This is a genomic window from Paracoccus spongiarum (assembly GCF_030732095.1).
Lineage (GTDB): Bacteria > Pseudomonadota > Alphaproteobacteria > Rhodobacterales > Rhodobacteraceae > Paracoccus > Paracoccus spongiarum.
This window is the reverse complement of sequence record NZ_JAVAMQ010000005.1, coordinates 1-54783: the sequence shown is the minus strand read 5'-3', so window position 1 is coordinate 54783 and position 54783 is coordinate 1. Positions and strand designations below refer to the sequence as shown.

57 protein-coding genes (1 of these 57 only partly in view) are annotated in these 54783 nt (G+C 68.9%); 33 read left to right on the top strand and 24 right to left on the bottom strand.

Annotated elements, in window-relative coordinates; all coding sequences use genetic code 11:
* The 11 genes from urtB to Q5Y72_RS07110 all read right to left on the bottom strand — a co-directional run.
* Nucleotides 1-1297 carry the 5' portion of an urea ABC transporter permease subunit UrtB gene (gene urtB / locus Q5Y72_RS07160; RefSeq protein ID WP_305962894.1) on the bottom strand. The gene continues 593 nt to the left of window position 1, outside the view, so the window shows 1297 of its 1890 coding nt (coding positions 1-1297); it begins with the start codon at nucleotides 1295-1297; its stop codon lies beyond the left edge, outside the window.
* 102 nt (nucleotides 1298-1399) lie between these two features.
* A complete protein-coding gene (urtA, locus tag Q5Y72_RS07155; protein WP_305962718.1) occupies nucleotides 1400-2683 on the bottom strand; it encodes an urea ABC transporter substrate-binding protein in 1284 nt (427 codons plus the stop codon).
* Between the two features lie 194 nt (nucleotides 2684-2877).
* Nucleotides 2878-3501 (bottom strand): urease accessory protein UreG, encoded by a 624-nt coding sequence (gene ureG, locus Q5Y72_RS07150; protein ID WP_305962717.1) that lies wholly within the window; start codon nucleotides 3499-3501, stop codon nucleotides 2878-2880.
* Nucleotides 3498-4151, bottom strand: coding sequence for an urease accessory protein UreF (locus Q5Y72_RS07145; RefSeq protein WP_305962716.1), 654 nt, complete (start codon nucleotides 4149-4151; stop codon nucleotides 3498-3500). Before Q5Y72_RS07145 ends, ureG begins: the two co-directional genes overlap by 4 nt.
* Nucleotides 4126-4614 (bottom strand): urease accessory protein UreE, encoded by a 489-nt coding sequence (locus Q5Y72_RS07140; protein ID WP_305962715.1) that lies wholly within the window; start codon nucleotides 4612-4614, stop codon nucleotides 4126-4128. Before Q5Y72_RS07140 ends, Q5Y72_RS07145 begins: the two co-directional genes overlap by 26 nt.
* A gap of 10 nt (nucleotides 4615-4624) precedes the next feature.
* Nucleotides 4625-6310, bottom strand: a complete 1686-nt coding sequence (ureC, locus tag Q5Y72_RS07135; protein ID WP_305962714.1) for an urease subunit alpha — start codon at nucleotides 6308-6310, stop codon at nucleotides 4625-4627.
* Complete coding sequence (locus Q5Y72_RS07130; protein ID WP_305962713.1) at nucleotides 6307-6612, bottom strand: urease subunit beta; 306 nt, start codon at nucleotides 6610-6612, stop codon at nucleotides 6307-6309. The genes ureC and Q5Y72_RS07130 overlap by 4 nt, the downstream gene beginning before the upstream one ends.
* A 4-nt stretch (nucleotides 6613-6616) precedes the next feature.
* The gene (locus Q5Y72_RS07125; RefSeq protein ID WP_305962712.1) at nucleotides 6617-7180 is read right to left on the bottom strand and encodes a HupE/UreJ family protein; all 564 of its coding nucleotides are present in this window, start codon (nucleotides 7178-7180) and stop codon (nucleotides 6617-6619) included.
* A gap of 1 nt (nucleotide 7181) precedes the next feature.
* Complete coding sequence (locus tag Q5Y72_RS07120) at nucleotides 7182-7493, bottom strand: urease subunit gamma (protein ID WP_305962711.1); 312 nt, start codon at nucleotides 7491-7493, stop codon at nucleotides 7182-7184.
* 1 nt (nucleotide 7494) lies between these two features.
* A complete protein-coding gene (locus Q5Y72_RS07115; RefSeq protein ID WP_305962710.1) occupies nucleotides 7495-8310 on the bottom strand; it encodes an urease accessory protein UreD in 816 nt (271 codons plus the stop codon).
* Nucleotides 8311-8471: 161 nt separating this feature from the next.
* Nucleotides 8472-9227 carry a GNAT family N-acetyltransferase gene (locus Q5Y72_RS07110; RefSeq protein WP_305962709.1) on the bottom strand — a complete coding sequence of 252 codons (756 nt, stop codon included), beginning with the start codon at nucleotides 9225-9227 and terminating at the stop codon, nucleotides 8472-8474.
* 192 nt (nucleotides 9228-9419) lie between these two features.
* Here Q5Y72_RS07110 and ndk point away from each other — a divergent pair, with 192 nt between their 5' ends.
* The 6 genes from ndk (at nucleotide 9420) to dps (ending at nucleotide 13381) form a co-directional block, all read left to right on the top strand.
* Complete coding sequence (ndk, locus tag Q5Y72_RS07105) at nucleotides 9420-9842, top strand: nucleoside-diphosphate kinase (protein ID WP_305962708.1); 423 nt, start codon at nucleotides 9420-9422, stop codon at nucleotides 9840-9842.
* A 128-nt stretch (nucleotides 9843-9970) separates the two neighbouring features.
* Nucleotides 9971-10537: a fused DSP-PTPase phosphatase/NAD kinase-like protein gene (locus tag Q5Y72_RS07100; protein ID WP_305962707.1), complete on the top strand. Its 567-nt coding sequence runs from the start codon at nucleotides 9971-9973 to the stop codon at nucleotides 10535-10537.
* A gap of 81 nt (nucleotides 10538-10618) precedes the next feature.
* Entirely contained in the window at nucleotides 10619-11545 is a 927-nt protein-coding gene (gene fabD, locus Q5Y72_RS07095; RefSeq protein WP_305962706.1) for an ACP S-malonyltransferase, read from the top strand.
* A gap of 68 nt (nucleotides 11546-11613) precedes the next feature.
* On the top strand, nucleotides 11614-12351 hold the full coding sequence (fabG, locus tag Q5Y72_RS07090; protein WP_305962705.1) for a 3-oxoacyl-ACP reductase FabG: 738 nt from the start codon (nucleotides 11614-11616) through the stop codon (nucleotides 12349-12351).
* 171 nt (nucleotides 12352-12522) lie between these two features.
* Nucleotides 12523-12756, top strand: a complete 234-nt coding sequence (locus Q5Y72_RS07085; RefSeq protein WP_042251881.1) for an acyl carrier protein — start codon at nucleotides 12523-12525, stop codon at nucleotides 12754-12756.
* A 151-nt stretch (nucleotides 12757-12907) separates the two neighbouring features.
* Nucleotides 12908-13381: a DNA starvation/stationary phase protection protein Dps gene (gene dps, locus Q5Y72_RS07080; protein ID WP_305962704.1), complete on the top strand. Its 474-nt coding sequence runs from the start codon at nucleotides 12908-12910 to the stop codon at nucleotides 13379-13381.
* A gap of 63 nt (nucleotides 13382-13444) precedes the next feature.
* Here the strand turns inward: dps and Q5Y72_RS07075 are convergent, their stop codons facing one another.
* The gene (locus Q5Y72_RS07075; RefSeq protein ID WP_305962703.1) at nucleotides 13445-14263 is read right to left on the bottom strand and encodes a sulfotransferase family protein; all 819 of its coding nucleotides are present in this window, start codon (nucleotides 14261-14263) and stop codon (nucleotides 13445-13447) included.
* A gap of 164 nt (nucleotides 14264-14427) precedes the next feature.
* Here Q5Y72_RS07075 and Q5Y72_RS07070 point away from each other — a divergent pair, with 164 nt between their 5' ends.
* Nucleotides 14428-16005, top strand: a complete 1578-nt coding sequence (locus tag Q5Y72_RS07070) for a DUF5928 domain-containing protein (protein ID WP_305962702.1) — start codon at nucleotides 14428-14430, stop codon at nucleotides 16003-16005.
* Between the two features lie 15 nt (nucleotides 16006-16020).
* Nucleotides 16021-16401: an HIT domain-containing protein gene (locus tag Q5Y72_RS07065; protein ID WP_305962701.1), complete on the top strand. Its 381-nt coding sequence runs from the start codon at nucleotides 16021-16023 to the stop codon at nucleotides 16399-16401.
* 6 nt (nucleotides 16402-16407) lie between these two features.
* Here Q5Y72_RS07065 and Q5Y72_RS07060 read toward each other — a convergent pair whose 3' ends face one another.
* On the bottom strand, nucleotides 16408-17331 hold the full coding sequence (locus Q5Y72_RS07060; RefSeq protein ID WP_305962700.1) for an ABC transporter ATP-binding protein: 924 nt from the start codon (nucleotides 17329-17331) through the stop codon (nucleotides 16408-16410).
* A 154-nt stretch (nucleotides 17332-17485) separates the two neighbouring features.
* Here Q5Y72_RS07060 and Q5Y72_RS07055 point away from each other — a divergent pair, with 154 nt between their 5' ends.
* The 3 genes from Q5Y72_RS07055 (at nucleotide 17486) to Q5Y72_RS07045 (ending at nucleotide 21573) form a co-directional block, all read left to right on the top strand.
* A complete protein-coding gene (locus Q5Y72_RS07055) occupies nucleotides 17486-17668 on the top strand; it encodes a zinc-finger domain-containing protein (protein ID WP_371930797.1) in 183 nt (60 codons plus the stop codon).
* A gap of 177 nt (nucleotides 17669-17845) precedes the next feature.
* On the top strand, nucleotides 17846-20650 hold the full coding sequence (gene polA, locus Q5Y72_RS07050; RefSeq protein WP_305962699.1) for a DNA polymerase I: 2805 nt from the start codon (nucleotides 17846-17848) through the stop codon (nucleotides 20648-20650).
* The gene (locus Q5Y72_RS07045; RefSeq protein WP_305962698.1) at nucleotides 20650-21573 is read left to right on the top strand and encodes a cation diffusion facilitator family transporter; all 924 of its coding nucleotides are present in this window, start codon (nucleotides 20650-20652) and stop codon (nucleotides 21571-21573) included. The genes polA and Q5Y72_RS07045 overlap by 1 nt, the downstream gene beginning before the upstream one ends.
* Before the next feature lie 30 nt (nucleotides 21574-21603).
* Here Q5Y72_RS07045 and hemN read toward each other — a convergent pair whose 3' ends face one another.
* On the bottom strand, nucleotides 21604-22959 hold the full coding sequence (gene hemN / locus Q5Y72_RS07040) for an oxygen-independent coproporphyrinogen III oxidase (protein ID WP_305962697.1): 1356 nt from the start codon (nucleotides 22957-22959) through the stop codon (nucleotides 21604-21606).
* Nucleotides 22960-22979: 20 nt separating this feature from the next.
* On the opposite strand from hemN, the gene fnrL reads away from it, so the two are divergent.
* Together fnrL and Q5Y72_RS07030 are read left to right on the top strand one after the other, a co-directional pair.
* Nucleotides 22980-23759, top strand: a complete 780-nt coding sequence (gene fnrL / locus Q5Y72_RS07035; RefSeq protein ID WP_305962696.1) for a transcriptional regulator FnrL — start codon at nucleotides 22980-22982, stop codon at nucleotides 23757-23759.
* Nucleotides 23760-23936: 177 nt separating this feature from the next.
* Nucleotides 23937-24143 (top strand): cold-shock protein, encoded by a 207-nt coding sequence (locus Q5Y72_RS07030; RefSeq protein WP_305962695.1) that lies wholly within the window; start codon nucleotides 23937-23939, stop codon nucleotides 24141-24143.
* Between the two features lie 90 nt (nucleotides 24144-24233).
* Here the strand turns inward: Q5Y72_RS07030 and Q5Y72_RS07025 are convergent, their stop codons facing one another.
* Entirely contained in the window at nucleotides 24234-25073 is an 840-nt protein-coding gene (locus tag Q5Y72_RS07025) for a universal stress protein (RefSeq protein ID WP_305962694.1), read from the bottom strand.
* A 203-nt stretch (nucleotides 25074-25276) separates the two neighbouring features.
* Here Q5Y72_RS07025 and ccoN point away from each other — a divergent pair, with 203 nt between their 5' ends.
* Genes ccoN through ccoP form a run of 4 tightly spaced genes read left to right on the top strand, consistent with a single transcriptional unit; the run spans nucleotide 25277 to nucleotide 28846 of the window.
* On the top strand, nucleotides 25277-26881 hold the full coding sequence (gene ccoN, locus Q5Y72_RS07020; protein WP_305962693.1) for a cytochrome-c oxidase, cbb3-type subunit I: 1605 nt from the start codon (nucleotides 25277-25279) through the stop codon (nucleotides 26879-26881).
* A 12-nt stretch (nucleotides 26882-26893) separates the two neighbouring features.
* Nucleotides 26894-27619 carry a cytochrome-c oxidase, cbb3-type subunit II gene (gene ccoO / locus Q5Y72_RS07015; RefSeq protein WP_305962692.1) on the top strand — a complete coding sequence of 242 codons (726 nt, stop codon included), beginning with the start codon at nucleotides 26894-26896 and terminating at the stop codon, nucleotides 27617-27619.
* Nucleotides 27620-27629: 10 nt separating this feature from the next.
* Nucleotides 27630-27818: a cbb3-type cytochrome c oxidase subunit 3 gene (locus tag Q5Y72_RS07010; RefSeq protein ID WP_305962691.1), complete on the top strand. Its 189-nt coding sequence runs from the start codon at nucleotides 27630-27632 to the stop codon at nucleotides 27816-27818.
* Nucleotides 27818-28846 (top strand): cytochrome-c oxidase, cbb3-type subunit III, encoded by a 1029-nt coding sequence (gene ccoP, locus Q5Y72_RS07005; protein ID WP_305962690.1) that lies wholly within the window; start codon nucleotides 27818-27820, stop codon nucleotides 28844-28846. The genes Q5Y72_RS07010 and ccoP overlap by 1 nt, the downstream gene beginning before the upstream one ends.
* Nucleotides 28847-29124: 278 nt before the next feature.
* On the opposite strand, the gene miaB is transcribed toward ccoP, so the two are convergent.
* Entirely contained in the window at nucleotides 29125-30459 is a 1335-nt protein-coding gene (gene miaB, locus Q5Y72_RS07000) for a tRNA (N6-isopentenyl adenosine(37)-C2)-methylthiotransferase MiaB (RefSeq protein WP_305962689.1), read from the bottom strand.
* Nucleotides 30460-30499: 40 nt separating this feature from the next.
* Between miaB and Q5Y72_RS06995 the strand changes: the two genes are divergently transcribed.
* The 6 genes from Q5Y72_RS06995 to Q5Y72_RS06970 all read left to right on the top strand — a co-directional run bounded on the left by Q5Y72_RS06995 (nucleotide 30500) and on the right by Q5Y72_RS06970 (nucleotide 34361).
* A complete protein-coding gene (locus tag Q5Y72_RS06995) occupies nucleotides 30500-30847 on the top strand; it encodes a TfoX/Sxy family protein (RefSeq protein WP_305962687.1) in 348 nt (115 codons plus the stop codon).
* A gap of 64 nt (nucleotides 30848-30911) precedes the next feature.
* Nucleotides 30912-31544: a TetR/AcrR family transcriptional regulator gene (locus Q5Y72_RS06990; RefSeq protein ID WP_305962686.1), complete on the top strand. Its 633-nt coding sequence runs from the start codon at nucleotides 30912-30914 to the stop codon at nucleotides 31542-31544.
* The gene (locus Q5Y72_RS06985; RefSeq protein WP_305962685.1) at nucleotides 31541-32032 is read left to right on the top strand and encodes an SRPBCC family protein; all 492 of its coding nucleotides are present in this window, start codon (nucleotides 31541-31543) and stop codon (nucleotides 32030-32032) included. The genes Q5Y72_RS06990 and Q5Y72_RS06985 overlap by 4 nt, the downstream gene beginning before the upstream one ends.
* 2 nt (nucleotides 32033-32034) lie before the next feature.
* Nucleotides 32035-32457 carry a VOC family protein gene (locus Q5Y72_RS06980; RefSeq protein ID WP_305962684.1) on the top strand — a complete coding sequence of 141 codons (423 nt, stop codon included), beginning with the start codon at nucleotides 32035-32037 and terminating at the stop codon, nucleotides 32455-32457.
* Nucleotides 32454-32942, top strand: coding sequence for a VOC family protein (locus Q5Y72_RS06975; protein WP_305962683.1), 489 nt, complete (start codon nucleotides 32454-32456; stop codon nucleotides 32940-32942). The genes Q5Y72_RS06980 and Q5Y72_RS06975 overlap by 4 nt, the downstream gene beginning before the upstream one ends.
* A 54-nt stretch (nucleotides 32943-32996) precedes the next feature.
* Nucleotides 32997-34361 (top strand): aminotransferase, encoded by a 1365-nt coding sequence (locus Q5Y72_RS06970; RefSeq protein WP_305962892.1) that lies wholly within the window; start codon nucleotides 32997-32999, stop codon nucleotides 34359-34361.
* A 7-nt stretch (nucleotides 34362-34368) separates the two neighbouring features.
* Here Q5Y72_RS06970 and Q5Y72_RS06965 read toward each other — a convergent pair whose 3' ends face one another.
* A complete protein-coding gene (locus Q5Y72_RS06965) occupies nucleotides 34369-36606 on the bottom strand; it encodes a ComEC/Rec2 family competence protein (protein WP_305962682.1) in 2238 nt (745 codons plus the stop codon).
* Nucleotides 36607-36721: 115 nt separating this feature from the next.
* On the opposite strand from Q5Y72_RS06965, the gene gltX reads away from it, so the two are divergent.
* The 3 genes from gltX (at nucleotide 36722) to Q5Y72_RS06950 (ending at nucleotide 40286) form a co-directional block, all read left to right on the top strand.
* The gene (gene gltX / locus Q5Y72_RS06960) at nucleotides 36722-38119 is read left to right on the top strand and encodes a glutamate--tRNA ligase (protein WP_305962681.1); all 1398 of its coding nucleotides are present in this window, start codon (nucleotides 36722-36724) and stop codon (nucleotides 38117-38119) included.
* A 72-nt stretch (nucleotides 38120-38191) separates the two neighbouring features.
* Complete coding sequence (locus tag Q5Y72_RS06955; RefSeq protein ID WP_305962680.1) at nucleotides 38192-39487, top strand: citrate synthase; 1296 nt, start codon at nucleotides 38192-38194, stop codon at nucleotides 39485-39487.
* A 127-nt stretch (nucleotides 39488-39614) separates the two neighbouring features.
* A complete protein-coding gene (locus Q5Y72_RS06950) occupies nucleotides 39615-40286 on the top strand; it encodes an SDR family NAD(P)-dependent oxidoreductase (RefSeq protein WP_305962679.1) in 672 nt (223 codons plus the stop codon).
* Nucleotides 40287-40393: 107 nt separating this feature from the next.
* Here Q5Y72_RS06950 and Q5Y72_RS06945 read toward each other — a convergent pair whose 3' ends face one another.
* From Q5Y72_RS06945 to Q5Y72_RS06925, 5 genes are all read right to left on the bottom strand, one after another.
* On the bottom strand, nucleotides 40394-42205 hold the full coding sequence (locus tag Q5Y72_RS06945) for an aminopeptidase P family protein (protein ID WP_305962678.1): 1812 nt from the start codon (nucleotides 42203-42205) through the stop codon (nucleotides 40394-40396).
* Nucleotides 42202-42894 (bottom strand): metal-dependent hydrolase, encoded by a 693-nt coding sequence (locus Q5Y72_RS06940; RefSeq protein ID WP_305962677.1) that lies wholly within the window; start codon nucleotides 42892-42894, stop codon nucleotides 42202-42204. The genes Q5Y72_RS06945 and Q5Y72_RS06940 overlap by 4 nt, the downstream gene beginning before the upstream one ends.
* Nucleotides 42895-42984: 90 nt before the next feature.
* On the bottom strand, nucleotides 42985-44724 hold the full coding sequence (gene recJ, locus Q5Y72_RS06935) for a single-stranded-DNA-specific exonuclease RecJ (RefSeq protein ID WP_305962676.1): 1740 nt from the start codon (nucleotides 44722-44724) through the stop codon (nucleotides 42985-42987).
* A gap of 43 nt (nucleotides 44725-44767) precedes the next feature.
* A complete protein-coding gene (gene glpX / locus Q5Y72_RS06930; protein WP_305962675.1) occupies nucleotides 44768-45733 on the bottom strand; it encodes a class II fructose-bisphosphatase in 966 nt (321 codons plus the stop codon).
* An 81-nt stretch (nucleotides 45734-45814) separates the two neighbouring features.
* On the bottom strand, nucleotides 45815-46066 hold the full coding sequence (locus Q5Y72_RS06925; protein ID WP_305962674.1) for a BolA family protein: 252 nt from the start codon (nucleotides 46064-46066) through the stop codon (nucleotides 45815-45817).
* Between the two features lie 80 nt (nucleotides 46067-46146).
* Between Q5Y72_RS06925 and Q5Y72_RS06920 the strand changes: the two genes are divergently transcribed.
* Nucleotides 46147-46773 carry a J domain-containing protein gene (locus Q5Y72_RS06920; RefSeq protein ID WP_305962673.1) on the top strand — a complete coding sequence of 209 codons (627 nt, stop codon included), beginning with the start codon at nucleotides 46147-46149 and terminating at the stop codon, nucleotides 46771-46773.
* Here Q5Y72_RS06920 and Q5Y72_RS06915 read toward each other — a convergent pair.
* On the bottom strand, nucleotides 46770-47462 hold the full coding sequence (locus Q5Y72_RS06915; RefSeq protein ID WP_305962672.1) for a GntR family transcriptional regulator: 693 nt from the start codon (nucleotides 47460-47462) through the stop codon (nucleotides 46770-46772). The two genes, Q5Y72_RS06920 and Q5Y72_RS06915, sit on opposite strands and share 4 nt — an antisense overlap.
* Before the next feature lie 21 nt (nucleotides 47463-47483).
* Nucleotides 47484-48209 (bottom strand): GntR family transcriptional regulator, encoded by a 726-nt coding sequence (locus Q5Y72_RS06910; RefSeq protein ID WP_305962671.1) that lies wholly within the window; start codon nucleotides 48207-48209, stop codon nucleotides 47484-47486.
* A gap of 154 nt (nucleotides 48210-48363) precedes the next feature.
* Here Q5Y72_RS06910 and Q5Y72_RS06905 point away from each other — a divergent pair, with 154 nt between their 5' ends.
* The 6 genes from Q5Y72_RS06905 to Q5Y72_RS06880 all read left to right on the top strand — a co-directional run.
* Nucleotides 48364-49317, top strand: coding sequence for a tripartite tricarboxylate transporter substrate binding protein (locus Q5Y72_RS06905; RefSeq protein WP_305962670.1), 954 nt, complete (start codon nucleotides 48364-48366; stop codon nucleotides 49315-49317).
* A gap of 67 nt (nucleotides 49318-49384) precedes the next feature.
* Complete coding sequence (locus Q5Y72_RS06900; RefSeq protein ID WP_305962669.1) at nucleotides 49385-49849, top strand: tripartite tricarboxylate transporter TctB family protein; 465 nt, start codon at nucleotides 49385-49387, stop codon at nucleotides 49847-49849.
* 10 nt (nucleotides 49850-49859) lie between these two features.
* Nucleotides 49860-51392: a tripartite tricarboxylate transporter permease gene (locus Q5Y72_RS06895; RefSeq protein WP_305962668.1), complete on the top strand. Its 1533-nt coding sequence runs from the start codon at nucleotides 49860-49862 to the stop codon at nucleotides 51390-51392.
* A 35-nt stretch (nucleotides 51393-51427) separates the two neighbouring features.
* Nucleotides 51428-53161: an L-arabinonate dehydratase gene (gene araD / locus Q5Y72_RS06890; protein WP_305962667.1), complete on the top strand. Its 1734-nt coding sequence runs from the start codon at nucleotides 51428-51430 to the stop codon at nucleotides 53159-53161.
* Nucleotides 53161-54057 (top strand): dihydrodipicolinate synthase family protein, encoded by an 897-nt coding sequence (locus tag Q5Y72_RS06885; protein ID WP_305962666.1) that lies wholly within the window; start codon nucleotides 53161-53163, stop codon nucleotides 54055-54057. The genes araD and Q5Y72_RS06885 overlap by 1 nt, the downstream gene beginning before the upstream one ends.
* Nucleotides 54058-54067: 10 nt before the next feature.
* The coding region (locus Q5Y72_RS06880; protein ID WP_305962665.1) for a ribonuclease activity regulator RraA at nucleotides 54068-54783 on the top strand (716 nt) is incomplete at its 3' end.

The window sequence follows — 54783 nt, the reverse complement described above, 5'->3', positions numbered from 1 at the left end:
AGGTCGCCAGCAGGGTTTCCAGCGGGCGATGCGCCAGATGCCGGATCACCAGCCGGTACAGGACCACGCCGGCCAGGAAGGTGACCGCGAAGGCCAGCGGCAGCGCCACCAGCAGCGACAGGGTGCGCCCGGCGATCAGGGTCTGCACCACATAGCCGGTATAGGCGCCCATCATGATGAACTCGCCATGCGCCATGTTGATGACGCGCATCACCCCGAAGGTGACGGCAAGCCCGATCGCGGCCAGGAAGTAGATCGATGCCAGCGACAGCGCATCAAGGCCAAGGTCGATGCCCTTCATCGCCGCCAGCCGCACCTGCGCGCGGGTCTGGGCGGCCCGGGCGGCGTCGGTCACGGCGGCGTCGGCCTCGGCATAGACCTCGAAATAGCGGTGGGCGTCGATGGCTGCCTGCGCCTCGGCCTCGGTCGCGGCGGGGGTGACGGTGCCTGCGGCTTCCAGCGCCTCGTAGGCGCGGTCGCGGGCGGCGGGATCGGCCAGGTCGGCCACCGGCACGCCACCGGCGCGGCCATCGACGATGTTCGCGGCCAGTGCGTCGCGTTGCGCCGCAAGGGTCAGGCGGGGCTGCGCCGTGCCATTGGCCTTCAGCAGGTCATAGGCCGCGTCGCGCGACAGGGCGTCGCTGCCCGGGGTGATCTCGCGGGCGATGTTGGCGTCTGCGGGCGGCTCGGTCGCGGCCATCACGCGGGTCGCCAGCAGCGGGTTCAGCGCGGCGCGGAAATCCAGGCTGACATCGCCGCTGAGTGCCTCGATGGCCGCCACGCGGGCGGCGGAGTCGGAATCGTGCTGGATGGTCAGCAGGGTCTGCAGCCGATCCTTGCGGGCCTGAAGCGCGGCATCGGGATCGGCGGGCGCATCGCGCAGCGCCTGAAGATGCTCGGCGGTGCCCGACCGGGCGATGGCGTCCAGCGCGGCGGCGCGGATGCGCGGCTCGGGATCCGACAGCTGGCTGACGACAAGCGCCGATTCGATCACCCCGCGCACGCCCGAATTGGGGCGCAGCATGTCGGGATCGGCGCCCGCGACCGCCGCGCCGGTGGCCGCGTCGGTGGCGTCGTCGCCCGTCACGATCAGCAGCCGGCCATCCTCGGTCACGCCCAGGCGGCGGTCGGCCCAGGCAGCCAGCAGGGCCGCGCCCTCGGGTCCGGTCGCCGCGATCTGCGCCACCAGCGGCGCGACGGTGCGGCGCGAGGGCTTGCGGATCTGGTCGATATTCTCGGTGATGACGGCCTGCAATTGCGGGTTGGCCAGCGCCGGCGCGCCAGGAAGGGCCAGCATCAGCGCAAGGGCAAGCCCGATCACCGGGCGGGGCAGGTGGATCACGGCGGGGGTGCCTTTCGTCTTGTGTCGCGGGGGCGACGGCGCCGCCCCCGCCGTCCCTCAGTAGTTCGACTGCACCTGCACGCAGCTTTGCGTCTCGGTGTTGAACATGCCGCAGGACTTGCCCGGCCAGTCGGCATCCAGCACCGCCGATTCCGGCAGGAAGTCGGTCCAGGCGTCGCCCGGAACCGGCTCGGTCTGGCTGACGATGTCGAACTGGCCGTCCTCGCGGATCTCGCCGATCAGCACCGGCTTGGTCAGGTGGTGGTTCGGCAGGACGGTCGCGGTGCCGCCGGTCAGGTTCGGCACCTCGACGCCCACGATGGCCTCGAGCACCGGATCGACCTCGGTGGTGCCGGCCTTCTCGACCGCCGCGACCCAGGCGTTGAAGCCGATCATCGTGGCTTCCATCGGGTCGTTGGTCACGCGCTTGTCGTCGCCGATGAACTCTTTCCAGCCGGCGATGAAGGCGTCGTTCTCGGGGCTTTCGGCGGTCTGGAAATAGTTCCAGGCGGCCAGGTGCCCGACGAGATTGGCGGTGTCGAGGCCGGCCAGTTCCTCTTCCCCGACCGAGAAGGCCATCACCGGAATGTCGTCGGCGCTGACGCCCGCGGCGGCCAGTTCCTTGTAGAAGCCGACATTGGCATCGCCGTTGATGGTCGAGACGACACCGACCTTCTTGCCGCCCGCGCCACGCGCGACCACGTCAGCCACGATCTTCGACCAGTCGGAATGGCCGAAGGGCGTGTAGTTCACGAAGATGTCCTCGGCCGCGACGCCCTTGTCCTTCAGATAGGCCTCGAGGATGTTGTTCGTGGTGCGCGGATACACATAGTCGGTGCCCAGCAGCGCCCAGCTTTCGACGCCCAGCTCCTCCATCATGTAGTCCACCGCCGGGATTGCCTGCTGGTTGGGCGCGGCGCCGGTGTAGATCACGTTCTTCGAGGATTCCTCGCCCTCGTACTGGACCGGATAGAACAGCAGGCCGTTCAGTTCCTCGAGCACCGGCAGCACGGATTTGCGGCTGACGCTGGTCCAGCAGCCGAAGATCGCGTCGACATCGCTGACGGTCAGCAATTCGCGCGCCTTCTCGGCGAACAGCGGCCAGTCCGAGGCCGGATCGACCACGACCGCCTCGATCGGCCGGCCCAGAAGCCCGCCCTTGGCGTTCTGCTGTTCGACCATCATCAGGACGGTGTCCTTCAGCGTGGTTTCCGAAATCGCCATGGTGCCCGACAGCGAATGGAGCACGCCGATCCTGATCGGCTCGCCCTCTTGCGCCCAGGCGGCATTGGCCAGCGTCAGCGCGCTGGTCAGCATCAGCAACTTGGTCAATCTGGTCATGGTCATCCTCTCGATCCGGCGTCTGGCGGCCGGTGTCCCTGTGGTCGTTCCGGTGAAGGTCGCGGCCTTCGCAGAAGCAGCAGAGGCGCAATCGCCGGCGTTGGACAGGATTCGGGCAGGTTTCGCGCCGCAGGTGCCACGGCTGGCGCGGGCGCGGGCAGGGAAGGCGCGGACTGCCCGCGCTTCGGGCAGTCTCAGGCCAGCCCGCCCTGGTGCAGGATGAAATCGACGATCTCGCCGACGCCGGCGCCGTGGCGAAGCTGGGCCATGACCACGGGGCGGGCACCGCGGGCCTGCCGCGCATCGAATTCCAGCAGGGCCGCATCGACGCCGACATGCGGGGCCAGATCGGTCTTGTTCACCACCAGCAGGTCGGACCGCGCCAGCCCCGGCCCGCGCTTGCGAGGGATATCCTGACCGGCGGCGGTGTCGATCACATAGATCGTCAGGTCCGCCAGTTCGGGCGAGAAGGTGGCGGCCAGATTGTCGCCCCCCGATTCGATCAGCACGAGGTCCAGATCGGGAAAGGCCGCGCCCAGATCGGCGATGGCGGCGAGGTTGATGCTGGCATCCTCGCGGATCGCGGTATGCGGGCAGCCGCCGGTCTCGACCCCGCGGATGCGTTCGGCCGGCAGCACCTGCGCCCGCATCAGCGCCTCGGCATCCTCGCGGGTGTAGATGTCGTTGGTGATCACCGCCATCGACAGGCGCGGCGCCAGCACGCGGGCAAGCTGTTCGGTCAGCGTGGTCTTGCCGGCGCCGACCGGGCCGCCGATGCCGACGCGCAGGGGGCCGTGGCGGGAAATGTCGTGGGTCATGAGCGGAAGATCCTGACGGGCATTGTTTCGTGGCGCATGGCGGCGATGTCGGCGCCCCAGGTCGCGCTGAAAAGATCGGCTTCGGTGGCTGTCGCGGCCTGTTTCGCGACGGCCAGGATCGCCGGCTGCAGGGCTGCCAGCATCGCCTGCCCCTCGACCGGACCCAGCGGCAGAAAGCGCACGGCGGCGCTGACGAGGCCCGCCGCCTGCGCCTGCAGGAAGGCCGCGACGATCTCGGGCGGCGGCAGAGGCATGGCCGCGCAGGCGCGTCCCACGGCCACCGGCAGCGCGGCGGCGGGCTGGGCCATGCCGGTCAGCGCCGCGACATTGGAGGCAAAGGCCGTGCCCTGTTCGACCGTCTCGGACAGCCGCTGCGACGAGAGGCAGGCAGCGCGGGCCAGATCGTCCAGCGCGGCATGATCGGCGCCGGGCCGCAGCGACAGCGCCAGCAGCACCGCATCGGTCCGGCCCGCGCCGTGGCCCAGCCAGTCGGTCAGCCAGTCGGCCAGCGTGGCCCGCGTCGCAAGCCCCTGATCCATCGCGCATTCCAGCCCCTGCGACCAGGCGAAGCCGCCCACCGGGAAGGCGGGCGACAGGTATTGCGCCAGCGCCAGCCGGGCGGTCTCAGGCGTGTTCGCGGGACTGGTCATGGCCATGAGGCTGCTGCGGCGCGGGCGCGTGGTCGTGCCCGAAGGTGCGGCCATGCCCATAGGCGCCACCCTCGGGGCGAAAGGGCAGCATCTTGCGGATCACCTGCGCGCCAAGCCTGACCAGCATCGCCTCGAGGACGTGGTCCTGGCGGATGATCAGCCGGTCGGCCTCGATCCGGCATGGGGTGTGGCGGTTGCCGATATGCCAGGCAAGCCGGGCCAGATGCCCGCGGATCTCCAGCACCGGTTCGGGCGCGGCGCGCACCGCGATGCGGCGGCCATCGGTCAGTTCGAACGCATCGCCATCCTCGAGGCTGGTCACCTCGGCCAGGTCGACGAGGAAATCGCCCGACCGGCAGGCCAGCCGCTTGCGCCGCAGCAGCCGGCCCTCGTAATCCAGCATCACCTCGTCGTCGAAGGGGCCGGGGGCATTGCGCCGAAGCGCGGTGGTATGGGGGATCATCGCGAACCTCTCATAACAGGAAATAGCGTTGCGCCATTGGCAGTTCGGTGGCCGGCTCGCAGGTCAGCAGCTGCCCGTCGGCGCGCACCTCGTAGCTTTCCGGATCGACCTCGATCGCCGGCATCGCGGCATTCAGCGCCATGTCGGCCTTGCCGATGCCGCGCGTTCCCTCGACCGCGATCAGCGTCTTGGCCAGCCCCTCGCCCGCGCCGGCCTCCAGCCCCGCGCGGCTGACAAGCAATGCCGAGGCGCGGCGGTTGTGGCCCCACATCGGCCGCGAGAAGATCGGCTGCACCGGGATCGAGCCGTTGGGATCGCCCATCTGCGCCACGCTGATCTGGCCGCCGACCAGCACCATCTCGGGCTTGACCCCGAAGAAGGCGGGCGACCACAGCACCAGATCGGCGCGCTTTCCCGGCGCGATGCTGCCGATATGTGCGGACACGCCATGCGCGATGGCCGGGTTGATGGTGTATTTCGCGATGTATCGCCGGGCGCGCAGATTGTCGTTCTGGCCCCGTTCCTCGGGCAGGGGGCCGCGCTGGCGGCGCATCTTCGAGGCGGTCTGCCAGGTGCGGATGATGACCTCTCCGATGCGGCCCATCGCCTGGCTGTCGGACGAGATCACGCTGAACGCGCCCAGATCGTGCAGGATATCCTCGGCGGCGATGGTCTCGCGGCGGATGCGGCTTTCGGCGAAGGCCACGTCCTCGGGCACCCGGCGGTCGAGATGGTGGCAGACCATCAGCATGTCCAGATGTTCCTCGACCGTATTGGTCGTATAGGGCCGCGTCGGGTTGGTGGACGAGGGCAGCACGTTCGCCATGCCGACCATGCGGATGATGTCCGGCGCATGGCCGCCGCCGGCGCCCTCGGTGTGATAGGCGTGGATGGTGCGGCCGGCGATGGCCGCCATCGTGTCCTCGACAAAGCCCGATTCGTTCAGCGTGTCGGTATGGATCATCACCTGCACGTCCATCGCGTCCGCCACGGACAGGCAGGTGTCGATGGCCGCCGGCGTGGTGCCCCAGTCCTCGTGCAGCTTCAGCGCGCAGGCGCCGGCACGGACCTGTTCCTCCAGCGGGGCCGCGACAGAGGCGTTGCCCTTGCCGGCGATGCCGATGTTGACCGGCAGGTCGGCGCAGGCTTCCAGCATCCGGGCGATGTGCCACGGCCCCGGCGTGCAGGTGGTGGCCAGCGTGCCATGCGCGGGGCCGGTGCCGCCGCCCAGAAGGGTGGTGACGCCGGAATGCAGCGCGTGGTCGACCTGTTGCGGGCAGATATAGTGGATGTGGCAATCAAAGCCGCCCGGCGTCAGGATCCGGCCCTCGCCGGCGATGATCTCGGTCCCCGGCCCGATGATCAGGGTCACGCCGGGCTGGGTGTCGGGATTGCCGGCCTTGCCGATCCCGGCGATGCGGCCGTCGCGCAACCCGACATCGGCCTTGGTGATGCCCTGATGGTCGAAGACCACGACGCCGGTGATGACCGTGTCCATCGCGCCGTCCGCGCGGGTTACCTGCGACTGGCCCATGCCGTCGCGGACGACCTTGCCGCCGCCAAACTTGACCTCTTCGCCGGGGATCGTCAGGTCGCCCTCGACCTCGATCACCAGGTCGGTGTCGGCCAGGCGGATGCGGTCGCCGGTCGTCGGGCCATAGAGCGCCGCGTAATCGGCGCGCGACAGCGTGGTCACAGCGCACCCCCGATCCGGTTGCGGAAGCCGTGCACGATGCGCCCGCCGGCATAGGGGATCAGCCCGACCTCGCGCGACTGGCCCGGCTCGAAGCGGACGGCGGTGCCGGCGGGGATCGACAGCCGCATGCCGCGCGCGGCCTCGCGGTCGAAGCGCAGGGCCGGGTTCGTCTCGGCGAAGTGGTAATGGCTGCCGACCTGGATCGGGCGGTCGCCGGTGTTTGCGACCAACAGCGTCAGGGTGGCGCGGCCCTCGTTCAGCACGATATCGCCCGCGGCAGGAAGGATTTCACCCGGAACCATCGCCTCAGCCTCCGATCGCCAGCGCCAGACCGGCCAAGGCGGCGCCGCCGCCGATCCCGCGCAGGACCACGTTGGCCAGAAGCGCCCGCCCGGCGCCGATCCCGGCCAGATGCAGCGCGGCCGTCATCGTCAGGAAGCCGGCCGCATAGGAGGCGATGCCGCTGGCCGGTGCTTCGGCGCCATGGGCCCAGCCATGCGCCGCGCCGAAAGCCGCGGCGCCCGCCAGCAGCACCGGCAGGGGCGGCCGCGCGGCCATCGCCACCAGCGCGCCGAGGATCACGACCGAGGCGAGGATCATCGGCTCGACCGTGGCAAGGGCCGCGCCGCCAAGGCCCGCCAGCCCGCCCGCCAGCATCCCGCCGAGGAAGGCCAGCGGCAGCGTCCAGGTCGCCCGGCCGCCGATCTGCGCCGCCAGCAGGCCCAGTGCGACCATGGCCAGGAGGTGATCGGCACCGCCCAGCGGGTGCGCCAGCCCGGCGGTGAACTGGCCCTGGCCGTGGCCGGGATGGGCCAGCGCGACACCGGGCGCCAGCAGCGCCGCCGCAGCGGAAAGGAACAGCCGTTTCATGTCAGACCTCGTGACGGATCGGGTGGTGGACGGTCACCAGCTTGGTGCCGTCGGGAAAGGTCGCCTCGACCTGGACGGATTCGATCATGTCGGGCACGCCCTCCATGCATTGTGCGGCGGTGATCACATGCGCGCCGGCCTGCATCAGGTCGGCGACGCTGCGGCCGTCGCGGGCGCCCTCGACCACGAAATCGGTGATCAGGGCGATGGCTTCGGGGTGGTTCAGCCTGACGCCGCGCGCCAGCCGGCCACGCGCCACCATCGCGGCGACCGAAACCAGAAGCTTTTCGCGTTCGCGGGGGGAAAGGTTCATTTCAGACCTGCCAGATGCGGGGAAGGGGTTCGGGGCGCAGCACGCGCAGCAGCCGTGTGACCTGGCGGCGCAGCGCCCAGTCGCCCGTGGCCAGCAGCCGCAGGACCAGCCGGCCGGGCGGCGCGCTGGCGGCGGCGGTCACGCCGGGCTCGTCCAGAACCGCGCGGGCCGGCGCCAGAAGGTCGGGCGCGTGGCCGGCAACCAGCGCGATGCTGGCCATGGCCCGCGCGCCGCCCAGCAGCGCGGGACGGTCGGCGCCGGCCAGCACGGCATCGTCCAGCGACAGCGCATCGTGATGGATCACCCGCCCCTCGCGGCGCAGGACGCGCCGGTCGCGCAGCAGCAGCCGCGCCGGGCTTTCGCCCATCGCCAGCCGGCCCAGCACGATCATGTCCAGCAACAGGCAGCCGGCGCCGCGGTCCAGATCGACCTCGGTCAGCCGCGACAGGCGGGCGCCCTCGAACAGGATGGTCTCCTGCGGCAGCCAGTCCAGCCAGCCCCCGGCCCCCACGCGCAGCCGGACGCCGGCTTCCGCCGCCTCGCCATCGGCGCGGTAGGCGCGCTCGGCCGTCTGGGTGGTGGCGAGGGCGCGGGTGCCCGGCCGCAGGTCAAGCCCGTAGGCCAGCCGATCGCCCGAGGCCAGCCCGCCCGAGGTGTTCAGGAAGGCGATCTCGGGCAGTCCCGCGGTCACCCGCGGCAGCATCGCCCTGGCCGAGCCCGACTGCGCCAGATCAACGAGCCCGCGCGGCCCCATCACGACCTGTGCGCGGCCGTGGCTGCGCTGCATCGGAGGGGCTGGGGCGCGTGCATCGAACATGGCCGCATGGGGGCTGCCTGCCCGGCGCAAGGTCAATGCGCGATGCCGGCCTCGCTGCCCGCAGGGTGGGCAGTCAGGCGACGACTGACGCAATTCTGGGCATGAAGGTCAGATACCGGGCAGTTTGCAGAGATGCGGCGGGCGGCCTGCCGGAGACACGGTCAGCCCGCCGCGGCCCGCATCAGCCTGCGCCGCGCCGCGGGAATGGCCCGGATCTCGACCCCGGTAAAGACATGCATGGTCCGCAGCGCCGGATCGACCACCGCGTGATCGCTGACCCAGCCGCCCATCGCCAGATAGCTGCGCAGCAGCGGCGGCATGGCCGCCATCGCGCGCTTTGGATCGGGCTTGCGCAGCCGCAGCGCGCGGGCGAAGCGGAACACCCGCGGCGCCTTGACGCGCGGCCACCAGCGGCGCGGGGCGAGGTGGCGTTCCTTCAGCATCGCGAAGGCCTCGGCATGGTCCTCGGGCTCGGTCCCGATGAAGCTCGAGCAGCCGAACAGCATCTCGATGCCGGCGGCGTCGACATAGCGGGTCATCGCGGCCCATGCGGTGCGGATGATGTCGGGGTCGCGATGGTCGGGATGGATGCAGAACCGGCCCATCTCGACCATCGGGCCGTCGAACCGCTCGAGCGCGGCGAGATTGTAGAACTGCGCCGAATAGCTGCGCGCGATCTCGGCCCCGCCCGACAGCCGCAGGAAGCGGAAGGTGCAGACCAGATGGCCGCTGGCCGCGTCCTCGACCAGCATGTGCTGGCAGGTGTCGTCCAGCGCGTCGCGGTCGATCTGCTGGCCGTCATCGGCGGCGCCGTTGCCCGCCATGAAGCACAGCCAGCGCAGCCGCTGCGCCGCGCGGATGTCGGCGGGCGTATCGGCCAGCCTTGCCTGGTATCTGCCGCGTCGGAATGGCTGCATGTCGGCGCTGTCCCTGATGTCACGGGCCGGATCCTAGCGCAGTCTTGTGTCGGTTCGACGAAAGCGCAAGCGCCAAGCGCGGCGCCGCACGCATGCTGCGCTGGTCCTTGCCGGGGCGGGGCAAGCCTGCTAACCGGGCGCGGATTTCGGACCCGGCGGGCGCGACCCGTCCCAGCACAGACAAGGTGACACATGGCCCTCGAACGCACGCTTTCCATCATCAAGCCCGACGCGACCCGCCGCAACCTGACCGGCAAGATCAATGCCAAGTTCGAGGACGCCGGGCTGCGCATCATCGCGCAGAAGCGCATCCACCTGTCGCCCGCCCAGGCCGGCAAGTTCTACGAGGTCCACAAGGATCGCCCCTTCTATGGCGAGCTGGTCGAGTTCATGGCCTCCGAGCCGGTCGTCGTGCAGGTGCTGGAAGGCGAGAACGCGATCCAGAAGAACCGCGACGTGATGGGCGCGACCAACCCGGCCAATGCGGATGCCGGCACCATCCGCAAGGACTTCGCGCTGTCGGTCGGCGAGAACTCGGTCCACGGCTCGGACGCGCCGGAAACCGCCGCCGAAGAGATCGCCTTCTTCTTCTCGGGCCTCGAACTGGTCGGCTGAGCCGGCCTCGTCGCGACCGAGAAAGGGGGCCCGCGGCCCCCTTTTTCGGTTGCTGCCCCACAAGCGGCTTGTTCCGGCGGCCGCCGCCCTGCTAGGGGAAGCATGGGCAACGGGGCAGGGCTTCGCAGATGTGGCGGTTCATCAAGCGGTTGGCGGCCGTGCTGGCGGTGGTGCTGGCGCTGTTCGCGGGCTATCTGGCCTATCTGCAGCTGTCGGGCAATTTCCACGCCGTTGTCCCCGGCGAGGTCTATCGCGCCGCCCAGATGGACGGGCAGCGCCTGGCCCGCTGGAAACGCGAGTACGGGATCGCCAGCATCCTGAACCTGCGCGGCGAAAACCCGGGCCAGGACTGGTACGAGGCCGAGCGCGGCGTCGCCGAGCGGCTGGGGATCGTGCATGTGGATTTCGCCATGTCCGCCGCGCAAGAGCTGGATTTCGACCAGGTCCAGCGGCTGTTGCAGATCATGCGCGACGCGCCCAAGCCGATGCTGATCCATTGCCAGGGCGGCGCGGATCGCACCGGGCTTGCCGCGGCGCTGTATGTGGCGGGGATCGCGCAGGGTGGCGAGGACGCGTCGGAATGGCAGCTTTCGCCGCTGTTCGGCCATATCGGCATGCCGCTTCTCAGCAAGGCGTGGCCGATGGACATCACCTGGGAGCGCATGGAGCCCTGGCTGGGCTTTCCCGACAGCTGAGCCCAGGCCTGCCGTGCGAGTTGCGGCAGGCGCGCCGCCACGCTATGCCCTGAGGACATGGCAGGCAATCAGGGGGCAGCGATGCGGGCATTCGTCTTTCCGGGGCAGGGGGCACAGGTCATCGGCATGGGCCGCGAGCTGGCCGATGCCTATCCGGCCGCGCGCGACGTGTTCGACCAAGTGGACGAGGCGTTGGGCGAACGCCTGTCCGCGCTGATCTGGGAGGGCGACATCGAGACGCTGACGCTGACCCAGAATGCGCAGCCCGCCCTGATGGCGACCTCGATGGCGGCGTTCCGCGCGCTGGAGGCCGAGGGCATCAACATCCAGGATGCGAATTATGTCGCCGGGCATTCGCTTGGCGAATATTCGGCGCTCTGCGCGGCGGGCGCGCTGACGCTGGAGGACACGGCGCGGCTGCTGCGGCTGCGCGGCCAGGCCATGCAGGAGGCGGTGCCCGTCGGCCAGGGCGCGATGGCCGCGATCCTCGGCCTCGATTTCGAGGCGGTGGACCGGATCGCCCGCGAGACGGGCGGCGACGAGGTGGTGCAGGCCGCCAATGACAACGACCCCTCGCAGGTGGTCATCTCGGGACATCGCGGCGCGGTCGAGCGTGCGGCCGAGGCGATGAAGGCGGCCGGCGCCAAGCGGGCGATGATGCTGCCCGTGTCGGCGCCGTTCCATTCCGTGCTGATGCAGCCGGCGGCCGCGGTGATGGCCGAGGCTCTGGCGGGCGTGGACATCCAGCCGCCCGCGGTGCCGCTGATCGCCAATGTCCGCGCCGAGGCGGTGATCGAGCCGGGGGCGATCCGCCGGCTGCTGGTCGAGCAAGTGACGGGCACCGTCCGCTGGCGCGAGTCGGTGGCGAATCTGGTCGCCGCGGGCGTGACCGAGTTCTGGGAGATCGGGGCCGGCAAGGCACTGTCCGGGATGATCCGGCGCGTCGCCAGGGAGGCCAATGTCCGCAATATCGGCGCGCCGGCGGATATCGCGGCGCTGAAGGGCTGAGGGCGGCCGGGGGCGCTTCGCCCCCCGGACCCCCAGAGGATATTTTTGCACAGAAGACAGGGACGGGCATGTTCGATCTGACGGGAAGAAACGCCTTGGTGACGGGCGCATCGGGCGGCATCGGCGGGGCCGTGGCCGAGGCGCTGCATGCGGCGGGCGCCAGCGTGGCGCTGTCGGGGACGCGCGAGGCGCCGCTGCGCGACCTGGCCGAGCGGCTGGGGTCGCGGGCGCATGTGGTACCGGCGAACCTGTCGGATGCCGAGGCGGTCGCGGCGCTGCCCAAGGCTGCGGCCGAGGCGATGGGGTCGGTCGACATCCTGGTGAACAATGCCGGCATCACCCGCGACAACCTGTTCATGCGCATGTCGGACGAGGAATGGGCACAGGTCCTGGAGGTCAACCTGACCAGCGTCTTCCGGCTGTCGCGCGCGGTGCTGCGCGGCATGATGAAGGCCCGCTGGGGCCGCATCGTGACGATCACCTCGGTGGTGGGCACCACCGGCAACCCGGGGCAGGGCAATTATGCCGCCGCCAAGGCCGGGCTGGTCGGCATGTCCAAATCGCTGGCCTCGGAAGTGGCCAGCCGCGGCATCACCGTGAACTGCGTGGCGCCGGGGTTCATCGCCACCGCGATGACCGACAAGCTGAACGACGAGCAGAAGGCGCGCATCCTGACGCAGATCCCCGCGGGCGCGATGGGAAGCCCCGCCGACATCGCGGCGGCGGTCAGCTATCTGGCCAGTCGCGAGGCGGGCTATGTCACTGGCGCCACGCTGCATGTGAATGGCGGCATGGCGATGGTCTGAGGCGCGATGCCGGCGCTGCGGCGCGGCGCGATGCCGTGCCTAAAACTGGTTGCATGAGTGTTGATGGGTGCTATATCCCCTGCCCTTGGCAGCAGGGGAACCGCCCTGTGCTGAACCGGGTCGTGGCCCGTGCAAAATCTGGGCGGATGCCCGCGAGAATGAGGATGTGACATGAGCGATATCGCTGATCGCGTGAAGAAGATCGTGGTCGAGCATCTGGGCGTCGACGAGGACAAGGTGGTCGAATCCGCTTCGTTCATCGACGATCTGGGTGCCGACAGCCTCGACACCGTCGAGCTGGTGATGGCCTTCGAGGAAGAGTTCGGGATCGAGATTCCCGACGATGCCGCCGAGACCATCCAGACCGTCGGCGACGCGGTGACCTTCATCAAGGGCGCGGTCTGATCCGACCTCGTTCTGCCGGCTGACGGCCTTGACGGCGGCTGCCCCGTGGCGGACGCCGTTTTTTCATGCCCGGCCCCCGCGCAGGCCGCGGGAACCCCGCGCAGGGGCCATGTGTTGGGAGGCGAATGCCACAGCATGGAAGGATCACGACATGGCCGTGAAGGTGAAGGGGCTCAGCGACAATGCCCGCAAGACCGCGATTTCGGAACTGAACGCCCGGCTGGCGGACGGGCTGGCGCTTGGCATGGCGATCAAGCAGGCGCATTGGAACGTCAAGGGCGTGAACTTCATCGCCGTGCACGAGCTGTTTGACACCGTCCACGCCAATCTTCAGGGTCATCTGGACGTGATGGCCGAGCGTGTGCAGATCCTTGACGGCGTGGCCATCGGCACGGCCGAGGCGGTGGCCGAGGCTAGCACCCTGAAACCCTATCCGACAGATCTGACCAAGGCCGCCGACCATATCAAGGCAGTCTGCGAGCGGATGCGCGATCACGGCGAGAAGCTGCGCGCCGCGATCGACGCCACCGACGAGGCGGGCGACGCCAACACGGCCGACATCTTCACCGCCGCGTCGCGCACCGCCGACAAGGACCTGTGGTTCATGGAGAGCCACCTGGAGTAGCCGGGCGTCCGCGCCGGGTGCCGCCGCGGGGCGCGATCCTTCGGGGGTCGCGCCCGGTGTTCTTCAGCGGCCCAGCTTGGCGTGAACCTCGTCGAGGTCGATCTTGCCGGTGGGCAGCTTGTTGTCGGGGTCGTCGAAATCATAGCGGAACAGCTGGAAATCATCCTTGTAGATGTCCCAGATCAGGTGCCGCGAGAGATCGTCGAAATAGGCGCTGACCTTGTGGGCGCGCCTCGGGCCGTGGCCCTCGGACTCGTTGAAGCGCGGCACCTCGGCCAGGTCGACGGCGACGGGCGTGCGGCTGGCGGACAGGACGTCCTGCATGCCCTCGTTGAAGGTCTCGGTGAAGAAGATGCGGTCATATCGGCCGCCATTGGCGATGAAGGTGGCGATGTGGCCGGACATCGCGGACCAGTGGATGTCGGGTTCCATCGGGCGGCGAAAGCGGATCGTGTCGCGGGCGAACAGCAGGAACCGGCGGAAGCTGGCGATCTGGTCGAAGTCGAAGCCGTTCTCGGGGCTGCCCACCTCGATGCCATAGCGTTGCGCCAGCTGTGGCACGAGGTTTCCGCGATAGCGCCGGCCGTTGCGCTGGATCCCGGCGATCTTGTCGAAGAAGGACGACAGGATGCGCGCATAGGGGTTGCGGACGCAGGTGAAGGTCAGCGCCTCGCGCGCCCTGACCGCGCGTTCGATGGCGGGCTGGCTTTCATCCTGCGACCATTTGTGCAGCCCGGCGCGGGAGTCGTGGATGTCGCCGTCGTAGAACGCCCCGTGGTCGGAATAGAACATGATCTGCCCGATGGTCGAGCAGGCGCATTTCGGCACCACCCGATAGATCATGCTTTCGCTTTTGGTCATCCAGACCCCGGGGAAGGCCATCTGTCGAAACTCCGTTCCGCGGCGCCGGCGGGGCCGGGCGGTGCGGAGGATCCGCTGACCGCTTGCCCGCGCGCTGAAAATGCTTACAGACAAAAGCAAAAGCCGCACGGAAGATCAATGTCTTCCGTCCCATCATTCGGAAACGGCACGGGTTTTCTTCCGCCATGGCGCGCATCGCGTTCATCCTTCTGACCCACAAGGACCCGCAGGGGGTGATCGATCAGGCGCGGCGCCTGACCGCCGCGGGCGATTTCGTGGCGATCCACCACGACCGCAATGCCCCGCGCGAGGATTACCGGCGCATCCGCGAGGCCCTGGCCGATCATCCCCGCGTGTGTTTCGCGCCGCGCCGCATCCGCTGCGGCTGGGGCGAATGGTCGCTGGTCGGGGCGACGCTGACGACCCTGCGCGAGGCCGAGGCGCGGTTCAGCCAGGCGACGCATTTCTACCTGCTGTCGGGCGACTGCATGCCGGTGAAGTCGGCGGAATATGCGCGGCGCTTCCTCGACAGCGAGGAATGCGACCACATCGAATGCGTCGATTTCCTGAATGGCGGCTGGATCAAGACCGGCATCACCGAGGAACGTCTGATCTATCGCCACTGGTTCAACGAGCGCCGCCAGAAGGCGCTGTTCTATGCCAGCATGGCGGTGCAGAAGCGGCTTGGCCTGCAGCGCAGCGTTCCCGAGGGCCTGCAGGTGATGATCGGCTCGCAATGGTGGTGCCTGCGCCGCCGGACGGTCGAGGCGGTGCTGGAACTGATCGCGACCGTGCCGGCCATCCCGCGCTTCTTCCGCACGACCTGGATCCCCGACGAGACCTTCTTCCAGACCCTTGTCGCGCATCTGGTGCCGCGCACCCAGATCCGGTCACGGTCGCTGACCTTCCTGATGTTCACCGATTACGGCATGCCGGTCACGTTCTACAACGACCACTACGACCTTCTTCTGCGGCAGGACAGCCTGTTCGCGCGCAAGATCAGCGCCGAGGCGCAGCAGTTGCGGGCAGGGCTGGGCGCGCTGTGGCAGTCCGAGGGGCAGGAGTTTCCGATCTCGGCCGAGGGCCCCCGGTTGATCCGCTTCCTGACCGGTCGGGGACGGGTCGGCCGGCGATTCGCGCCGCGCGCCTGGGAAACCGACGGCAGCCTGGGGCGGTCGCATGTGGTGCATCTGATCGTCGCCAAGAAATGGCATGTCGCCAAGCGGCTCACCGCGCGGATCCGGGCGCTGACCGCGATTCCGGCCGTCGACTACGTCTTCGACGAGGCGGATGCGGCGTTGCCCGACATGGGCGGCGTGGCCTCGACCGTGGCCAAGCGCGCGCGGCACCGCCGTGCGCTGGTCAAGCTGCTGTTCGAACAGCTTGACGCGACCCAGCTGGTGCTGTGCCTCGACCCCTCGGGGCTGAACCTCATCAGCGATTTCGCGGCCGACCGGGCCGAGGCGCGCATCCTGTTCATCGACACACCCTTCGACGACGACTATCTGCGCGGCCACATGGGCCGGATCGGGCTGGCCAACGACAGCACACCGGCCGACGTGCTTGACCGGCTGCTGCCGGTGGTTCGCGGCGATCTGGAACACGAGGTCGAACGGCTGCGCGACATGGGCTTTTCCCGCTTCGAGACCTGCGCCGCCGCGCAGGGGATCGAGCGCAATGCCGCCGCGCTGGCGCGGTTTCTGGATGTCTCGCCGGAAATCGCGCAGGATCTGGCCGCCACCCCGAACCTGTTCGACGACTGACAAAGGACGATGCCGATGGCCTTCGACTATGACGACAGCAACATCTTTGCGCGCATCCTGCGCGGCGAGATCCCGAACGACACCGTGGCCGAGAACGACCACGCCCTCGCGTTTCGCGACATCGCCCCGAAGACGCCCAGCCATGTGCTGGTGATCCCGAAGGGGCGCTATGTCAGCCTTGACGATTTCGCCGCCAATGCCTCGGCCGAAGAAATCGCCGGCTTCATGCGCCTGTGCGCCGAGGTCTGCGCCCGCGAGGGCATCGGCCTCGAGGCCGGGCAGGGGTTTCGCGCGATCAGCAATGCCGGCCCGCATGGCGTCCAGGAGGTGCCGCATTTCCATCTGCACATCATGGGTGGCCGGCCGATGGGGCCGATGGTCAGCCTGCGCGACTGAGCCGCCTCAGCCGCGCGTCATGGTGACGAACACCTCCTCGAGGTCGGGCTGTTCGCTGGCGACGTCGAGGATCGGCACGCCCGCGCCGCGCAGCGCGTCCAGCAACTGGTCGGCGCGGATCAGCGAGGGGGGATAGCTGATCGCAAGCTGCCCGTCCGGCCGCCATTCGGGATGCGCGCCCGCCGGCAGGGACGGCAGCGCGACCCGCCCGCCCGCATCGATCACCAGCGTCTTGCCGTCGGCACGCGCCAGCAGCTCGCGGGTGCCTTCCTGCACGACCAGCTGGCCGTGATTGATGATGGCGATCTCGTCGCACATCTGTTCGGCTTCCTCGAGGTAGTGGGTGGTGAGGATGATCGTCATGCCGTCGTCGTTCAGGCGGCGGACATTCTGCCACAGCATCTCGCGCAGGGTTATGTCGACCCCGGCTGTGGGCTCGTCCAGCACCAGGATCTGCGGGCGGTGGACCAGCGCCTTGGCCAGCAGCAGCCGTCGCCGCATCCCGCCCGACAGGTTCCGCGCATAGGCATTGGCCTGGTCGGTCAGCCCGACCAGCGCAAGCAATTCGTCGGTCCAGCGTTCGGATTTCGGTACGCCGTAGAGACCGGCCTGCACCTCGAGGCTGGCGCGGGGGCTGAAATAGGGGTCCATGTTCAGTTCCTGCGGCATCACCCCGATGGCGGCGCGGGACTGGCGCGGGTTCACGTCCTGGTCGAAGCCCCAGATCGTGACCTTGCCGGCGGTCTTGTTGACCAGACCGGCGAGGGTGTTGATCAGGGTCGACTTGCCCGCGCCGTTCGGCCCCAGCAGGCCGAAGATGCTGCCTGCCGGGATCGCGAGGTCGATGCCCTTCAGCGCCTCCTTGGCGGGCACGCGGCCCTGCGCGGCATAGGTCTTGCGCAGGCCGAGGATTTCGAGGGCATTCGACATGGGGCGGGTCCGTGCAAGGCTTGCGAAGGCGGGCGGCGCTGCGCTAATGGGGTTAGACCAGATGACGCACGCCGCCACAAGAAGGCCCGCCATGTCCGAACACGTCACGCCCGAGAATCCGCTGTCCACCGGCCAGGAGCCCGCGGCGCTGCGCATGCCGGCGCCGGCCGAGGCGATCGTCACCCGCTGGCGGGTCGCCTGCGACGGCGACGACGCGGCCGGGCTTGGCCATCCGCGGGTCTGGCTGGCGATCTCGCCCGAGACCGGGTTTGTCGATTGCGGCTATTGCGACAAGCGCTTCGTGATCGACCGCGACCACGCCGGCGACGATCACTGAGCCGCCGCCGCGCCGGTTCCGTCCCGGCCCGGCGCAGCCTTGACGACCCCCATCGAGGGGGATCGCCAAGGCTCGGACGGCGCCGCCGCCCGTAGCCCGCCACGGCGTGCAGCGCCCCTTTGCGCCCGCCGCGGCTTTCTGCCAGAACGGTCCGCAGATCGCGAAAGGACCGCTGCCATGACCTCGGACGCGCCCGTATTCGGCAAGGGCTGCCACCTGCATCTGATCGACGGTTCGGCCTTCATCTTCCGCGCCTATCACGCCCTGCCGCCGCTGACGCGCAAGTCCGACGGGTTGCCCGTCGGCGCGGTCGCGGGCTTTTGCAACATGCTGTGGAAATACGTCACGGACGAGCATGGCAGCGACGCGCCCACCCATGCGGCGGTGATCTTCGACCATTCGGCCAAGACCTTTCGCAACGAGATCTACGACCTCTACAAGGCCAACCGCCCCGAGCTGCCCGAGGATCTGCGCCCGCAATTCCCGCTGACCCGGCACGCCACCCGCGCCTTCAACATCGCCTGCATCGAGATCGAGGGATACGAGGCCGACGACATCATCGCCACGCTGGCCTGCCAGGCGCGCAAGGCGGGCGGGTCGGCCACCATCATCAGCAGCGACAAGGACCTGATGCAACTCGTCGGCGACGGGGTCGACATGCTGGACCCGATCAAGGCCAGGCTGATCGGTCCCGACGAGGTGCGCGAGAAATTCGGTGTCGGTCCCGACCGCGTCGTGGACGTGCAGGCGCTGGCCGGCGATTCGGTCGACAACGTGCCGGGTGCGCCGGGCATCGGCATCAAGACCGCCGCGCAGCTGATCGAGGAATATGGCGATCTTGAAACGCTGCTGGCACGTGCAGACGAGATCAAGCAGCCCAAGCGCCGCCAGACCCTGATCGACCATGCCGAGCAGATCCGCGTCAGCAAGCGTCTGGTGCAACTGGATTGCGACACGCCGCTGGATTTCACGCTGGAAAGCCTTGAGGTCCGCGACCCCGAGCCCGAGGCGCTGCTGGGCTTTCTGGCCGAGATGGAGTTTCGGACCCTGACCGCGCGCGTGGCCGAGCGGCTGGGCGCCGAGGCGCCGGCGGTCGAGGCCGCGCCGCCCTCGCACGCGCCCGCGGCACCCGATCTGCCGGGCATCGACGCGGCAGGCTACGAACGGGTCTCGGACATGGCCGCGCTGACGGCGTGGATCACCGCGATCCGCGAGGCCGGCCATGTCGCCATCGACACCGAGACCACCGGGCTTGACGAGATGCAGGCCGGGATCGTCGGCATCTCGCTGTCGGTCCGGCCCGGCGCTGCCTGCTATGTCCCGGTGGGCCATGTCGCGGGCAGCGGTGACCTGTTCGGCTCCAGCGCGCTGGTCGAGGGGCAATTGCCACTGGATGAGGTTCTGGCCGCGCTGAAACCCGTGCTCGAGGACCCGGCGATCCTGAAGATCGGCCAGAACCTGAAATACGACTGGAAGATCCTGGCCCGACACGGCATCCGCATGGCGCCCCTCGCCGACACGATGCTGATGTCCTATGCGCTGAATGCCGGCACCCACAACCACGGCATGGACGAGCTGGCCGAACGCTATCTTGGCCATAAGTGCATCCCCATCAAGGAGTTGATCGGGTCGGGCAAGGCGCAGATCGGCTTTGCCCAGGTCGCCATCGACAAGGCCGTGCCCTATGCCGCCGAGGATGCCGAGGTGACCCTGCGGCTGTGGCAGCATTTCGCGCCGATGCTGCCGGCCGAGAAGGTCACGACCGTCTACGAGACGCTGGAGCGCCCGCTGGTGCCGGTGCTGGCCGAGATGGAGATGGCCGGCATCCGCGTCGATGGCGACACGCTGAAGCGGATGTCGAACGCCTTCGCCCAGAAGATGGCGCAGCTTGAGGACGAGATTCACGGCCTTGCGGGCGAAAAATTCAACGTCGGCAGCCCCAAGCAACTGGGCGAGATCCTGTTCGACAAGATGGGGCTTGCGGGCGGCAAGACCGGCAAGACCGGGGCCTATTCGACCAGCGCCGACGTGCTGGAGGATCTGGCGGTCGAACATGACCTTGCCGCGCGGGTGCTGGACTGGCGGCAGGTCAGCAAGCTGAAATCGACCTATACCGACGCGCTGCAGGGCCACGTGAACCCCGATACGGGGCGCGTTCATACCAGCTATTCCATCGCCGGAGCGCAGACCGGGCGGCTGGCCTCGACCGATCCGAACCTGCAGAACATCCCCGTCCGCAGCGAGGATGGCCGCCGCATCCGCGAGGCCTTCGTGGCGGCACCCGGCTACCGGCTGGTCAGCCTCGACTACAGCCAGATCGAGTTGAGGATTCTTGCGCATGTGGCCGACATCCCGGCGCTGAAGCAGGCCTTCAGGGACGGCATCGACATCCATGCGATGACCGCCAGCCAGATGTTCGGGGTGCCGGTCGAGGGCATGGACCCGATGATCCGCCGGCAGGCCAAGGCGATCAATTTCGGGGTGATCTACGGCATCTCGGGCTTTGGGCTGTCACGCAACCTGCGCATACCGCGGGCCGAGGCGCAGGCCTTCATCGACACCTATTTCGAACGATTCCCGGAAATCCGTGCCTATATGGACGCCACCGTGGCGGGGGCCAAGGAAGACGGCGCGGTGCGCACCCTGTTCGGGCGGCGCATCAACACGCCCGGCATCAACCAGTCCGGCCCGGCGGCCGGCGGGGCCCGGCGCGCGGCGATCAACGCCCCGATCCAGGGTGCCGCCGCCGACATCATCCGCCGGGCCATGATCCGGATGCCCGCCGCCATCGCGCATTTGCCGGCGCGGATGCTGTTGCAGGTCCATGACGAACTGGTCTTCGAGGTCGAGGAGGGCGCGGTGGAGGACCTGATCGCCGCCGCCCGGCGGGTGATGGAGGCAGCCGCGGAACCCGCCGTCAGGCTGTCGGTGCCGCTGGTCGTCGATGCAGGCAGCGGCGCGAACTGGGCCGAGGCGCATTGATGGGCCACGACCACCACGGCCCGTCGCATCGCGGCCCTTCGCATCACGGGCATCACCATTCCGTGCCGGGCGGCGACGGCGCGATCGGCTGGGCCGTCGCGATCAACCTGGCGCTGACCGCCGCGCAGATCGGTGGCGGGCTGATCGCTGATTCGACCGCGCTGATCGCGGACGGCATCCACAACCTGTCGGACGCGATGGCGCTGGTTCTTGCCTTCGGCGCGCGGCGGCTGGCGCGCAGGGCCGCCAGCCCGGATTTCAGCTATGGCTGGGGCCGGGCCGAGATCGTCGCGGCCTTCGTCAACTATCTGGCGCTGATCGCGGTGTCGCTGTGGCTGGCCATCGAGGCGATCGGCCGTCTTGCCGATCTGCCGCAGGTGGCGGGCGAGCTGGTCATGGCGCTGGCCGGGCTGGCGCTGGTGATCGATCTGGCCACCGCGGCGCTGGTCTGGCGGCTGTCGCGGTCCAGCGTCAACATTCGCGCCGCCTTCCTGCACAACCTGGCCGATGCGGGCGTTTCGGTCGCGGTCATCTGCGGGGGCGCGCTGATCTGGGCCTTTGGCTGGAACCTCGCCGACCCGGTCCTGACGCTGGCGATTTCCGCGGTGATCGTGACGCATGTCGTGGCCGAGCTGGGCCCGGTCCTGCGAATGCTGATGCTGGCTGCGCCACGCGACAGCGATCCCGCCGCCGTGGTGGCGAGCCTGCGCGGGCTGCAGGGAGTGGCCGACGTTCATCACCTGCATCTATGGCAGATCGACGAACACCGGCTTGCCGCCTCGCTGCATCTGGTGATCGCGGATGGCGACTTTGCCGAGATCACGCGCCGCGCGAAGGACCGCCTGCGCGAGGATTTCGGCATCGCCCATGCCACAATCGAGGTCGAGCCCCCGGACGCCTGTGCCGACCGGGCCGGCGTCTGATCGCGGCCCGACCCCGCACCGCGTCCCGCGTCAGATCGCCGGGGAATGGGTGCTGGGCAGCAGGGTATAGGCGTCCAGCTGCTGCGCGATCATCCGGGTCAGGGGCCTGCCCTCGGGACGGATCACCACCCCTGCCGGGCTGACCCGCAGCACCGTGCCGAAGCGTGCGACCAGCGGCGCGATCAGGTGCTGAAGCCGGGCGGCCGACATGCCGTGCTGCTCGATCATCTCGCGCGCATCGATGCGGAAATCGCACATCAGCGATTCGATCATCCGGCCGCGCCAGCGATCCTCGTCGGTGAAGGCATGGCCGCGCGCCACCGGCAGGCGGCCCTCGCGCACCGCCTCGGTATAGGCACCGGTCGAGGGGGCGTTCTGCGCATGGCCCTGCGGAAAGCGCGAGATCGACGAGGCGCCAAGGGCGATCAGCACCTCGGCCCGATCGTCGGTGTAGCCCTGGAAGTTGCGCCGCAGCCTGCCCCGGTCGCGCGCCCGCGCCAGCCCGTCGGACGGTCGCGCGAAATGGTCGATGCCGATCTGCACGAAGCCATCGGCGCGCAGCAGGTCGCGTGCGGTGCCGAACAGCTCCAGCCGGGCCTCGCTGTCGGGCAGATGCGCCTCGGGGATCATCACCTGGCGCCGCGACATCCAGGGCACATGCGCATAGCCATACAGCGCCACGCGGTCCGGCCCCAGGGCCAGCAGCTTCTGCACGCTGTCGGCCATGCGAAAACGGGTCTGGTGGGGCAGCCCGTAGAGGATGTCGGCGTTCAGGCTGGCGATGCCGTGGTCGCGGATCAGATCGACGGTCCGGGCGGTGATCTCGAAGCTTTGCGGCCGGCCGATGGCCTCCTGGATCAGCGGGTCGAAATCCTGCACGCCGATCGAGGCGCGGGTCATGCCGATCGCGGCCAGCGCGGCCATGCGCGGCGCGTCGATCTCGGCCGGGTCGATCTCGACCGAGAATTCGCCCCCCTCGGCCATCGGGAACGCCTCGAGGATGGCGCCGGCAAGCGTCTGCATCAGCTCCGGCGGCAGCAGCGTGGGCGTGCCGCCGCCCCAGTGCAGCCGCGACAGCCGCACCCCCGGCGCCATCCGCGCCCGCAGGGCGGCGATCTCGGTCAGCAGCGTCTGCGCATAGACGCGCACCCGATCGAGGCTTTGCGTGCCCTGCGTGCGGCAGGCACAGAACCAGCAGAGCCGGCGGCAGAACGGCACATGGACGTAAAGCGAGACCTGCGATCCGGCGGGAATCGCGGCGATCCAGCGTGCCGCCTGCGCGGCGCCGACCTCGGGCGAAAACTGTGTGGCGGGCGGATAGCTGGTGTAGCGCGGCACCCGCGCGTCAAACAGTCCCATCTGCCTCAGTTGCGAAATTCGGCTCATGGCCGTAGACATGAAGCAGGATGAGCGCGCAGACATTGACCCAGATCAAGCACGACCCCGGCGCCGTTTCCTCCCACGGCGAGGGACGCTGCGAGGACTGCCCGATCCGCTATCGGGCGGTGTGTGCGCATTGCGAGACCGACGAACTGGCGCTGCTGGAAGGCATCAAGTTCTATCGCAGCTACGAGCCGGGCCAGACGATCGTCTGGGGCGGCGACCGGATGGATTTCGTGGCCTCGGTGGTGACCGGCGTGGCCACCCTGACGCAGACCCTCGAGGACGGGCGCACCCAGATGGTCGGCCTGCTGCTGCCAAGCGATTTCCTGGGCCGGCCGGGGCGCGAGCGCGCCACCTACAATGCCGTGGCGACCACCCGGGTCGTGCTGTGCTGTTTCCGCCGCAAGGCCTTCGACGATATCCTGCGCGAGGTCCCGCACCTGTCGCACCGCCTGCTCGAGATGACGCTGGACGAACTGGACGCGGCCCGCGAATGGATGCTGCTTCTGGGCCGCAAGAGCGCGCGCGAGAAGATCGCCTCGTTCATTGCCATCATCGCGCGCCGCGAGGCCGCGCTGAATGGTCGCAGCCTCGACAGCCGCAGCGAGATCGACCTGCCGCTGACCCGCGAGGCGATGGCCGACTATCTGGGCCTGACGCTGGAAACCGTCAGCCGACAAGTGAACGCGCTGAAACGCGACGGGGTGATCGAACTGGTCGGCAAGCGCGGGGTGGTGCTGCCCGACTTCGCGCGGCTGGTCGAGGAATCGGGCGATGACGCGGATGGCGGCTGGATCGCCTGACTGGCGGCGGTCCGGCACCGCGCGGCTTGCCGGGACGCCGGAAATGCGCTATGCAGCGGCGGCTACGTTATCTCTGCTTCGATCTGTCTCCCTTACCCGGCTTCAGTCTTCGAGTTTGATCTGACCAGCCGGGCCGCCGCAGTTCCGCGGGCGGCAATTGTTAAAGGAGATCTCACGATGGCCAACGGCACCGTGAAATGGTTCAACGCCACCAAGGGCTTCGGCTTCATCCAGCCCGAAAACGGCAAGCGCGACGTGTTCCTGCACATCTCGGCGGTCGAGCGTGCGGGCCTGCCCCATCCGCAGGACGGTCAGGCCGTGACCTTCGACATCGAAACCGGTCGTGACGGCCGCGAATCGGCATCGAACCTGAAATTCGCCTGAGCCCTTCCGGCCTCGCGAACAGCAGAGAAGGCGGCCCCTCGGGCCGCCTTTGTCGTTTCTGCACCGCGTGGGGATTGCGGCGGCGGTGCCTCAGCGGGCCATGAACACCGGCACGCTGGCCTTTTCCAGCATCTTGCGGGTCGCGCCGCCCAGGATCGCCTCGCGAAAGCGGGAATGGCCATAGGCGCCCATCACGATCATGTCGGCGTCGATCTCGGTCGCGCGGCGGATCAGCTCGTCGCTGATGGTCGGCGCGGTGCGGGCCAGCACGGCGATCTCGGCGCGCACGCCGTGGCGGGTCAGCATCTGGGTCAGCGCCCCGCCGGGGTCCGAGCGTTCGGGCCCGCCGCGGCGCGGGTCGATCACCGTGATCTCGACCATCGCCGCCGATCGCAGCATCGGCAGCGCCCGGCGGACCGCGGCCAACGCCTCGACCGACTGGTTCCAGGCGACAAGGATGCGCCGAGGCGGCTGCGGCGGCAGGCCGCTGGCGGGCAGCACCAGGACCGGGCAGCCGCCCTCGAACATTGCCGCCTCGACGATCGCCTCGGCCTCGGCGGGGGCGCCGGGCTCGTAGGGCCGTCCCAGCACCGTCACATCCGAGAATCGCGCCTTCATGCCGATCAGGTTTGCCATGCCGCCGGTCTGCGCGACCGCCGAATCCACCGACCACCGCAGGTCATGCGCGCCGGCCAGATGCTGGCGAACCGCCTGTTCCAACGCGGCCGCATCCTCCAGCGCGGTGTCGATAGCCTCCTGGAAGGCGTAGGGCGATCCGCCGGGAAAGTAGTAGCCGGCCTGATTGTTGTCGATCCCGAGGCAGAGGATGTCGAGATGACCGTCCTCGCGCGCCGCAAGGCCGGCCGCGGCGTCAAGCTGGGGCAATTGCCGGGGGTCCGAAAGAACCGTGAAGATCGTCCTGTAGGCCATCGCAGCCTCCCTTGGGTGAGTCGGTCCCGATGCTGCGCCTGATCGGTGCAGTTCACCTTGATCCGCGTCAAACCCGATACTTGACCCAGATCAAGGTTGCCTGCGGACCGCCCACCTATGCCATGATGTGAAAGCCATGCGCCGCGCGGGACGATTCGCCGTTCGCGTCGGCCCCGGCCAGGCGACCAGGATACGGGGACACCATGTCGAACTACGTGAAGCTGATCGTGCTGGGGGTGATTGCCCTTTCATCGGCGATCGGCGCGAACATGGCGCATGATCTGGCCTACATGGTCAACGCGCTGACAGTGATGTTCGTTGCCGGCGGCCTGTTCATCTGGGTGCTGCGCCGCATCGACGAGCCCGTCGTGGCGGCGAACCCGAACGAATACATGGACGGCGTGGTGCGCGCCGGGGTGATCGCCACGGCGCTGTGGGGCGTGGTGGGCTTTCTGGTGGGGGTCATCATCGCCTTCCAGCTGGCCTTTCCGGTGCTGAACTTCAGCGACCTGTTCCAGGGCTACACCAATTTCGGCAAGCTGCGACCGCTGCATACCAGCGCGGTGATCTTCGCCTTCGGCGGCAACGCCCTGATCGCCACCAGCTTCTATGTCGTCCAGCGCACCTCGGCGGCGCGGCTGTGGGGCGGCAACACCGCGTGGTTCGTGTTCTGGGGCTATCAGCTGGTGATCGTGCTGGCCGCGACCGGATACATCCTCGGCGCGACGCAGTCCAAGGAATATGCCGAGCCGGAATGGTATGTCGACTGGTGGCTGACCACCGTGTGGCTGGCCTATCTGGCGGTGTTTCTCGGCACGATCATCAAGCGCAAGGAGCCGCATATCTACGTCGCCAACTGGTTCTACCTTGCCTTCATCGTGACCATCGCGATGCTGCATGTGGTCAACAACCTGGCGATTCCGGTCAGCATCTTCGGCAGCAAGTCGGTGCAGCTGTTCGCGGGCGTGCAGGACGCGATGGTGCAGTGGTGGTACGGCCACAACGCCGTCGGCTTCTTCCTGACCGCGGGCTTCCTGGGCATGATGTACTACTTCATCCCCAAGCAGGCCGAGCGTCCGGTCTACAGCTACAAGCTGTCGATCATCCATTTCTGGTCGCTGATCTTCCTCTATATCTGGGCCGGCCCGCATCACCTGCACTATACCGCGCTGCCCGACTGGGCCTCGACGCTGGGCATGGTGTTCTCGATCATGCTGTGGATGCCCAGCTGGGGCGGCATGATCAACGGGCTGATGACCCTGTCCGGCGCCTGGGACAAGCTGCGCACCGACCCGATCATCCGCATGATGGTTGTGGCGGTCGGCTTCTACGGCATGGCCACCTTCGAGGGGCCGATGATGTCGATCAAGGCCGTGAACAGCCTGTCGCATTACACCGACTGGACGATCGGCCATGTCCATTCCGGCGCGCTGGGCTGGAACGGCATGATCACCTTCGGCGCGCTTTACTACCTCGTGCCGCGGCTGTGGGGGCGCGAGCGGCTCTACAGCCTGTCGCTGGTCAGCTGGCATTTCTGGCTCGCGACCATCGGGCTGGTTCTCTACGCCTCGTCGATGTGGGTGTCGGGGATCATGGAGGGGCTGATGTGGCGCGAGGTCGACAGCCAGGGCTTCCTGGTGAACGCCTTCGTCGACACCGTGCAGGCCAAGTTCGCGATGAACGTGGTGCGGGCGCTTGGCGGGGTGCTGTTCCTCGCCGGAGGCATCATCATGGTCTTCAACCTGTGGGCCACCGTCGCCCGCCAGCCGAAGGCGTTCTCGACCGCCGTCGGCGTCCCGGCCGAGTGAGGGAGGCACCGCATGTCCATTCTTGCCAGACACAAGATCCTGGAAAAGAACGCCTCGCTGCTGCTGGTGTTTTCCTTCCTGGTGGTGACCATCGGCGGCATCGTCCAGATCACCCCGCTGTTCTATCTGGAAAACACCATCGAGAAGGTCGAGGGGGTGCGCCCCTACACGCCGCTGGAATTGGCCGGCCGCGACGTCTATGTGCGCGAGGGCTGCTATGTCTGCCACAGCCAGATGATCCGCCCGATGCGCGACGAGGTCGAACGCTATGGCCATTACAGCCTCGCCGCCGAGTCGATGTATGACCACCCGTTCCAGTGGGGCTCGAAGCGCACCGGGCCGGATCTGGCGCGGGTCGGCGGGCGCTATTCGGACGAGTGGCATGTCGACCACCTGACCGACCCGCAATCGGTCGTGCCCGAATCGATCATGCCCAAATACGCCTTCCTGAAGGATCGGGTGATCGGCACCGACACGATCGCCCAGCGGCTGCGGACCGATGCCATGGTGGGCGTTCCCTATGATGACGCGATGATCGCCGCCGCGGCCGAGGATTTCCGCGCCCAGGCCAATCCCGATGCCGATGCCGCGGGGCTGGGGGAACGCTATCCCGGCGCGCAGCAGCGCAATTTCGACCGCCAGCCGCAACTGACCGAGATGGATGCGCTGGTCGCCTATCTTCAGGTGCTGGGCACGATGGTCGATTTCTCGACCTTCGAGCCCGACGCGGCGCGCTGAGGGGGCGGGGATGGATCGCTACAGCTTCCTGCGCCAACTGGCGGACAGCTGGGCCTTGCTGGCGCTGGTTCTGTTCTTCGTCGGCATGGTCCTGTTCATCTTCCGCCCCGGCGCACGCCGCCTGCAACGCGACGCCGCCGAAAGCATCTTTCGCCACGAGACCCGACCGACCCCGCCGGATGACAAGGAGGGCCGCTGATGGCCGAGGACAAGGACAAGCCGGAAACGGGCGCCCCCGGCGAGGACGACCGGATCGGTCTGGAACGTCAGGCCGCCGACAGCGAACACGCGGCCAAGCTGGCCGGGGACATCCCGCCGCGGACCGCCCCCGACCGCCCGGCCGCGCCGAAGAAGCGAGCCCGGGGCCGGCATGGCGTGATCGCCCACGAGGTGCCCTCGACCGGCCATGAATGGGACGGCATCACCGAATACGACAACCCGATGCCGCGCTGGTGGCTGTGGACCTTCTACGCCACCATCGTCTGGGCGGTCTTCTACGTGATCGCCTATCCCGCGATCCCGCTTGTCAACGGGGCGACAAGGGGCCTGCTGGGCACCACCAACCGCCAGCAGGTCGCGGCCGAGATCGAACGCTTCGACCAGGCCAATGCCGCGATCCAGACCCGCCTTGCCTCGGTCGAGCTGTCCGAGATCCCGAACGATCCCGAACTGGTGAACTACGCGACCAATGCAGGCGGCGCGGTGTTCCGCACCTGGTGCGCGCAATGCCACGGTTCGGGCGCGGCGGGGGCGCGGGGCTATCCCAACCTTCTGGACAATGACTGGCTGTGGGGCGGCACGCTGGAGGACATCCACCTGACGCTGCAGCACGGCATCCGCGACCCGAACGATCCCGACACCCGCTATTCCGAGATGCCGCGCTTTGGCCGCGACGGGCTGCTGGAGCGGCCGCAGATCCAGCAGGTCGTGGATTACGTGCTGTCGCTGTCGGACCTGCCGCATGATGCCGCCAGCGCCGCCGAGGGCGCGGTGGTCTATGCCGAGAACTGCGCCGCATGTCACGCCGAGGACGGCAGCGGCGACCGGACGCAGGGTGCGCCGAACCTTGCCGATGCGGTCTGGCTTTACGGCAGCGAGCCCGAGACGCTGAACCGGATCATCACCGAAGGGCCCTATGGCGTCATGCCGGCCTGGGCCTCGCGTCTGGACGAGGCCGATATCCGCGCCGTCTCGACCTATGTTCACGGGCTGGGCGGCGGCGAATAGCCGCCCGGACCGATCGCGCTTTCGCCGGGGTTCGCCGCGGCGAAAGAGGCCGCCCCCAAGTCCTGTTCGCGCGTTCCTCGGGGGCGGCCTTTTCCACGACGGCAGAGATGGCGGCGCGTTCCCGCCCTGCCCACGGCTTTCGCGCAGGCTGGTCCGCGCGGAAGGGGCCGGCCCCCCGATATGGTCGCGCGTTCACGGGGGCCGGCCTTCCATGCTTGCCAGCCGCCTCGGGCATGGGCAACCGCCACGCGCGGGGCGCGCCCGCGCCGCCCGGCGGATCAGGCGGCCAGTTCGCCGCGCAGCGAATTCGGCGCGCTTTCCACGATGCGCACCTGCAGCAGATCGCCGGGCCGGGCCTGCGGCGCATCGACGAAGACCGAATGGAGGTAATCGGACTTGCCGACCATCTGGCCCGGCAGCCGGCCCGGCTTCTCGAACAGCACGCCCAGCCGGCGGCCCACCATCGCCTGTTGCGCGGCCTTCTGCTGGAGGCTCAGCAGCGCCTGCAATTCCTGCAACCGTGCATCGGCCAGGGTGCCGTCGACCTCGGGGCGGTCATGGGCGGGGGTGCCCGGACGCGGCGAATAGCGAAAGCTGAAGGCGGTGCCGAAGCCGACCGCCTCGATCAGGGCCAGCGTGTCGGCGTGGTCGCGGTCGGTCTCGCCCGGAAAGCCCACGATGAAGTCGCTGGTCAGCATGATGTCGGGCCGCGCGGCGCGGATCCGGTCGATCAGGCGCAGATACTGGTCCGCGGTGTGCTTGCGGTTCATCGCCTTCAGGATACGGTCGCTGCCCGATTGCACCGGCAGATGCAGATAGGGCATCAGCTGCGGGACCTCGCCATGCGCGGCGATCAGGTCCTCGGCCATGTCGTTGGGATGGCTGGTGGTATAGCGAATGCGGTCCAGCCCCGGCAGTTCGGCCAGCGCCCGGATCAGCCGGCCGAAGCCCCAGTCCCGCCCGTCGGCCCCCGCGCCATGCCAGCCATTCACGTTCTGGCCCAGCAGGGTGATCTCGCGCACGCCGCGGGCGACCAGATCGCGCGCCTCGCGCAGGATGCGGTCGACAGGGCGGCTGACCTCGGCACCGCGCGTGTAGGGCACCACGCAGAAGGCGCAGAACTTGTCGCAGCCCTCCTGCACGGTCAGGAAGGCCGACGGCGCGCGGCGGGTGGCGCGGCGTTCGGGCAGGTGGTCGAACTTGTCCTCGGCGGGGAACTCGGTCAGGACCGCGGGCGCCTCTCCGCGCAGCATCTGCGGCAGGCGGTGATAGGTCTGCGGCCCGACCACCAGATCGACAAGCGGCATCCGGCGGATGATCTCGGCCCCCTCGGCCTGTGCCACGCAGCCGGCCACGCCGATCGTCAGGTCGGGACGTTCCGCCTTCAGGGGCTTCAGCCGCCCGAGGTCGGAATACAGCTTCTCGGCCGCCTTCTCGCGGATATGGCAGGTGTTCAGCAGCACCATGTCGGCATCGGCCTGGTCCTCGGTCAGCACATAGCCTTCCGCGCCCATCGCCTCGGCCATGCGCTGGCTGTCATAGACATTCATCTGGCAGCCATAGGTCTTGATGAACAGTTTCTTCACCGGCCCGGTGCTGGCGTCGTCGGTCATGGCGCTTGTCCCTGAAAGTCGCACGCTGATACAGGAATGCATGGCTTTTGGGAAGGCGGGCATGGACAGCGACCTCGTCACGATCCGCAATATCGGCCCCGCGACCGCCCGCGCCCTGATCGCCGCCGGCGTGCCCGATGCCGCGGCCCTGCGTGCCCTTGGCGCGCACGAGGCGTATCGGCGGCTTCTGCTGGCCGGCGGACGGGCGCATTTCATCGGCTACTACGTCCTCCAGATGGCCTTGCAGGGCCGCCCGTGGAACGACGTCAAGGGCGACGAGAAGGCCCAGCTGCGGCGCCGTTTCGACGCGCTGCGGGCCGAGATCGGCGGCGGGCCGCCGGCGGGGATCGAGGCCGATCTGGACCTGATCGGCCTGCGCCGAACCTAGCCGCTTTCCGCGGGGGCCGCGCATTCTGGGTTGAAAACATACCAACTGGTTGGTATGTTGACCCATGGAAAACGCCTCGACCCCCACCTCGACACGCGGCGCCGGACGAGACCGGCTGCTGAGCGCCGCGCGCGACCTCGTTCGCCGGCAGGGCTTTGCCGCCACCAGCGTCGACCAGCTGTGTCGCGAGGCCGGTGTGACCAAGGGCGCGTTCTTTCACCACTTCGCCAGCAAGGCCGATCTGGGCGTGGCAGCGGCCGAGGACTGGGCGCAGGCGACGGGCGCGATGTTCGCGGCCGCGCCCTATCATGACCATGACGACCCGCTGGACCGTCTGCTGGCCTATGTGGATTTCCGCCGCCAGATCATCGCGGGCGAGATCGAGGAATTCACCTGCCTCGTCGGCACCCTGACCCAGGAGGTCTATCACCAGCATCCGCGCATCCGGGCAGCCTGCGCCGCGTCGATCTTCGGACATGCCGCGACGCTGGAAGCCGACATCGCCGCGGTGATGGCACGGCGCGGCCTGACCGGGTTCAGCGCCACCAGCCTTGCGGCCCATACGCAGGCCGTCCTTCAGGGCGCCTTCATCCTTGCCAAGGCCGCCGACGATCCCGGCCTTGCAACCGACAGTGTCGACCATCTGAAACGCTATCTGGTCCTGCTGTTGCAGGACCCCGAGAGGAGAACCGCATGAGTTGCCATACCGAAGCGCCCACCGAGGCGCATGCGCTGGTCCTGGACCGGGTCCTGACGTCGCCGCGCGACAAGCTGTGGCGCTGCTGGACCGATCCGGTGCTGATGGAAGAGTGGTTCTGCCCGAAGCCCTGGCAGGTCCGCGATGTGGTGATCGACCTGCGGCCGGGCGGCGAATTCACCACCGTCATGCACGGCCCCGAGGGCGAGGTTTTCCCCAACACCGGCGTCTTCCTTCAGATCGACGAGGGTCGGAAGCTGGTGTTTACTGACGCCTTCCTGCCGGGATGGCGCCCCTCGGGGCGCCCCTTCATGGTTGCCGAGATCCTGTTCGAGGACGCGCCCGGCGGGGGCACGCGCTATGTCGCAACGGCGCGTCACTGGACCGCCGAGGCCAGCCGCGAGCATGAGGAAATGGGCTTTCACGAAGGCTGGGACGCCGTTGCCGACCAGCTGGATGCGCTGGCCGCCACATTGCAGGAGGGATGATCATGGAACCAACGATCTATCTCTTCTTCAAGGGAAACTGCCTTGAGGCCATGACCCATTACGCCGACACGCTGGGCGGCGAGGTGATGGGCGTCATGCGCAATGGCGATGCCTCGCCCGACCAGCGGATGCCCGGCGGCGACGACATGGTGATGAACATGGCCATGCAACTGGGCAGCGCGATGGTGATGGCCTCGGACAACAGCGACGAGATGTATGACAGGCCGCAGGGCTTCTACATCCATATCGACACCCCCTCGCCGGCCGAGTTCGACAGGGTTCACGGGGCGCTGTCGGACGGCGCCGAAAGCGTGGCGATGGCGCCGGGCGAAACCTTCTGGGCCGATCGCTTCGCGATGTTCCGCGACCGCTTCGGCACGCCCTGGATGATCAGCCATACCGGGTCGAAGGCGCATCAGGCGTGACGCCGAAGGTCAGGACCTGCCTCTGGTTCGCCGATCATGCGCTGGAGGCGGCCGGGCTTTACGTGGGTCTGCTGCCCGACAGCCGGATCACCGCCATTTCGCGCTATCCCGAAGGCCAGCAGATGGCGCAGCCGGGCCGGGTGCTGACTGTCGATCTGATCCTTGCCGGCACGCCCTATCAGCTGCTGAATGGCGGGCCGCATTTCAGCCTGTCCGAGGCCGCCTCGATCAGCGTGGCGACCGAGGATCAGGCCGAGACCGACCGGCTGTGGACGGCGCTGATCGCCGATGGCGGAGCCGAATCGCAATGCGGCTGGCTGAAGGACCGCTTTGGCCTGTCCTGGCAGATCGTGCCGCGCCGCGCGGCCGCGCTGATGTCGGGGCCGCAGGCTGGGCGTGTCTGGCCCGCGCTGATGCAGATGCGCCGCATCGACATCGCGGCCCTGGAGGCCGCGGCAGGCGAGGCCGGTCCGGGCGGCCATTGAACGCGCATCGTGCTGCGGCTAGCCTGACGGCAGACTTTGCAGGAAGGCAGGATGATGGATCGTCCGCAAAGCTGGCAAGCCCGCGCCGACGCCTGGTCGCTGTACGGCTTCACCGACCTGCCCAGTGTCCATCGCCGCGGCGCGGTGGTGCTGACGCATGGCGAGGGGCCCTATGTCGTCGACGTGGACGGCAACCGCTATCTGGATGCGAATTCCGGGCTGTGGAACATGGTCGCGGGCTTTGATCACAAGGGCCTGGCCGAGGCGGCGAAGGCGCAATATGACCGCTTTCCCGGCTATCACGCCCTGTTCGGCCGGATGTCGGACCAGACGGTGATGCTGTCCGAGAAGCTGGTCGAGGTCTCGCCCTTCGACCGCGGCAAGGTGTTCTACACGAATTCCGGCTCCGAGGCGAACGACACCATGGTCAAGATGCTGTGGTTCCTGCATGCCAGCGAGGGCAATCCGCAGCGCCGCAAGATCCTGACCCGCTCGAACGCCTACCATGGCGTCACCGCGGTCTCGGCCAGCATGACCGGCAAGCCCTACAATTCGGCCTTCGGCCTGCCGCTGCCGGGCTTCATCCACCTGACCTGTCCGCATTACTGGGGGTTCGGCGAGGCAGGCGAGTCCGAGGAACAGTTCACCCAGCGCCTCGCTCGCGAGCTTGAGGATACCATCCTGCGCGAGGGCGCCGACACCATCGCGGGTTTCTTTGGCGAGCCGGTGATGGGCGCGGGCGGGGTGATCCCGCCATCTTCCGGCTATTTCCAGGCGGTGCTGCCGATCCTGCGGCGCCACGCCATCCCGATGATCGCCGACGAGGTGATCTGCGGCTTCGGCCGGACCGGCAACACCTGGGGCTGCCAGACCTACGGCTTCATGCCCGACGCGATCATCAGTTCGAAGAACCTGACGGCGGGGCTGTTCCCGATGGGCGCGGTCATCCTGGGGCCGGACCTGGCCGACCGGGTGCAGGCCGCCGCCGAGAAGTTCGAGGAATTCCCCCATGGCTTTACCGCCTCGGGCCATCCGGTCGGCTGCGCGATCGCCCTTAAGGCGATCGACGTGGTCATGAACGAGGGGCTTGCCGAGAATGTTCGCCGCCTCGCGCCGCGCATGGAGGCGGGCCTGCGCGCGATCATGCAGCGCTGCACGCATATCGGCGAATTGCGGGGCGTGGGCTTCATGTGGGCACTCGAGGCGGTGCAGGACAGGGCCAGCAAGACGCCCTTCGACGGCGCACTGTCGGTCAGCGAGCGGATCGCCAACGCCTGCACCGATGTTGGCCTGATCTGCCGGCCCCTCGGGCAGTCGATCGTGCTGTGCCCGCCCTTCATCCTGACCGAGGCGCAGATGGACGAGATGCTGGACAAGCTGGAACAGGGACTGGTCCGGGTTTTCGCCGAACTTCCGTAGGGCGCGATCACGGGCGGCCGGCGCCGGGCGGGCGCCCGGTCGCGCTGCGCAGTTGCGGGCCATCCGCCGTCATCTCGATCGCCACTGCGCCGCTGCGCCGCAGCCGCGGCGGGTCCAGCACGAGGCAGTCGGGCGGGTCGGGCAAACCCGTCACCGCCTCGGTCGCCACAAGGATGCGGCGCGGCCGGCAGGCGGCGCCCGCGCGCTGCCCCGCGCCCTTGCCGGTGAGGTGCAGGATCTGCCAGCCGCCCGGCAGATCGGCCTGCCGGTCGCGGCGATCGCCCCGCCATGCGGTCCGGGCCGCGGCCTCGGCCTGGGTGGCGATATCGCCATCCTCCAGCAGCCAGGTCTTGACGACGAAGGCGCCCCCGGCGGGCTTCGAGACGGCCCGTCCGGCATCCGTCATCAGGCCGACCGCCTCGCCCTCGGGCGCGACCAGCAGCAGCGGCCGGCTTTCGGCCAGCCACAGGACCGCCGCGGCGGCCAGCATCGCAAGCCCGGCCCCCCTGCCCAGGGTCAGAATGCCGAGGGGTCGCGCGAACCGGCCCCGCCAGCACAGGACCGCCAGCGTCGCGCCGAACCCCATCAGCGGCAGCACGGCCGCGGGCGGCAGGGCCACCGCGCTGACCGCGCCGCCCAGATCGGCAACGAATCGCGCGACCATCAGCATCCATGCCGTGCCGACGCCCATCACCCACAGCGCGGGCCCGGCCAGCCCGACCGGCGCCAGCAGCGCGGCGATCACCCCCGCGGGCATCACCAGCGTGCCCATCACCGGCACCACCAGCAGGTTGGCCAGCAGGCCATACTGCGCCATCCGGTTGAAATGCGCCGCGGCGATCGGCGACGTCGCCAGCGCCGCGACAAGGGACGACACCAGCAGCATTGCCACCGGGCGCAGCCAGACAGGCAGATGCGGCGAAAGGCGCGACCACGGACCATAGCTGAGGATCAGCGCGACGGTCGCCGCAAAGCTCATCTGGAAGCCGGGCGATGCCAGCGCCTCGGGGCTGTAGGCGAGGATGATCGTGGCGGCCAGCGCCACCGTCCGCAACGAGATCGCGCGCCGGTCCGCAAGGATCGCCAGCAGCATCACCGCGACCATCACGAAGGCGCGTTCGGTGGCGACGCCGCCGCCCGACAGCCACAGGTAGCCGGCTGCGGCCAGCAGCGCCGCCAGCGCCGCCAGCTTGTGGATCGGCAAGGCGGCCCCGACGCGCAGGCCCTGCATCGCGGCCAGCGCGATCCGCAGCGCCGCGTAGACGAAGCCCGCCAGCATGCTCATGTGCAGGCCCGAGATCGAGATGATGTGGTAGAGGTTCGAGGCCCGCATGACCTCGTTCGTGGCCTCCTCGATGCCCGAGCGGTCGCCGGTCATCAGCGCCGCCGCGACCGCGCCCTCCTGCCCGCCGATCCGCGCGCGGATCGCGTCGCTGATCGCCATACGGGCGCGGTGCATCGCCCAGAGGCCGCCCTCGGCCTCGGCCACGGCAAGCACCGGACTGCGCGTATAGCCCACCGCGCCAAGCCGCTCGAACCAGGCATGGCGGCGGAAATCGAAGCTGCCGGGCGCGGCGGGGCCGGGAGGCGGGCCCAGATGGCCGGTCAGCATCACCCGCCGGCCGAGCGCGGGAAGGTCCAGGGCCGCCTGATCCATCAGCGACAGGCGCACCCGCGCTGGCGTGCGCTGGGGCGGCGTGTCGCGCAGACGCAGCTGGTCCAGGGTCAGCCGCAGCCGGTCGCGCGCGGATCGGTCGATCTCGATCAGCCGGCCCTCGACCGGGCCGTAATAGCGCCATTCGAGGATCGGGGCCGCGACCTGCGCCGAGCGCAGCCCGGCCAGCCCGGCGCCCGCCGCGACCAGTAGCAGCGCCATGCCGCCCACGCGCAGAAAGTCCGCCAGCGGCCAGCCGATCCGCCCGCGTTCGGCCAGCGGCAGGCCGGCCCGCGCACAGGTCAGCCCCAGCGCGGCCAGCGCGACGACCAGGGCCCGCAGCGGCCAGCCCGGCGGGGCGGGCAGGGCGAACCATCCAGCGATGCCAAGTGCCAGACAGACCGGCACCCAGACAAACAGCCCCGCCCTGCCGACGGCGGCGGGGCGGGGCGGTCTGGCGACGCGGGCGACCGGCGCACGGGTCCGGGACGGAGCAAATCCCGGCAATGCGGCCGATGTCCGCGACACCGTCAGGGCGTCTGCCGGCGGCCCGTCCGGCGATCCCGGCAGCGGGTCGGCCAAGGGCGCCATTCTTGTCCTTTCGGGGCGGCGTGTCTATGTGTTCGCCTGACGATGGCACGGCATGCTTACCAAAGCGTTAACGCCGGCCGTCCCGACCCCTCTTTTCGCGTCCATGAAGGCCCAGATGTCCGACACCCCCCCGATCGTGACCCGCTTCGCCCCCTCTCCGACCGGCTATCTGCATATCGGCGGCGCCCGGACGGCGCTGTTCAACTGGTTGTTCGCGCGCGGACGGGGCGGGCGTTTCCTGCTGCGGATCGAGGACACCGACCGTGCGCGGTCCACGCCCGAGGCGACGGCGGCTATCCTGAAGGGGCTGGAATGGCTGGGTCTCGACTGGGACGGCGAGCCGGTCAGCCAGTTCGCCCGCAAGGATCGCCATGCCGAGGTGGCGCGGCAGATGCTGGCCAACGGCACGGCCTACAAGTGCTTCTCGACGCCCGAGGAGATCGCGTCATGGCGTGAGGCGCATCCGCGCCAGCCCTTCGTCAGCCCGTGGCGCGACGCGACCGACCTGCCCGACCTGCCCCATGCCATTCGCCTGAAGGCCCCCCGCAACGGCCAGACGATCATCGCCGACCGGGTGCAGGGCGAGGTCCGGGTGGCCAATGACCAGCTGGACGACATGGTGCTGCTGCGCAGCGACGGCACGCCGACCTACATGCTGGCCGTCGTGGTGGACGATCACGACATGGGCGTGACGCATGTCATCCGGGGCGATGACCACCTGACGAACACCGCCCGGCAGATCCAGATCTACGAGGCGATGGGCTGGCCGCGTCCGGTCTTTGCCCATATTCCCCTGATCCATGGCGAGGACGGCAGGAAGCTGTCCAAGCGCCACGGGGCCGTCGGGCTGCATGAATTCGCCGCGCTGGGCTACCCGGCCGGGGCGATGCGCAACTATCTGGCGCGGCTCGGCTGGAGCCATGGCGACGACGAGCTGTTCGACGACGATCAGGCCCGTGCGTGGTTCGACCTTGACGGAATCGGTAGGGCGCCGGCGCGGCTGGATTTTCGCAAGCTGGAACATGTCAGCGCGCATCACCTGAAGTCGATGGAGGATTCGGCGCTGATGCAGGCAGTTGCCGATTTTCTGGGCGAAACGGGGCAGGCACCGCTGACCGATGCGCAGGCCGCGCGGATCCGTGCCGCGCTGCCGGCGCTGCGCGAGAAGGCCCGGACCCTTCCGCATCTGCTGGAGCAGGCGCGATTCGCCCTCGTCGAACGGCCCGTGGATGTCGACGACAAGGCCGCGAGGGCGCTGGATACGGTATCCCGTGGTATGCTGAAATCGTTGACTGCCGCAGTGCAGCATGCTAGCTGGACCCGAGACGAGCTGGAGCAGGCGGCCAAGACAGTCGCCGAGGAAAACGGCGTCGGGTTGGGCAAGCTCGCAGCACCCCTGCGCGCCGCTCTGGCTGGGCGCAGCGCAACCCCCAGCGTGTTCGACATGATGACGGCGCTTGGCCGCGACGAAGCGTTGGCGCGGCTGCACGACCAGACGGAATTGGCGGGCTGACCCCTGCTCTCACATGCCCGGCCGCGACGCAGGATGCTGCGGACGCGCCGGGCCAGCCGGAAAGGACAGATGATGGCCGAACCGAAGACCGCGACGCTGCGACTTGAGGGTGCCGACTACGAGTTGCCGATCCTCAGCCCGACCAAGGGGCCGGATGTGCTGGATATCCGCAAGCTCTATGGTCAGGCCGACGTGTTCACCTACGACCCCGGCTTCACCTCGACCGCAAGTTGCGATTCGACGATCACCTTCATCGATGGCGACAAGGGAGAGCTGTGGTATCGCGGCTATCCGATCGAGCAGCTGGCGGCGAAGTCGCACTACCTGGAAGTCTGTTTCCTGCTGCTTTACGGCGAGTTGCCGACCCAGGATCAGCTGGTCGATTTCGAGAACCGCGTCACCCGGCACACCATGGTGCACGAGCAGATGCACAATTTCTTCCGCGGCTTCCGGCGCGACGCGCATCCGATGGCGACGATGGTCGGGGTAGTGGGCGCGATGTCGGCCTTCTACCACGATTCGACCGATGTGGGCGATCCCTGGCAGCGCGAGGTGGCCTCGATCCGGCTGATCGCCAAGCTGCCGACGATCGCGGCGATGGCCTACAAGTATTCGATAGGCCAGCCCTTCGTCTACCCGCAGAACGAACTGGATTACGCCAGCAACTTCCTGCACATGTGCTTTTCGGTCCCGGCCGAGAAATACAATGTCGATCCGGCCCTGTCGCGCGCGATGGACCGCATCTTCACGCTGCATGCCGACCATGAACAGAACGCCTCGACCTCGACGGTGCGCCTGGCAGGGTCGTCGGGCGCCAATCCCTTCGCCTGCATCGCGGCCGGCATCGCCTGCCTCTGGGGGCCGGCGCATGGCGGTGCCAACCAGGCCTGCCTCGAGATGCTGCGCGAGATCGGCAGCGTCGAGCGGATCCCCGAATTCATCGCCCGCGCCAAGGACAAGGACGACCCGTTCCGCCTGATGGGCTTCGGGCACCGGGTCTACAAGAACTTCGATCCGCGCGCCAGGGTGATGAAGGAATCGGCCGACGAGGTGCTCGAACTGCTGGGCATCGCCAACAACCCCACGCTGCAGGTCGCCAAGGAGCTGGAGCGGATCGCGCTGGAGGACGAATATTTCGTCTCGAAGAAGCTGTATCCGAATGTCGATTTCTATTCGGGCATCATCCTCGAGGCGATGGGCTTTCCGACCTCGATGTTCACCCCGATCTTCGCGCTGTCGCGCACCGTCGGCTGGATCGCGCAGTGGAAGGAAATGATCGGCGATCCGCAGAACAAGATCGGCCGCCCGCGGCAGCTGTATGTCGGCGCCGACAAGCGCGACTATGTGGATCTTGACGCCCGCGCCTGATCGCAAGCGCCACGACGACGAGGGGCCCCGTGACGGGGCCCCTTTTTCTTTTGCGGCAGGGCGGCATGGGGTCGGGAAGGCCAAGGGCCATCTTGCGGACGGCACCGGCCGGTGGCATGGACCGGGCATGGAACAGGATCAGGACACCGACAGGACCGGCGCCAGGGTCGCCCTTGTCACCGGCGCCTCGCGCGGGCTTGGCGCGGCGCTGGCCGAGGGGCTGGCGGCGCGGGGCTATCATGTGCTTGCGGTCGCCCGCACGGTTGGCGGGCTTGAAGAACTGGACGACCGGATCCGGTCGGCCGGCGGGACCGCCACGCTGGCGCCGATGGACGTGGCCGAGGCGCCGGCGATGCAGCAGATGGCCGAGGCGATCGCCGGGCGTTGGGGCGGGCTGGACCTGTGGGCGCATTGCGCGGTCCATGCGGCACCGCTGGCACCCGCGCCGCATATCGACGGCAAGGACTGGGCACGATCTCTGCTGGTCAATGTCGAGGCGCTGCGCGGCCTGATCGCGCTGTTCGAGCCGCTGCTGCGCCAGCGCAAGGGGATCGCGCTGTTCGCCGATGATCCGCGCGCGGGGCAGAAATTCTTCGGCGCCTACGGGGCCAGCAAGGCCGCGCAGATGGCGCTGCTGCGCAGCTGGCAGGCCGAAAGCGCCACCATCGGGCCGCGGGTGGTGATTGCCACGCCGGCGCCGATGCCAACCGCGGTGCGGGCGCGCTTTTTCCCCGGCGAGGATCGCACCCTGCTGTCGCCCTGCACGGTCGAGGCGGAACGGATCCTGTCGGCGCTGTAGCGGGGGCGCGCCTGGCGGCGCGCCCTTGCGTCCCGCGCGGTCCGGGGGGCCGCCTGCCCCCCGGACCCCCCGGTGCCGTGGCGCGGATGGCGGGGGCGGGCGACTAGTCAGGCCAGCGGCGCCGTTGCCCGTTCCAGCCAGCGGCCTGTGTCGCCGTCGAGATGGGGCGCCAGTGCCTGCCGCACCCGCGCATGATAGGCGTCCAGCCACTCGCCCTCGTCGCGCGACAGCGCCCCGCGATCCAGCGGGCGGGTGTCGATGGGGCAGAGGGTCAGCGTCTCGAATTCCAGCATCTGGCGGCCCTGATCGGCCTCGGGGCCAGCCTTGGCTGGGCCGACGGCGACGAGGTTCTCGATGCGGATGCCGAAGGCGCCCTCGCGGTAATAGCCCGGCTCGTTCGACAGGATCATCCCCGGCTGGAGCGCGAGGTCGCTGACCCGGCTGATCCGCATCGGGCCTTCATGGACGCACAGCGCGGCGCCGACGCCGTGGCCGGTGCCGTGGTCGTAGTCGCGGCCCTGATGCCACAGGAACTGCCGGGCCAGCGCGTCCAGATGGCTGCCCGCGACGCCCTTGGGAAAGCGCGCGCGGCTGATCGCGATCATGCCGCGCAGCACGGCGGTATAGGGCGCCACGGCCTCGGCGGGCGGATCGCCGAGGCAGACGGTGCGGGTGATGTCGGTGGTGCCGCAGCGATACTGCCCGCCCGAATCGATCAGCAGCATCTGGTTGCGCGCCAGCCGGCGGTTGCTGGCATGGGTGACGCGGTAATGAACGATCGCGCCGTTCGGCCCAGCGCCCATGATCGTGTCGAAGCTGATGTCGAGGATGCCGGCCTCGCGGCGCAGCGATTCCAGCCGGCGCACCACGTCGATCTCGGTCAGTCGGTCCGGGTCGGTCTCGTCCAGCCAGGCCAGCAGTCGCACCATCGCGATTCCGTCGCGGTGATGGGCGGCGCGCATCCCGGCCAGTTCGGCGGAGGTCTTGCGCGCCTTGGGCAGGATCGCGGGATCGGGCGCGCGGGCGATGGTCGTCTGCCGGGCTTCAAGCAGCCGGAACACGGCCTCGGGCGCGGTCGCGGGATCGACGCGCACCGGGCCTGTCAGGCCGCGCAGCGCGTCCGCAAGCGCGTCGGGCGGCAGGATCGAGACCTCGCCGCCCAGCCGGTCGCGAAGGGCGGCGTCGAACTTCGCGGCGTCGGCGAACAGCGTGAGGCGGCCGTCATCGGCAAGGATCGCGAAGCCCTGCACGACCGGATTGCGGGGCAGGTCGCTGCCCCGGATGTTCAGCAGCCACGAGATCGAATCGGGCAGGGTCAGCACGGCGGCCCGCTGTCCCGCGTCGCGCAGGCTCGCCGCGAGGCGGTGGCGCTTGTCGGCGGCGGTTTCGCCGGCCAGCGCCTCGTCATGCGCACGCGCCACGCCGACCGGAGCGGCGGGACGGTCGGGCCAGACCGCATCGACAGGGTTCTGTGCCAGCGCCACCAGCGCGATGCCGCTGTCCTCGAGGCCGGATCGCAGGGTCTCGACCTCCTGGCGGGTATGCAGCCAGGGATCGAAGCCCAGACGCCCGCCGCCGGGCAGGGCGCGGCGCAGCCATTCGGCGGGCCGGGTCTCGGGCCAGTCGACCGGCGTGAACCAGGCGGTGTCGAGCTGGCTTCGGACCTGCACCCGATAGCGGCCGTCGACGAAAACGCCGGCCTCGTCTGCGGTGACGATCGCGAACCCCGCGCTGCCGGTAAAGCCGGTCAGCCAGGCGAGGCGGGCATGCGCATCGGCCACATATTCGCCCTGATGGGGGTCGGCGCGCGGTACCAGCAGAGCCTCGACCGCGTCGGCGCGCATCCGGGCGCGCAGCGCCTGCAGCCGGGCCGCGTGGTCTCGGCCCCCGGCAGGGTCGTCGAACGTCTGAAAGCTCACAGCCGGATGGCCTTCATCACCTCGGGCTCGATCACGCGGACGCCGGGCAGGCCCTCGATCAGCGCCTCGGCCGATTGTTCAAGCAGGGGAAAGGTCCTGTAGTGGCAGGGGATCACGGTCTTGAAGTCGAAATAGCGCCGTGCCGCGAAGGCCGCGCGCCGCATGTCCATCGTGAAATGGCCGCCCGCGCAGAGGATGCCGATGTCGGGCTGGTGATATTCACCCATCCAGCCCATGTCGGCCATGATGTCGGTATCGCCCGAGACATAGATGACATGCCCCTCGCCGGCGATCATGTAGCCCGATTCATGGCCGGCATAGATCGGCCCGTCCGCCCCGTCGAGCGAACTGGAATGGCTGGCATTCACCATCGTCACCTGCGCGCCGCCCAGATCGACGGTGCCGCCCTTGTTGAAGCCGATCCCCTCGATGCCGTGATGCGTGGTCCAGCTGTTGACCAGATCATAGATGCCCGCGACCGGGATGCCCTTCTGGCGCGCGATGGCCAGCGTGTCGCCGGAATGATCGCCGTGACCGTGGGTCAGCAGCACATGGGTGGCGCCGTCAAGCGCCTCGTCGCGGCGCTCCTCGGGAAAGACCGGGTTTCCCGACAGCCAGGGGTCGATCAGGATCACCGCATTCTCGATTTCCAGCCGGAAGCCGGAATGTCCAAGCCAGGTCAGTTGCATCGCTGCCTCCATCTGCGTTGCGACCAAGCCTAGCCGCGCGCGGTTGCGCTGACCAGACGGCCCGTCGGGCGCGACTCAGGCGGGCGCGACTCAGGCGGGCGCGGCATCGTCGAGGCGCAGGCGCAGGCGTTCGCGCCCACCCCAGGTCGACAGTTCCAGCTTGCCCGCGAGGTGAAAGCGGCGGCCCCTGGCGCCGATCAGCGCGGGGCCAAGCGGGCCGTTCATCGCGCCCCACGCCACCGCCTCCAGCGCCGGGCCGCCGGGCGTGCGGAAGCCCAGTCGCAGATGGCTGTCGCCCATCGTCTGGGCGGCCTCGATCAGCTGGTTGGCGAAGGCAAAGCGCGGCGCCGGCGCGGCCTGCCCGAAGGGGCCGGCATCCTCAAGCTGGCGAACCATCTGCGGGGTCGCGCCCGCCCCCTCGAGCAGGCCCGAGATGCGCAGGGCGCGCCCGCCGCCGCGGCGGGCAAGATCCGGGGCGATCAGTTCGGACAATCGCGCCATCGCGGCCCCGATGCGGTCCTCGGCGACGGTCAGCCCGGCCGCCATCTCGTGGCCGCCGCCCCGAATCAGCAGCCCCTCGCGCGCAAGCCGCTGGATCGCCCGGCCCAGATCGACACCCGGAACCGAACGGGCCGAGCCCTTGCCGATGCCGGCCTCGATGCCGATGACGACCGAAGGCAGGTCGGTCGCCTCCTTCAGGCGCGCCGCGACGATGCCGACGACGCCGGGGTGCCAGCCCGCGCCCGCCGCCCAGGACAGGCGGGCGTCGCCGCGCGCCTCGACCTGGGTCAGCGCCTCGTCGCGCACCGCGGCCTCGATGGCGCGGCGGTCGCGGTTCAGGCCGTCCAGCTCGGCCGCGAGCCGGGCGGCGTCGGCGGGCGCGCGGCTGGCGAGGCACAGGGCCCCCAGATCCGCGCGCCCGACGCGGCCACCCGCGTTGATCCGCGGGCCCAGCAGGTAGCCCAGGTGAAACGCGCTTGGCGCCCCGTCCAGCCGGGACACGTCGGACAGCGCCACCAGCCCGGGCCGCCGGCGCCGAGCCATGACCGCCAGCCCCTGCCGCACGAAGGCGCGGTTGACGCCCACCAGGGGCGCGACATCGGCCACCGTGGCCAGCGCCACCAGATCCAGCATCGCCATCAGGTCGGGTTCGGGCCGGCCCAGCCCGCGCAGCACCCGGCCCGCCTGCACCAGGGTCAGGAACACCACCCCGGCCGCGCAGAGATGGCCAAGAGCGCCATCCTCGTCGGCGCGGTTCGGGTTGACGACGGCCAGCGCGGGGGGCAGCGTCTCGCCGCCCAGATGGTGATCCAGCACCACCACATCCGCGCCCGTCGCGGCCGCCAGCGCCTCGTGGCCCAGCGTGCCGCAATCGACGCAGACGATGAGGTCGTGACCTGCGGCCAGACCGGCCATCGCGGTCGGGTTCGGACCATAGCCCTCGTCGATGCGGTCGGGGACATACAGCGTCGCATCGCGCCCCTGTCCGCGCAGCCAGTCCAGCAGCAGCGCCGCCGAGGCGCCGCCATCGACATCGTAGTCGGCGAAGATCGCCACCCGGTCCGCCTGCGTCACCGCCGCCACAAGGCGCGTCGCGGCGGCCCCCATGTCGCGCAGCACCAGCGGATCAGGCAGCAGGTCGCGCAGTCGCGGGGTCAGGAAACCCTCGGCCTCGGACGCCTCGATGCCGCGTTCGGCCAGCACCCGCGCGACGGGCAGGGGCAGGCCGGCCCGCTGGGCAAGGCCCTCGGCCCGGCGTTCCAGATCGGGATCGGGGCCGACCCAGCGCTGCCCGGTCAGCGACTGCTCGATGCCCAGAAACGCCGCCATGCCCTGCCTTTCGTCATGCGTTCCGGCCCGCCGGCCAGCCGGCCTAGCGGATCGGGTTGCGATAGATCATCCGGCGCACCGACCCGGTCTTCGAGCGCATCAGGATCGTCTCGGTCGTCAGGTAGCCCGGCTCGCGCTTGACCCCCTCGACGATCGAGCCGTTGGTGACGCCCGTCGCGGCGAAGATGACATCGGCCGTGACCAGATCGTCGCGCGCATAGATGCGGTCCAGATCGGTGATCCCGGCCTTGCGGGCGCGGCCCTTCTCGTCGTCGTTGCGAAACAGCAGCCGGCCCCACATCTGGCCGCCCATGCATTTCAGCGCCGCCGCCGCCAGCACGCCTTCGGGCGCGCCGCCGCTGCCCATGTACATGTCGATGCCGGTCAGCGCGGCCTCGGCGCAGTGGATCACGCCGGCGACGTCGCCATCGGTGATCAGCCGGATCGCCGCGCCGGTCTTGCGGACCTCGGCGATCATGTCCTCGTGGCGCGGGCGTTCGAGGATGCAGACGGTGATGTCGCTGTCCTTGCAGCCCCGCGCGCGGGCCAGCGCGCTGACCCGTTCGGCCGGGCTCATGTCGAGGCTGACCACGTCGGTCGCATAGCCCGGCCCGATCGCCAGCTTGTCCATGTAGACATCGGGCGCGTGCAGCAGGGTGCCGCGCGGCGCCATGGCGATCACGGTCAGCGCGTTCGGCATGTCCTTGGCGGTCAGCGTGGTGCCTTCGAGAGGGTCAAGCGCGATGTCCACCTCGGGGCCGTTGCCGGTGCCGACCTGCTCGCCGATATACAGCATCGGCGCCTCGTCGCGCTCGCCCTCGCCGATGACGACGACGCCCTTGATGTCCAGCATGTTCAGCTGGTCGCGCATGGCGTTGACCGCGGCCTGGTCGGCCGCCTTCTCGTCGCCGCGACCGATCAGCAGGGCCGAGGCATGGGCGGCCGCCTCGCTGACGCGAGCCAGCCCGAGCGACAACATCCGATCGTTGAAATCCCTGGTCGCGGTCATGGCCTCATCCCTCGTTACCATAGCATCGCCCGGCTTCTACGCGCGGCCCGGCGGGGCGGCAAGCCTGACGGCGCTAACGGGTCAGTTTTCCGCAAGTTCCAGCGCCAGCGCGTGAATCCTGGGCATGATGTCGCCCAGCCGGTCATGGACCAGGCGATGCCGCTGAAGCCGGCTCAGCCCGCCGAAGGCCGGGCTGGCCATGCGGACCCGGAAATGGCTTTCGCCGCCCTCGCGAAAGCCGGCATGGCCGCGATGCCCCTCGCTTTCGTCGATCACCTCAAGCCGGCTTGGCGCCAGCGTCGCAAGCCGGCTGCGCATCTCGTCCGCGATCATCCGCTTCTCCTTCGTCAAGACCTTTCATGTCGCCCGAAATAGCCTAAACTGCTGCCTCCGAGTCGCAAAGGTGCCCCAGGATGAGCAGTAACGACCCGTTCGGCTTCGACATCTCGGCCGCCAAGGACAAGAAGCGGCGGTCCAAGGGCCGGCGCGGCATGTCCGGGGCCTTCGAAACCTCGACCCGGACCTGCGACCGCCAGGGTTGCGACGCACCGGGGCAGTATCGCGCGCCGAAGAACCCGCGCAACCTCGACGACTATTTCTGGTTCTGCAAGGATCACGTCCGCGAATACAACGCCAACTGGAACTACTTCCAGGGCCAGAGCGAGGAGGAATTCCAGCAGTTCCTGGACAATGCGACGGTCTGGGAACGGCCGACCAAGCCCTTCGGGCGGGCCGCGCAGGAACAGGCCTGGGCGCGGCACGGGATCAGCGATCCGCTGGAGATCCTCGGCGCGAACGGAACCGCGCCCGAGGCGCGGGCGCGGGCCAGCCGCAAGCTGCCGCCGACCGAACGCAAGGCGCTGGAAATCCTCGAGGCGAAGGACAGCTGGACCCGGACCGAGATCCGCAAGCAGTACAAGTCGCTGGTCAAGGACCTGCACCCCGACATGAATGGCGGCGACCGGTCTGACGAGGATCGGCTGGCCGAGGTGGTCTGGGCCTGGGACCAGGTCAAGGAAAGCCGCTTCTTCCGCGACTAGGGCGCTGATCCCTCAGGCCCGGCGCTGCGCTTCGTGAAATAGGCCGGCATTTCGCTGGTCAGCTGCGGGCCCAGCAGGATCGACTGCGACAGGTGCCTGCGCATCTGCGCGCCGGCCGCGTCGGGCAGGCGGTCCGCGATCGCCGCGGCGATGGCGCGGTGGTCGGTCAGGATCTGGCGCGCCTTTTCCTGCTGCATCAGGTGCAGGGCGCGCAGCCGGTCGATATGCACGCTTTCGCGGCGGATCACCTGATGGACGGCCTGCAGCCGCGCATGGCGGAACAGCGCCTCGTGGAAGGCCAGATCAAGCCGGGCAAAGCCCTTCATGTTGCCCGACTGCGCCTCGTCCTGCTGCGCGGCGATCAGGTGCTGCAACTCCTCGCCAAGGCCGGCGGGCGGGTCCTGGGCCAGCCGCATCGCCACCTCGGCCTCGACCGCGCTGCGCAGGACGTGGATCTGCCGTGCCTGGTCCAGATCGATCAGGCTGACCAGTGTGCGCGACTGCGGCTGGATGTCGACGAGGCCCTCGTCCTGCAGGCGCAGCAGCGCATCGCGCAGCGGGGTCGAACTGATCCCATACCGCGCGCTGAGATCGGCGCGCGACAGGGCCATGCCCGGCGGCATCTCCAGCGACAGGATGCGTGCGCGAAGATCCTCGAACAGGTCGTGACCGGCGGGATGGGTCAGCATGGGCGCCCCCGTCAGGATGATCTAGCCTGTCTGGTCCATAGTCGCCCGGTGCGCAAGCTCCGCGCCCTCCGGGGGGTCGGCGTCGAACAGGTCGGGATGGCTGTGCAGGCTGCGTTCGAGAAAGCTCAGCGAGCCGGCGACATGGGCGCGCATCAGGGCCTCGGCCTCGGGTGCGGCGCCACGCCGGACGGCCTCGAGGATCTCGACATGCTGGACCAGCGGCACCTGCACGCTGCCGCGCATGTTGCCCTGGATAAAGCGGATGCGATCAAGATGCCCCTTCTTGGCATGGATGACGGCCCATAGCTCGCCAAGCCCGGCGGCGGTGAACAGCGCCTCGTGAAAGCGGTCGTCCAGCAGCAGGAACCCCGCCTGGTCGTTGCGCGCGGCCAGGATCTTCTGCTGGGTCAGGATGTCGGCGGCCTCGGTCAGGTCGGCACCGGGCTGCCCGGTCAGCCGCCGGATCACCGGCACTTCCAGGCTCTCGCGCAGGAAATGCGCCTGCCGCACGGCGCGCGGCGAGATGCCGGCCACGAAGGTGCCGTGCTGCGGCGCGATGGTCACCAGCCCGTGTTCGGCCAGCCGCAGGATCGCCTCGCGCAGCGGCGTGCGGCTGGTGTCGAACCGCGCGCACAGGTCTTTCTCGGGCAGCGCCTGCCGGGGCCGAAGCTCCAGCGTGACGATCATCTGGCGCAGCGCGTCGTGGATCATGTCCGCGCGGGATCGTTTGCGGCGTGCTGGCTGCATGGCTGTCCTCCTCGCCGGGCCACTGGACATGGCCGCGTCCCGTTCCTTGCCGCGAACCCTGCAGCGCATCAAGGCTGTTGCGTCGCGTTAAGAAATATATTAGTGCATCAAGCGAGGAAAGCCAAACCCGAACTGGCTCTGGAGGAGAGACCGCATGAAACTGTCCCTGATCGCCGTGATGGCCGCCGCGACGACCCTTGTGCCGCTGTCGGCCCTGGCCGAGACCGACTGGCCCCAGCGGACCATCAATGTCATCATCGGTGCCAGCCCCGGCGGCGACACCGACTTCAATGCCCGCACCATGGCGCGCTATTTCGAGCAGATCACCGGCACCGGCATGGTCGTCACCAACATGCCCGGCGGCGGCGCGACCATCGCGACCTCGGCCGTGCGCGACGCCGAGCCTGACGGATACACCATGCTGTTCGGCCATACCGGCCACCTGATCGTCACCGAGGTCTCGGGCCTGGCCGATTACGGCATCGACGATTTCGAGATCTGCTGCGTGCCGGCGATCGATCAAGGCGCGGTCTTCGTCGCCAGCAAGGATTCGGGCCTGGCGACGCCTGCCGATGTGAAGGCGGCCGAACCCGGCAGCGTGACCTTCGGCACCGAATTCGGCGGCTACTCGCATCTTCAGGGCCTGATCTTCCAGCAGGCGACCGGCGCCGAGATGACCATCGTGGACACCGGATCGGCCTCGGAAAAGATCGCCTCGCTGCTGGGCGGGCGGATCGACGTGGCCGGCATCGCCTATGGCGCGGTGCAGGACTATGTCTCCAATGGCCAGATGGTCGTGCTGGGCCAGCCCAACGAGGAACGCAACCCGCTGCTCGGAGACATCCCGACCTTCAGGGAACAGGATGTCGATTTCGTCATGAACAACCCCTACATCATTGCCTTCCCCAAGGGCACCGATCCCGAGATCGTCGCGAAGATGGAATCGGTGATGAAAGAGATCACCGAACTGCCGGAATACGCGAAGGATCTGGAAGAGGGCTTCAAGCAGCCTGTCAGCTTCCTGCCGAAGGACGAGGCGATGACCCGGCTGAACGCGATCCGGGACGCCTACATGCCCTATCGCGAGGCGCTTCAGGCCGCCCGCTGAGCCAAGCCTGCCGGCGCGCGCCATCGCCGCGCCGGCACCCAGCCATATTGCAAGGGAGGGCTGCGCGATGCGGCTCAAGGACGTGATCGTGGGGGCGGCCATGACGGCGGCCGGCGCGGCCTATCTGCGCATGGCGCAGCTGCTGCCCGAAAAGGACGGCGTGGACGCGGCCACCGTGCCGACCTTCCTGGCCTGGCTGATGATCCTGCTGGGCCTGATCGAGCTGGCGGGCGCGCTGCGCCGCGCGCCGGACGATGCCGCCCGCGCGCCCACCGGCGGCGTGCTGACCGTGGCGCTGACGCTGGCGCTGATCGCAGGCTACGTCGCCGCGCTGCGCCCGCTGGGCTTTCCCATCGCCACCGCGCTTTACCTGTTCGTGCAGTTCCTGGTCCTGACACCACGCAGCATCCGCCCGCCGGTGCCGCTGTATGCCGGGCTGGCCGTCGCCGCCGCCGCCGTCATCTTCGCGACCTTCCGCTATGGCTTCGACCTGCTGCTGCCGTCCGGGCCGCTGGTCGCCTGGCTGAACTGAGGACCGTATCATGTTCGACCTACTCCTGCAGGGCTTCGCGGCGGTGCTGTCGCCGCAGATCCTCGTGCTGATGATCGCCGGCGTGGCCGTCGGCATCGTTTTTGGCGCCGTGCCCGGCCTGACCGCCGTCATGGCCATCGCGCTGTGCCTGCCGATGACCTATGGCCTCGGCCCTGCCGCCGGTATCAGCCTGCTGATCGCGCTGTTCGTGGGCGCCACCTCGGGCGGGCTGATCTCGGCGATCCTGCTGAAGATCCCCGGCACGCCCTCGTCCATCGCCACCACCTTCGACGGCGGCCCGATGATGGAGAAGGGCGAGGGGGCCAAGGCGCTTGGCGTCGGCATCGTGTTTTCCTTCATCGGCACCATCGCCTCGATCGCCGCGCTGGCCTTCATCGCGCCCTCGCTGGCCCAGGTGGCGCTGTCCTTCGGCCCGCATGAATATTTCGCCATCGCCGTCTTTTCGCTGACGCTGATCGCGACGCTGTCCTCGGGGTCGATGGCCAAGGGCATCTTCGCCGGCGTGCTGGGCTTTGCGGTCTCGACCGTGGGCATCGCGCCGGTCGATGCGACCACCCGGTTCACGCTGGGCCAGGTCGAACTGAATGCAGGCTTTTCCATCCTGACCGTTCTGGTCGGCATGTTCGCCGTGGCCGAGATCATCAAGGTCGCCGAAACCGCCCGCAGCGTCGCGCCGGGCGAGGGGGTGGCGCCCATCGTCACGATCAAGGGCTTCGGCTTCTCGATGGCCGAGTTCCTCGGCCAGATCCCCAATGCCATCCGCTCCTCGCTGATCGGCATCGGCATCGGCATCCTGCCCGGCATCGGTGCCGGCACCTCGAACATCATCGCCTATATCGCCGCCAAGAAGCGCTCGAAGACGCCCGAGGAGTTCGGCAAGGGCACGATCGAGGGCGTCGTCGCCAGCGAGACCGCCAACAATGCCGGCATCGGCAGCGCCATGATCCCGCTGCTGACGCTGGGGATCCCGGGCGACGCGGTCACCGCCATCATGCTGGGCGGGCTGATGATCCACGGCATCCAGCCCGGCCCGATGCTGTTCCTGACCCAGGCGCCGCTGGTCTACACCATCTTCGCGGCGCTGATCGTCTCGGCCTGCCTGATGCTGGTGCTGGAGTTCTGGGGCCTGCGCATCTTCATCCGCCTGCTGGCGATCCCCAAGCACATCCTGCTGCCGGTGATCCTGGTGCTGTGCGCGGTGGGCGCCTTCGGGCTGGCCAGTCGGGTGTTCGACATCTGGACGATCCTGGCCTTCGGGGTGCTGGGCTTTGCCTTCGTCAAGGCGGGCATCCCGACCGCGCCCTTCATCATCGGCTTCATCCTCGGCCCGATGGCCGAGACCAGCTTCCGCCGCGGCCTGCAACTGTCGCGCGGGGATGTCACCGGCTTTCTGACAAACCCCATTTCCGGCGTGTTCCTGGCGCTGGCGGTGCTGTCGATCGCCTGGCAGCTTTACGGCGAATACCGTGTGTCGCGACTGCCCGCCTCGGCCAACCCCCTGAAACTCGGCGGTGAGGAATGACCGCCCCCGACATGCCCAAGCGGGCCGGAGACCACATGACCACGAAAACCCCTGCACAGCTTCGATCTGCCCGCTGGTTCGCGCCCGACGACCTGCGCAGCTTCGGCCACCGGTCGCGGATGATGCAGCTGGGCTATTCCGAGGCCGATTTCATGGGCCGTCCGATCATCGGCATCCTGAACACCTGGTCCGAACTGAACAGCTGTCACAGCCATTTCCGCGAACGCGCCGCGGATGTGAAGCGCGGCGTGCTGCAAGCCGGCGGGCTGCCGGTCGAACTGCCCTCGCTGTCGGTGGACGAAAGCTTCACCAAGCCGACCTCGATGCTGTATCGCAACCTGCTGGCCATCGAGACCGAGGAACAGATCCGCGCCCATCCCCTGGACGGGGTGGTGCTGATGGGCGGCTGCGACAAGACCACGCCGGGGCTGGTGATGGGCGCGCTGACGGCGGGCGTGCCGATGATCTACCTGCCCGCCGGCCCGATGCTGGCCGGCAATTATGCCGGGCAGCGGCTGGGTTCGGGCTCGGATGCGTGGAAATACTGGGACGAGCGCCGCGCGGGCAATATCGACGCGCAGCAATGGCAGGGGTTGCAGGGCGGCATCGCGCGATCGGCCGGGGTCTGCATGACCATGGGCACGGCCAGCACCATGACCGCGATCACCGACGCGATGGGGCTGACCCTGCCCGGCGCCTCGTCCGTTCCGGCGGTGGACAGCGGCCATCAGCGCATGGCCGCCGATTGCGGCCGCCGCATCGTCGGGATGGTCTGGGAAGACCTGACCCCCGACCGGATCTTGACCGGGGCCGCCGTGCGCAACGCCGCCATCGTCGCCATGGCCACGGGGTGTTCCACCAATGCCGTCGTCCACCTCATCGCCATGGCGCGGCGCGCCGGCGTCGATCTGACGCTGGATGATCTGGACGCTCTGGGCCGGGTGACGCCGCTGATCGCCAATGTCCGCCCCTCGGGCAAGGACTACCTGATGGAGGATTTCTTCTACGCGGGCGGCCTTCGCGCGCTGATGAAGCAGATCGAGGACCGGCTGGACCTGTCCTGCCTGACCGTCACCGGCAAGACCATGGGCGAGAACCTGGAAGGTGCGGTCGTCCACAATGACGACGTGATCAGGCCCTTGTCGAACCCGGTCTATCACGAAGGCTCGCTGGCGGTGCTGCGCGGCAATCTGTGCCCCGATGGCGCGGTCATCAAGCCCGCCGCCTGCGATCCGAAATACCATGTCCACCAGGGCCCCGCGCTGGTCTTCGACAGCTATCCCGAGATGAAGGCCGCGGTCGATGACGACAACCTGGATGTCACGCCCGATACGGTGATGGTGCTGCGCAATGCCGGTCCCCTCGGCGGGCCGGGCTTCCCGGAATGGGGCATGCTGCCCATCCCGAAGGCGCTGATCAGACAGGGCCATCGCGACATGCTGCGGATCTCCGACGCGCGGATGTCCGGCACATCCTACGGCGCCTGCGTGCTGCATGTTGCGCCCGAATCCCATGTCGGCGGGCCGCTGGCGCTGCTGAGGACGGGCGACATCGTGCGGCTGGACCTGCCGGCCCGGCGGCTGGACATGCTGGTGGACGAGGCCGAGCTTGAGGCCCGCCGCGCCGCCTGGGTGGTGCCCAAGCCGCGCTTTGATCGCGGCTATGGCTGGATGTTCTCGCAGCATGTCACGCAGGCCGACAAGGGCTGCGATTTCAACTTCCTCGAACGCGGCTTCGGCCCTGCGGCGGGCGAACCGGAGATCTTCTGATGCTGACACTGGACCAGGCCCTGACGGGCATTTCGGGCATCCTGGTGACGCCCTACGACGCGGCCGGCGAGGTTGCCCCCGCAAGGCTGGCGCCGATCCTCGACCGCGCGCTGGCGGCGGGGCTGCACATGCCGGTCGTGAACGGCAATACCGGCGAATTCTACGCCCTGACCACCGACGAGGCCTGCCTGATGGTCCGCGAGGTCGCGGCGCTGATCGCCGGTCGCGCGCCGCTGCTGGCGGGGGTGGGCCGGGCGCTGCCCGATGCGCTGCGGCTGGCCCGCGCCTCGGCCGATGCCGGGGCTGCGGCGCTGATGGTCCACCAGCCGCCCGATCCCTTCGTCGCCCCGCGCGGCGTCGTGGATTACCTGCATGCCGTCGCGGATGCCTCGGGCGGGCTGCCGATGATGATCTATCTGCGCAACGACGCCATCGGCACGAAGGCCATCGCGGATCTTTGTGCCGTGCCGGGGGTGCGCGGCGTCAAGTGGGCGACGCCCAATCCGCAACGGCTGGCCGAGGCCCGCGCCGCCTGCGATCCGGCGATCGTCTGGGTGGGCGGCCTGGCCGAGGTCTGGGCGCCGACCTTCTACGCGGTCGGCGCGCGCGGCTTTACCTCGGGTCTGATCAACATCTGGCCCGGACATTCCGTGGCGATCCATGCCGCGCTGGAGGCGGGCGATTATCACCGGGCGAATGCGCTGATCGAGAAGATGCGCGTGTTCGAGGACATCCGTGCGCAGGAAATGAACGGCACCAATGTCACCGGCGTCAAGGCGGCGCTGATCGCGCAGGGCCTGGATTGCGGCCCGACACGACCGCCCTCGGCCTGGCCGCTGACCCCGCCGCAACAAGCCGACCTCGACCACTTCATGACCGAAAACGGCCTCATCTAGGGAAAACACGATGCCCGATTACATCCTGTCCGATGCCACCCGCGAGAAGCTGCGCAAGGTCTCGACTGCGTCCGTGGCGACGGCGCTTTACAAGCGCGGCCTGCGCAACCAGTTCGTCCAGGGCGTCGTGCCCGTCGGCCACAAGCCCGTGACCATGGTCGGCCAGGCCTTCACCCTGCGCTACATCCCGGCGCGCGAGGACCGCAACCCGCTGACCGTGTTCCGCAACCGCGACCACAAGCAGCGCGTGGCGGTCGAGACCTGCCCGGCCGGGCATGTGCTGGTCATGGACGCCCGCAAGGATGCCCGCGCGGCGACGGCGGGGTCGATCCTGATCACCCGCCTGGCGGTGCGCGGCGCGGCGGGCGTCGTGTCGGACGGTGGCGTGCGCGACGCGGCGGGAATCGCCGCGCTGGACATGCCGGCCTATTTCGCCCGGCCATCCGCGCCCACGAACCTGACGCTGCACGAGGCGATCGAGATCAACGTGCCGATCTCCTGCGGCGATGCGCCGGTCTTTCCGGGCGACGTGATGCTGGGTGACGGCGACGGCGTGATGGTCATTCCCGCGCATCTGGCCGACGAGATCGCCGAGGAATGCACCGGCATGGAATCCTACGAGGATTTCGTGCTGGAGCAGGTGAGTGCCGGGGCTGGCATCATCGGCCTCTATCCGGCGACGGACGAGGCGAACCTGACGAAATACGCCGCATGGCGCGAACGGAC

Coding starts and splice junctions, on each gene's coding strand:
- urtA (WP_305962718.1), bottom strand. CDS start 2,683: ATGACCAGATTGACCAAGTTGCTGATGCTGACCAGCGCGCTGACGCTG.
- ureG (WP_305962717.1), bottom strand. CDS start 3,501: ATGACCCACGACATTTCCCGCCACGGCCCCCTGCGCGTCGGCATCGGC.
- Q5Y72_RS07145 (WP_305962716.1), bottom strand. CDS start 4,151: ATGACCAGTCCCGCGAACACGCCTGAGACCGCCCGGCTGGCGCTGGCG.
- Q5Y72_RS07140 (WP_305962715.1), bottom strand. CDS start 4,614: ATGATCCCCCATACCACCGCGCTTCGGCGCAATGCCCCCGGCCCCTTC.
- Q5Y72_RS07130 (WP_305962713.1), bottom strand. CDS start 6,612: ATGGTTCCGGGTGAAATCCTTCCTGCCGCGGGCGATATCGTGCTGAAC.
- Q5Y72_RS07125 (WP_305962712.1), bottom strand. CDS start 7,180: ATGAAACGGCTGTTCCTTTCCGCTGCGGCGGCGCTGCTGGCGCCCGGT.
- Q5Y72_RS07120 (WP_305962711.1), bottom strand. CDS start 7,493: ATGAACCTTTCCCCCCGCGAACGCGAAAAGCTTCTGGTTTCGGTCGCC.
- Q5Y72_RS07115 (WP_305962710.1), bottom strand. CDS start 8,310: ATGTTCGATGCACGCGCCCCAGCCCCTCCGATGCAGCGCAGCCACGGC.
- Q5Y72_RS07110 (WP_305962709.1), bottom strand. CDS start 9,227: ATGCAGCCATTCCGACGCGGCAGATACCAGGCAAGGCTGGCCGATACG.
- ndk (WP_305962708.1), top strand. CDS start 9,420: ATGGCCCTCGAACGCACGCTTTCCATCATCAAGCCCGACGCGACCCGC.
- Q5Y72_RS07100 (WP_305962707.1), top strand. CDS start 9,971: ATGTGGCGGTTCATCAAGCGGTTGGCGGCCGTGCTGGCGGTGGTGCTG.
- fabD (WP_305962706.1), top strand. CDS start 10,619: ATGCGGGCATTCGTCTTTCCGGGGCAGGGGGCACAGGTCATCGGCATG.
- fabG (WP_305962705.1), top strand. CDS start 11,614: ATGTTCGATCTGACGGGAAGAAACGCCTTGGTGACGGGCGCATCGGGC.
- Q5Y72_RS07085 (WP_042251881.1), top strand. CDS start 12,523: ATGAGCGATATCGCTGATCGCGTGAAGAAGATCGTGGTCGAGCATCTG.
- dps (WP_305962704.1), top strand. CDS start 12,908: ATGGCCGTGAAGGTGAAGGGGCTCAGCGACAATGCCCGCAAGACCGCG.
- Q5Y72_RS07075 (WP_305962703.1), bottom strand. CDS start 14,263: ATGGCCTTCCCCGGGGTCTGGATGACCAAAAGCGAAAGCATGATCTAT.
- Q5Y72_RS07070 (WP_305962702.1), top strand. CDS start 14,428: ATGGCGCGCATCGCGTTCATCCTTCTGACCCACAAGGACCCGCAGGGG.
- Q5Y72_RS07065 (WP_305962701.1), top strand. CDS start 16,021: ATGGCCTTCGACTATGACGACAGCAACATCTTTGCGCGCATCCTGCGC.
- Q5Y72_RS07060 (WP_305962700.1), bottom strand. CDS start 17,331: ATGTCGAATGCCCTCGAAATCCTCGGCCTGCGCAAGACCTATGCCGCG.
- Q5Y72_RS07055 (WP_371930797.1), top strand. CDS start 17,486: ATGCCGGCGCCGGCCGAGGCGATCGTCACCCGCTGGCGGGTCGCCTGC.
- polA (WP_305962699.1), top strand. CDS start 17,846: ATGACCTCGGACGCGCCCGTATTCGGCAAGGGCTGCCACCTGCATCTG.
- Q5Y72_RS07045 (WP_305962698.1), top strand. CDS start 20,650: ATGGGCCACGACCACCACGGCCCGTCGCATCGCGGCCCTTCGCATCAC.
- hemN (WP_305962697.1), bottom strand. CDS start 22,959: ATGAGCCGAATTTCGCAACTGAGGCAGATGGGACTGTTTGACGCGCGG.
- fnrL (WP_305962696.1), top strand. CDS start 22,980: ATGAGCGCGCAGACATTGACCCAGATCAAGCACGACCCCGGCGCCGTT.
- Q5Y72_RS07030 (WP_305962695.1), top strand. CDS start 23,937: ATGGCCAACGGCACCGTGAAATGGTTCAACGCCACCAAGGGCTTCGGC.
- Q5Y72_RS07025 (WP_305962694.1), bottom strand. CDS start 25,073: ATGGCCTACAGGACGATCTTCACGGTTCTTTCGGACCCCCGGCAATTG.
- ccoN (WP_305962693.1), top strand. CDS start 25,277: ATGTCGAACTACGTGAAGCTGATCGTGCTGGGGGTGATTGCCCTTTCA.
- ccoO (WP_305962692.1), top strand. CDS start 26,894: ATGTCCATTCTTGCCAGACACAAGATCCTGGAAAAGAACGCCTCGCTG.
- Q5Y72_RS07010 (WP_305962691.1), top strand. CDS start 27,630: ATGGATCGCTACAGCTTCCTGCGCCAACTGGCGGACAGCTGGGCCTTG.
- ccoP (WP_305962690.1), top strand. CDS start 27,818: ATGGCCGAGGACAAGGACAAGCCGGAAACGGGCGCCCCCGGCGAGGAC.
- miaB (WP_305962689.1), bottom strand. CDS start 30,459: ATGACCGACGACGCCAGCACCGGGCCGGTGAAGAAACTGTTCATCAAG.
- Q5Y72_RS06995 (WP_305962687.1), top strand. CDS start 30,500: ATGGCTTTTGGGAAGGCGGGCATGGACAGCGACCTCGTCACGATCCGC.
- Q5Y72_RS06990 (WP_305962686.1), top strand. CDS start 30,912: ATGGAAAACGCCTCGACCCCCACCTCGACACGCGGCGCCGGACGAGAC.
- Q5Y72_RS06985 (WP_305962685.1), top strand. CDS start 31,541: ATGAGTTGCCATACCGAAGCGCCCACCGAGGCGCATGCGCTGGTCCTG.
- Q5Y72_RS06980 (WP_305962684.1), top strand. CDS start 32,035: ATGGAACCAACGATCTATCTCTTCTTCAAGGGAAACTGCCTTGAGGCC.
- Q5Y72_RS06970 (WP_305962892.1), top strand. CDS start 32,997: ATGGATCGTCCGCAAAGCTGGCAAGCCCGCGCCGACGCCTGGTCGCTG.
- Q5Y72_RS06965 (WP_305962682.1), bottom strand. CDS start 36,606: ATGGCGCCCTTGGCCGACCCGCTGCCGGGATCGCCGGACGGGCCGCCG.
- gltX (WP_305962681.1), top strand. CDS start 36,722: ATGTCCGACACCCCCCCGATCGTGACCCGCTTCGCCCCCTCTCCGACC.
- Q5Y72_RS06955 (WP_305962680.1), top strand. CDS start 38,192: ATGGCCGAACCGAAGACCGCGACGCTGCGACTTGAGGGTGCCGACTAC.
- Q5Y72_RS06950 (WP_305962679.1), top strand. CDS start 39,615: ATGGAACAGGATCAGGACACCGACAGGACCGGCGCCAGGGTCGCCCTT.
- Q5Y72_RS06940 (WP_305962677.1), bottom strand. CDS start 42,894: ATGCAACTGACCTGGCTTGGACATTCCGGCTTCCGGCTGGAAATCGAG.
- recJ (WP_305962676.1), bottom strand. CDS start 44,724: ATGGCGGCGTTTCTGGGCATCGAGCAGTCGCTGACCGGGCAGCGCTGG.
- glpX (WP_305962675.1), bottom strand. CDS start 45,733: ATGACCGCGACCAGGGATTTCAACGATCGGATGTTGTCGCTCGGGCTG.
- Q5Y72_RS06925 (WP_305962674.1), bottom strand. CDS start 46,066: ATGATCGCGGACGAGATGCGCAGCCGGCTTGCGACGCTGGCGCCAAGC.
- Q5Y72_RS06920 (WP_305962673.1), top strand. CDS start 46,147: ATGAGCAGTAACGACCCGTTCGGCTTCGACATCTCGGCCGCCAAGGAC.
- Q5Y72_RS06915 (WP_305962672.1), bottom strand. CDS start 47,462: ATGCTGACCCATCCCGCCGGTCACGACCTGTTCGAGGATCTTCGCGCA.
- Q5Y72_RS06910 (WP_305962671.1), bottom strand. CDS start 48,209: ATGCAGCCAGCACGCCGCAAACGATCCCGCGCGGACATGATCCACGAC.
- Q5Y72_RS06905 (WP_305962670.1), top strand. CDS start 48,364: ATGAAACTGTCCCTGATCGCCGTGATGGCCGCCGCGACGACCCTTGTG.
- Q5Y72_RS06900 (WP_305962669.1), top strand. CDS start 49,385: ATGCGGCTCAAGGACGTGATCGTGGGGGCGGCCATGACGGCGGCCGGC.
- Q5Y72_RS06895 (WP_305962668.1), top strand. CDS start 49,860: ATGTTCGACCTACTCCTGCAGGGCTTCGCGGCGGTGCTGTCGCCGCAG.
- araD (WP_305962667.1), top strand. CDS start 51,428: ATGACCACGAAAACCCCTGCACAGCTTCGATCTGCCCGCTGGTTCGCG.
- Q5Y72_RS06885 (WP_305962666.1), top strand. CDS start 53,161: ATGCTGACACTGGACCAGGCCCTGACGGGCATTTCGGGCATCCTGGTG.